General features: G+C 66.1%; 53 protein-coding genes (1 of these 53 running past the window's edge). 36 read left to right on the top strand and 17 right to left on the bottom strand.

The window, feature by feature from the left end; translation table 11 throughout:
• Together thrC and Y887_RS00700 are read left to right on the top strand one after the other, a co-directional pair.
• Positions 1-222, top strand: the final stretch of a protein-coding gene (gene thrC / locus Y887_RS00695; protein ID WP_046962518.1) for a threonine synthase. 1,083 nt of this gene lie to the left of the window's left edge; 222 of the gene's 1,305 nt are visible here — the last part of the coding sequence; the start codon falls outside the window, past its left edge; it ends in the stop codon at positions 220-222.
• 102 nt (positions 223-324) lie between these two features.
• Complete coding sequence (locus tag Y887_RS00700; protein ID WP_046962519.1) at positions 325-1,068, top strand: murein L,D-transpeptidase catalytic domain family protein; 744 nt, start codon at positions 325-327, stop codon at positions 1,066-1,068.
• A 212-nt stretch (positions 1,069-1,280) separates the two neighbouring features.
• On the opposite strand, the gene Y887_RS00705 is transcribed toward Y887_RS00700, so the two are convergent.
• Entirely contained in the window at positions 1,281-2,042 is a 762-nt protein-coding gene (locus tag Y887_RS00705) for a Crp/Fnr family transcriptional regulator (protein ID WP_104611301.1), read from the bottom strand.
• A 109-nt stretch (positions 2,043-2,151) separates the two neighbouring features.
• Between Y887_RS00705 and hisS the strand changes: the two genes are divergently transcribed.
• The 12 genes from hisS to Y887_RS00765 all read left to right on the top strand — a co-directional run bounded on the left by hisS (position 2,152) and on the right by Y887_RS00765 (position 13,446).
• On the top strand, positions 2,152-3,588 hold the full coding sequence (gene hisS / locus Y887_RS00710; RefSeq protein ID WP_046962520.1) for a histidine--tRNA ligase: 1,437 nt from the start codon (positions 2,152-2,154) through the stop codon (positions 3,586-3,588).
• Complete coding sequence (locus tag Y887_RS00715; RefSeq protein WP_052764917.1) at positions 3,588-3,884, top strand: hypothetical protein; 297 nt, start codon at positions 3,588-3,590, stop codon at positions 3,882-3,884. Before hisS ends, Y887_RS00715 begins: the two co-directional genes overlap by 1 nt.
• Before the next feature lie 216 nt (positions 3,885-4,100).
• Positions 4,101-4,427, top strand: coding sequence for a YerC/YecD family TrpR-related protein (locus tag Y887_RS00720; protein WP_046962521.1), 327 nt, complete (start codon positions 4,101-4,103; stop codon positions 4,425-4,427).
• Positions 4,428-4,436: 9 nt separating this feature from the next.
• Positions 4,437-5,351, top strand: a complete 915-nt coding sequence (gene hisG / locus Y887_RS00725; protein WP_046962522.1) for an ATP phosphoribosyltransferase — start codon at positions 4,437-4,439, stop codon at positions 5,349-5,351.
• The gene (gene hisD / locus Y887_RS00730) at positions 5,348-6,643 is read left to right on the top strand and encodes a histidinol dehydrogenase (protein WP_046962523.1); all 1,296 of its coding nucleotides are present in this window, start codon (positions 5,348-5,350) and stop codon (positions 6,641-6,643) included. The genes hisG and hisD overlap by 4 nt, the downstream gene beginning before the upstream one ends.
• Positions 6,640-7,728, top strand: a complete 1,089-nt coding sequence (gene hisC / locus Y887_RS00735) for a histidinol-phosphate transaminase (protein ID WP_046962524.1) — start codon at positions 6,640-6,642, stop codon at positions 7,726-7,728. The genes hisD and hisC overlap by 4 nt, the downstream gene beginning before the upstream one ends.
• Positions 7,725-8,852 carry a bifunctional histidinol-phosphatase/imidazoleglycerol-phosphate dehydratase HisB gene (hisB, locus tag Y887_RS00740; protein WP_046962525.1) on the top strand — a complete coding sequence of 376 codons (1,128 nt, stop codon included), beginning with the start codon at positions 7,725-7,727 and terminating at the stop codon, positions 8,850-8,852. The genes hisC and hisB overlap by 4 nt, the downstream gene beginning before the upstream one ends.
• Positions 8,849-9,451 carry an imidazole glycerol phosphate synthase subunit HisH gene (gene hisH, locus Y887_RS00745; protein WP_046962526.1) on the top strand — a complete coding sequence of 201 codons (603 nt, stop codon included), beginning with the start codon at positions 8,849-8,851 and terminating at the stop codon, positions 9,449-9,451. The genes hisB and hisH overlap by 4 nt, the downstream gene beginning before the upstream one ends.
• Positions 9,448-10,182, top strand: a complete 735-nt coding sequence (hisA, locus tag Y887_RS00750; protein ID WP_046962527.1) for a 1-(5-phosphoribosyl)-5-[(5-phosphoribosylamino)methylideneamino]imidazole-4-carboxamide isomerase — start codon at positions 9,448-9,450, stop codon at positions 10,180-10,182. Before hisH ends, hisA begins: the two co-directional genes overlap by 4 nt.
• Positions 10,176-10,952, top strand: coding sequence for an imidazole glycerol phosphate synthase subunit HisF (hisF, locus tag Y887_RS00755; RefSeq protein ID WP_046962528.1), 777 nt, complete (start codon positions 10,176-10,178; stop codon positions 10,950-10,952). Before hisA ends, hisF begins: the two co-directional genes overlap by 7 nt.
• Positions 10,942-11,562, top strand: coding sequence for a bifunctional phosphoribosyl-AMP cyclohydrolase/phosphoribosyl-ATP diphosphatase HisIE (hisIE, locus tag Y887_RS00760; RefSeq protein ID WP_046962529.1), 621 nt, complete (start codon positions 10,942-10,944; stop codon positions 11,560-11,562). Before hisF ends, hisIE begins: the two co-directional genes overlap by 11 nt.
• Before the next feature lie 297 nt (positions 11,563-11,859).
• On the top strand, positions 11,860-13,446 hold the full coding sequence (locus tag Y887_RS00765; protein ID WP_046962530.1) for a calcineurin-like phosphoesterase C-terminal domain-containing protein: 1,587 nt from the start codon (positions 11,860-11,862) through the stop codon (positions 13,444-13,446).
• 315 nt (positions 13,447-13,761) lie between these two features.
• Here the strand turns inward: Y887_RS00765 and Y887_RS00770 are convergent, their stop codons facing one another.
• The 6 genes from Y887_RS00770 to Y887_RS00795 all read right to left on the bottom strand — a co-directional run bounded on the left by Y887_RS00770 (position 13,762) and on the right by Y887_RS00795 (position 20,335).
• On the bottom strand, positions 13,762-14,796 hold the full coding sequence (locus Y887_RS00770; RefSeq protein ID WP_046962531.1) for a C13 family peptidase: 1,035 nt from the start codon (positions 14,794-14,796) through the stop codon (positions 13,762-13,764).
• Between the two features lie 513 nt (positions 14,797-15,309).
• A complete protein-coding gene (mtnC, locus tag Y887_RS00775; protein ID WP_046962532.1) occupies positions 15,310-16,008 on the bottom strand; it encodes an acireductone synthase in 699 nt (232 codons plus the stop codon).
• Positions 16,009-16,010: 2 nt separating this feature from the next.
• Positions 16,011-16,577 carry a 1,2-dihydroxy-3-keto-5-methylthiopentene dioxygenase gene (locus Y887_RS00780; protein WP_046962533.1) on the bottom strand — a complete coding sequence of 189 codons (567 nt, stop codon included), beginning with the start codon at positions 16,575-16,577 and terminating at the stop codon, positions 16,011-16,013.
• A gap of 35 nt (positions 16,578-16,612) precedes the next feature.
• Positions 16,613-17,266 carry a methylthioribulose 1-phosphate dehydratase gene (locus tag Y887_RS00785; RefSeq protein ID WP_046962534.1) on the bottom strand — a complete coding sequence of 218 codons (654 nt, stop codon included), beginning with the start codon at positions 17,264-17,266 and terminating at the stop codon, positions 16,613-16,615.
• Between the two features lie 89 nt (positions 17,267-17,355).
• Positions 17,356-18,786, bottom strand: coding sequence for an amino acid permease (locus Y887_RS00790; RefSeq protein ID WP_046962535.1), 1,431 nt, complete (start codon positions 18,784-18,786; stop codon positions 17,356-17,358).
• A gap of 76 nt (positions 18,787-18,862) precedes the next feature.
• Positions 18,863-20,335 carry an amino acid permease gene (locus Y887_RS00795; protein ID WP_046962536.1) on the bottom strand — a complete coding sequence of 491 codons (1,473 nt, stop codon included), beginning with the start codon at positions 20,333-20,335 and terminating at the stop codon, positions 18,863-18,865.
• 176 nt (positions 20,336-20,511) lie between these two features.
• Between Y887_RS00795 and Y887_RS00800 the strand changes: the two genes are divergently transcribed.
• Complete coding sequence (locus tag Y887_RS00800) at positions 20,512-21,060, top strand: NUDIX hydrolase (protein ID WP_046962537.1); 549 nt, start codon at positions 20,512-20,514, stop codon at positions 21,058-21,060.
• A 282-nt stretch (positions 21,061-21,342) separates the two neighbouring features.
• On the opposite strand, the gene serA is transcribed toward Y887_RS00800, so the two are convergent.
• Positions 21,343-22,584, bottom strand: coding sequence for a phosphoglycerate dehydrogenase (gene serA / locus Y887_RS00805; protein WP_046962538.1), 1,242 nt, complete (start codon positions 22,582-22,584; stop codon positions 21,343-21,345).
• 209 nt (positions 22,585-22,793) lie between these two features.
• Here serA and Y887_RS00810 point away from each other — a divergent pair, with 209 nt between their 5' ends.
• From Y887_RS00810 to Y887_RS00820, 3 genes are read left to right on the top strand one after another with little or no spacing between them, the layout of a single operon-like run.
• Positions 22,794-24,212: a D-2-hydroxyglutarate dehydrogenase gene (locus Y887_RS00810; protein WP_046962539.1), complete on the top strand. Its 1,419-nt coding sequence runs from the start codon at positions 22,794-22,796 to the stop codon at positions 24,210-24,212.
• A 33-nt stretch (positions 24,213-24,245) separates the two neighbouring features.
• Positions 24,246-24,539 (top strand): DUF2388 domain-containing protein, encoded by a 294-nt coding sequence (locus Y887_RS00815; RefSeq protein ID WP_046962540.1) that lies wholly within the window; start codon positions 24,246-24,248, stop codon positions 24,537-24,539.
• The gene (locus Y887_RS00820) at positions 24,536-26,413 is read left to right on the top strand and encodes a DUF7844 domain-containing protein (protein WP_046962541.1); all 1,878 of its coding nucleotides are present in this window, start codon (positions 24,536-24,538) and stop codon (positions 26,411-26,413) included. The genes Y887_RS00815 and Y887_RS00820 overlap by 4 nt, the downstream gene beginning before the upstream one ends.
• Before the next feature lie 351 nt (positions 26,414-26,764).
• On the opposite strand, the gene Y887_RS00825 is transcribed toward Y887_RS00820, so the two are convergent.
• The 7 genes from Y887_RS00825 to Y887_RS00855 form a co-directional block, all read right to left on the bottom strand.
• Entirely contained in the window at positions 26,765-27,145 is a 381-nt protein-coding gene (locus Y887_RS00825) for a hypothetical protein (protein ID WP_046962542.1), read from the bottom strand.
• The gene (gene yeiP, locus Y887_RS00830; protein ID WP_046962543.1) at positions 27,145-27,711 is read right to left on the bottom strand and encodes an elongation factor P-like protein YeiP; all 567 of its coding nucleotides are present in this window, start codon (positions 27,709-27,711) and stop codon (positions 27,145-27,147) included. Before yeiP ends, Y887_RS00825 begins: the two co-directional genes overlap by 1 nt.
• Positions 27,712-27,819: 108 nt before the next feature.
• On the bottom strand, positions 27,820-28,590 hold the full coding sequence (locus Y887_RS00835; protein ID WP_046962544.1) for an SDR family NAD(P)-dependent oxidoreductase: 771 nt from the start codon (positions 28,588-28,590) through the stop codon (positions 27,820-27,822).
• An 83-nt stretch (positions 28,591-28,673) separates the two neighbouring features.
• The gene (locus Y887_RS00840) at positions 28,674-29,240 is read right to left on the bottom strand and encodes a hypothetical protein (RefSeq protein WP_146093328.1); all 567 of its coding nucleotides are present in this window, start codon (positions 29,238-29,240) and stop codon (positions 28,674-28,676) included.
• The gene (locus Y887_RS00845; protein ID WP_146093327.1) at positions 29,237-29,824 is read right to left on the bottom strand and encodes a hypothetical protein; all 588 of its coding nucleotides are present in this window, start codon (positions 29,822-29,824) and stop codon (positions 29,237-29,239) included. Before Y887_RS00845 ends, Y887_RS00840 begins: the two co-directional genes overlap by 4 nt.
• Positions 29,825-29,952: 128 nt before the next feature.
• Positions 29,953-30,846: a hydroxymethylglutaryl-CoA lyase gene (locus tag Y887_RS00850; protein ID WP_046962547.1), complete on the bottom strand. Its 894-nt coding sequence runs from the start codon at positions 30,844-30,846 to the stop codon at positions 29,953-29,955.
• Between the two features lie 46 nt (positions 30,847-30,892).
• Positions 30,893-31,690: an enoyl-CoA hydratase-related protein gene (locus tag Y887_RS00855; protein WP_046962548.1), complete on the bottom strand. Its 798-nt coding sequence runs from the start codon at positions 31,688-31,690 to the stop codon at positions 30,893-30,895.
• Positions 31,691-31,806: 116 nt separating this feature from the next.
• Here Y887_RS00855 and Y887_RS00860 point away from each other — a divergent pair, with 116 nt between their 5' ends.
• The 13 genes from Y887_RS00860 (at position 31,807) to recJ (ending at position 46,096) form a co-directional block, all read left to right on the top strand.
• Complete coding sequence (locus Y887_RS00860) at positions 31,807-32,055, top strand: FeoA family protein (RefSeq protein ID WP_046962549.1); 249 nt, start codon at positions 31,807-31,809, stop codon at positions 32,053-32,055.
• On the top strand, positions 32,052-33,911 hold the full coding sequence (gene feoB / locus Y887_RS00865) for a ferrous iron transporter B (protein WP_046962550.1): 1,860 nt from the start codon (positions 32,052-32,054) through the stop codon (positions 33,909-33,911). The genes Y887_RS00860 and feoB overlap by 4 nt, the downstream gene beginning before the upstream one ends.
• A gap of 1 nt (position 33,912) precedes the next feature.
• Entirely contained in the window at positions 33,913-34,167 is a 255-nt protein-coding gene (locus Y887_RS00870; RefSeq protein ID WP_046962551.1) for a DUF6587 family protein, read from the top strand.
• A gap of 60 nt (positions 34,168-34,227) precedes the next feature.
• On the top strand, positions 34,228-34,728 hold the full coding sequence (locus Y887_RS00875) for a nuclear transport factor 2 family protein (protein WP_046962552.1): 501 nt from the start codon (positions 34,228-34,230) through the stop codon (positions 34,726-34,728).
• A 232-nt stretch (positions 34,729-34,960) separates the two neighbouring features.
• Positions 34,961-36,163 carry an aminotransferase-like domain-containing protein gene (locus Y887_RS00880; RefSeq protein WP_046962553.1) on the top strand — a complete coding sequence of 401 codons (1,203 nt, stop codon included), beginning with the start codon at positions 34,961-34,963 and terminating at the stop codon, positions 36,161-36,163.
• The gene (locus Y887_RS00885) at positions 36,160-36,879 is read left to right on the top strand and encodes an MOSC domain-containing protein (RefSeq protein ID WP_046962554.1); all 720 of its coding nucleotides are present in this window, start codon (positions 36,160-36,162) and stop codon (positions 36,877-36,879) included. The genes Y887_RS00880 and Y887_RS00885 overlap by 4 nt, the downstream gene beginning before the upstream one ends.
• Positions 36,880-37,176: 297 nt before the next feature.
• Positions 37,177-37,893 carry a 4-hydroxy-tetrahydrodipicolinate reductase gene (gene dapB / locus Y887_RS00890; protein ID WP_046962555.1) on the top strand — a complete coding sequence of 239 codons (717 nt, stop codon included), beginning with the start codon at positions 37,177-37,179 and terminating at the stop codon, positions 37,891-37,893.
• Positions 37,894-38,129: 236 nt separating this feature from the next.
• Positions 38,130-39,254: a glutamine-hydrolyzing carbamoyl-phosphate synthase small subunit gene (gene carA / locus Y887_RS00895; protein ID WP_046962556.1), complete on the top strand. Its 1,125-nt coding sequence runs from the start codon at positions 38,130-38,132 to the stop codon at positions 39,252-39,254.
• Positions 39,254-39,697 (top strand): DUF6973 domain-containing protein, encoded by a 444-nt coding sequence (locus tag Y887_RS00900; RefSeq protein WP_046962557.1) that lies wholly within the window; start codon positions 39,254-39,256, stop codon positions 39,695-39,697. The genes carA and Y887_RS00900 overlap by 1 nt, the downstream gene beginning before the upstream one ends.
• Positions 39,698-39,705: 8 nt before the next feature.
• Entirely contained in the window at positions 39,706-42,948 is a 3,243-nt protein-coding gene (gene carB / locus Y887_RS00905) for a carbamoyl-phosphate synthase large subunit (protein WP_046962558.1), read from the top strand.
• An 8-nt stretch (positions 42,949-42,956) separates the two neighbouring features.
• Positions 42,957-43,421, top strand: coding sequence for a transcription elongation factor GreA (gene greA, locus Y887_RS00910; protein ID WP_181112888.1), 465 nt, complete (start codon positions 42,957-42,959; stop codon positions 43,419-43,421).
• Between the two features lie 18 nt (positions 43,422-43,439).
• Positions 43,440-44,360, top strand: a complete 921-nt coding sequence (locus Y887_RS00915) for a phosphoglycerate mutase (protein ID WP_046962560.1) — start codon at positions 43,440-43,442, stop codon at positions 44,358-44,360.
• A complete protein-coding gene (gene recJ / locus Y887_RS00920; RefSeq protein ID WP_046962561.1) occupies positions 44,357-46,096 on the top strand; it encodes a single-stranded-DNA-specific exonuclease RecJ in 1,740 nt (579 codons plus the stop codon). The genes Y887_RS00915 and recJ overlap by 4 nt, the downstream gene beginning before the upstream one ends.
• Before the next feature lie 353 nt (positions 46,097-46,449).
• Here recJ and Y887_RS00925 read toward each other — a convergent pair whose 3' ends face one another.
• Both Y887_RS00925 and Y887_RS00930 read right to left on the bottom strand, forming a co-directional pair.
• The gene (locus Y887_RS00925) at positions 46,450-47,487 is read right to left on the bottom strand and encodes a DUF1176 domain-containing protein (protein WP_046962591.1); all 1,038 of its coding nucleotides are present in this window, start codon (positions 47,485-47,487) and stop codon (positions 46,450-46,452) included.
• A 244-nt stretch (positions 47,488-47,731) separates the two neighbouring features.
• Entirely contained in the window at positions 47,732-48,943 is a 1,212-nt protein-coding gene (locus tag Y887_RS00930; RefSeq protein ID WP_046962562.1) for an acyltransferase family protein, read from the bottom strand.
• A 158-nt stretch (positions 48,944-49,101) separates the two neighbouring features.
• On the opposite strand from Y887_RS00930, the gene Y887_RS00935 reads away from it, so the two are divergent.
• The 5 genes from Y887_RS00935 (at position 49,102) to Y887_RS00955 (ending at position 56,587) form a co-directional block, all read left to right on the top strand.
• Positions 49,102-50,052, top strand: coding sequence for a LytTR family DNA-binding domain-containing protein (locus Y887_RS00935; RefSeq protein WP_046962563.1), 951 nt, complete (start codon positions 49,102-49,104; stop codon positions 50,050-50,052).
• Positions 50,053-50,297: 245 nt separating this feature from the next.
• A protein-coding gene (prfB, locus tag Y887_RS00940) for a peptide chain release factor 2 (protein WP_104611297.1) occupies positions 50,298-51,423 on the top strand; the annotation gives its coding sequence in 2 pieces (ribosomal slippage) (positions 50,298-50,372 and positions 50,374-51,423; 1,125 coding nt in all).
• Positions 51,424-51,619: 196 nt separating this feature from the next.
• On the top strand, positions 51,620-53,137 hold the full coding sequence (gene lysS, locus Y887_RS00945; RefSeq protein ID WP_046962564.1) for a lysine--tRNA ligase: 1,518 nt from the start codon (positions 51,620-51,622) through the stop codon (positions 53,135-53,137).
• Positions 53,138-53,276: 139 nt separating this feature from the next.
• Entirely contained in the window at positions 53,277-54,413 is a 1,137-nt protein-coding gene (rpfG, locus tag Y887_RS00950; RefSeq protein WP_046962565.1) for a cyclic di-GMP phosphodiesterase response regulator RpfG, read from the top strand.
• Positions 54,414-54,415: 2 nt separating this feature from the next.
• A complete protein-coding gene (locus tag Y887_RS00955; protein WP_046962566.1) occupies positions 54,416-56,587 on the top strand; it encodes an ATP-binding protein in 2,172 nt (723 codons plus the stop codon).
• Positions 56,588-56,641: the final 54 nt, after the last annotated feature.

The raw sequence follows: 56,641 nt of genomic DNA on the forward strand, positions 1-56,641 counted from the left end.
GAGCAACTGCGCGCCGAAGGTGCCGAGGGCGTCACCGGCGACTGGGCCGTGGCTGCCACCGCGCACCCGGCCAAGTTCGAGGGCGTGGTGGAGCCGTTGATCGGCCGCGCGGTCGATGTGCCGCCGGCGCTGGCAGCGTTGTTGCAGCGTCCCGCGCACGCCGAAGCGCTGGCGCCGGACTACGCGGCATTCCGGCAGCGCCTGCTTGCGGATGCGGCCTGAGCCAAACGCGTTCAGCCAGCCGGGGTTGGAAAGTACCGCGCATGGGGCTATCTCTATCGGGGTGCGGCCCCGCGTGGCGCCGCGTTCGATGTGGGTTGCTGCATGTCTTATCGAGTGATGGCCGTTGCCGCCGCGTTATGCGGCTGGGCAGTGCCGGGTGCGGCCATGGCGGCCGATGCATGGTCTGTGTCGCCGGTGTCGCCCTTGGGCGCACCGCGTGCGGGGCTGATCGATGCCCTGGCGCGTCAGGCGCCGTCGCTGGATCGCCAGGTCCTGGCGCTGGCCACCGAAGCGTTGCAGTGCGCGCGCCAACGCCAGCAAGTGGGCGACGAACGTGTGCTCAGCGTCATCGATTACAGCCGGCCCTCGACCGAGCGCCGGCTATGGGTGTTCGATCTGGCCAAGCAGCGTTTGTTGTTTCAGGAATGGGTGGCGCACGGGCGTAACACGGGCGAGAACCTGGCGGCGAAGTTCTCCAACGCCGACGGCAGCTTCCAGTCCAGCCTGGGCGCGTTTACCGCGCAGGAGTCGTATACCGGCCACAACGGCTACTCGTTGCGGCTCAAGGGCCTGGAGCCGGGCTTCAACGATCACGCACGCGACCGCGCCATCGTCATCCACGGCGCGCCCTATGTCAGCGAGGCGATCATCCGTACTCAGGGCCGGCTCGGGCGCAGCCTGGGTTGCCCCGCAGTGCGGCCGGCAGTGGCCAGGCAGCTGATCGATACCTTGCGCGAAGGCGCGTTCGTCTTCGCCTATTACCCGGACCGCGCCTGGCTGCGGCAGTCTCACCTACTCAGTAGCGGCTGCGGTGCATCGGTGGCGAGTGCGGCCGGTGGCCGCTGACGCGCACTGCGCTGCGTCTTGATCCGGGAATGCAGTTGAAACCAGCGCTGGCGTGATTGGAGCGCCGCTGCGCGGCTGCCGCGTTGGGTGCCGCCACCAGGGCGGCGCATGGGTGTGTTCAACGCCACTGCTGGCAGTGCGGCGTTGCCAACGCGCGGTGGGGCGGTCATGCAATCCGGCCAGCCGTTCAACCGCCATCGGCCGGCCAGCGCTTAGACCGTATCGCCTGCCAGGCGGCGCAGGGCGGCGTAATCCAGGATCTGCACCCGCTGCAATTGCGGTAGCGCGATCAGCTGCTGCTGCCTGAGTTTGGTGAAGGTGCGGCTCACGGTTTCCATGGTCAGGCCGAGATGATCGGCGATGTCGCCGCGACTCATCGGCAATGCCACGGTGTCGCCGCTGGCGCCGGGCTCGGTGGAGCGGGCGGCCAGGCGCAACAGAAAGTGCGCCAGCCGTTCGCTGGGTTGCAGCCGCGCCAGCAGCAGGCCGGTGTCCTGCGCGGCGGCCAGTTCCATGCTGGCGCGTTGCAGCAGCTTGCGTTCCAGGTGCGGGGAGCGATCGCGCAACTGGCGCATCTGCGCCAGCGGCGTGCGACACACGCGGGTTTGCACGATGGCTTCGATATCGTGGCGGTGCTGCGCGGTTTCGGTCAGCCCTACATAGTCCCCTGGCAGCACGAAACCGGTGATCTGGCGGCGGCCGTCGGCCAGCGTGCGCACCATGCGCAAGGCGCCGGAGGTGACGGTGTAGACATGCTGGCGCGCATCGCCGGCACGCACCAGCGTACTGCCGGGGGCATGGCTGGACGCGGTGGTGGCCTGATCGAGCGCGTCCATTTCCTGTGGCGACAATGCCGCGCAGATCGCACGGCCGCGGACCGCGCATAGCGCGCAATCGGAGCTGTGCGCGGCGCTGCCGTGTGCCGCGCCGGGCGCCGGACAGGTCGTGCTGGGGTCTGGAAGCTGCCGATACATGGTCACGCACTGCCTGGGACGCAGATCAATGATACGCCATGCGGTCCGCACGCCCGCCCAGCCGGTAGAATTACCGGCTCGCCCCAGTCGTCCTGCAGGAGTTTCGCTCGTGATCAAGCCCCGTACGCCGCCCGGCATCATGGAATTGCTGCCGCGCGAGCAGATCGCGTTCCAGCGCATGCTGGACGTCATCCGCCGCAATTACGAGCGGTTCGGGTTCCTGCCGGTCGAGACCCCGGTGTTCGAGCTTTCCGACGTGCTGCTGACCAAGTCCGGCGGCGAAACCGAGCGCCAGGTGTACTTCGTGCAGTCCACCGGCGCGTTGGCCAATGCCGCTGCCGCAGCCGACGAGGGTGCCGAGAGCGGCGGCCTGCCGGAGCTGGCGCTGCGCTTCGACCTCACCGTGCCGCTGGCCCGCTACGTGGCCGAGCACGAGCACGATCTGAGCTTCCCGTTCCGTCGTTATCAGATGCAGCGCGTGTATCGCGGCGAGCGCGCGCAGCGCGGGCGTTTCCGCGAGTTCTACCAGTGCGATATCGATGTGATCGGCAAGGATGCGCTGAGCATCCGCTACGACGCCGAAGTGCTGGCGGTGATCCACGCGGTGTTTGCCGAGCTGGGCATCGGCGATTTCAAGGTGCAGTTGAACAACCGCAAACTGCTGCGCGGCTTTTTCGAAAGCCTGGGCGTGGCCGAGGGCGAGCTGCAGCTGGCGGTGCTGCGCGAGGTCGACAAGATCGACAAGCGCGGTGCCGATTACGTGCGCGACACGCTGGTGGGCGAGGGCTTCAACATTGCCGCCGAGCAGGTGGCCAAGATCCTGGACTTCGTGGCGGTGCGCTCCAGCGGGCATGCCGATGCGCTGGCGCAGCTGCAGGCGCTGGAAGCCTCGGTAGGCGCGAGCGCGACGCTGGGCGAGGGCATTGCAGAGCTGCGCGAGGTGCTGGAACTGGTCAGGGCCTTGGGCGTGCCGGAGACGGCGTACTGCCTGAACTTCTCGATCGCGCGCGGGCTGGATTACTACACCGGCACCGTCTACGAAACTACGCTGACCGATCACCCGCAGATCGGCTCGATCTGCTCGGGCGGCCGCTACGAGAGCCTGGCCAGCCACTACACCAAGTCCAAGCTGCCGGGCGTGGGCATCTCGATCGGCCTGACCCGCCTGTTCTGGCAACTGCGCGAGGCCGGCCTGATCCAGGGCATCGCCGAAAGCAGCGTGCAGGCCATGGTGGCGCTGATGGACGAGACCCGCCTGGACGACGCGCTGGATATCGCGCGCCGCCTGCGTATCGGCGGCATCAACACCGAAGTGCAGATGGAGCCGAAGAAGGTCGGCAAGCAGTTCCAGTACGCCGCCCGCGCGGGCATCCGCTTTGTGGTGCTGGCCGGCGACGACGAGCTGGCGCGCGGCGTGGTGGCGGTCAAGGATCTCGTGCGTGAGCAGCAGTTCGATGTGGCGCGCGAGGAGTTGGCGAGCACGCTGCAGGTGGAGCTGGAGCAGGCCAAGGCGATGCTGGTGCCGGGTGCTGTTCGGTCCGGCTGATGCGTGACTCGATCGAAATCGTGCTGGACGGGCCTGTGTTCTTCGCTCAGCAAGACGAGGAGCAATTTTTCAGTTGGCTTGCCGCCTTGCCCGCCTACGCCGGGGTCAAGGGCAGGGGCCGTCAGTTGCATCTGGAATTGACCGTGCCGGTAGATCCCGCGACGGTCGAATCCTTGTTGGTGATCTGTCACCGATGGGAGATCGACAAAGCGCCTCTGGCGCCTCTGAAGACTGAGGCAGTGTCATGGCACGTGTTGTGGGCTCCCACGGTACCGAAGGGGAATGGCGCCTTCTAGGGCAATGCCGCGGTTGTGATGCTCGTTGAGGCGTCCGGCCCGGTCACGTCATCGTTTGTGATCGTCACGCGGGCAGCTTCGATTTCGCCAGGACTGTCGGGGGCTGAATGATCGCCGTCATGCATCAGCCTTAACGTTCTCGATTCCCCAGACCCAGGCGGGGTGACAACGCTGCCTGCTTGCGTTAATGTACTAGCACGCTATTACATTAACGCAATGAAACAACGCCCTGCTCCCCGCGAAACCACCGACGTTGCCGCCTCCCTCAAGATGCTGGCCAATGCCCTGGCGTGCCTGAAAGACCCTGGCGCGGTTGAGGCCTTTCTGCGCGACCTGTGCACGCCTGCCGAGCTGGAGGCCATGTCCGATCGTTGGCGGGTGGTGCCGTTGCTGATCAAGGGCGTGCCTTACCGCGAAATCCATGAGCTGACCCAGGTCAGCGTCACCACCATCGGGCGCGTTGCGCGCACGCTGGAACACGGCGCCGGCGGCTATGCCGCGGCCCTGCGCGAGCAAGCCGCGCGCCCCGTCGATTCCCACTGAGAGAACAAGATGAGTGCTTCCACGGCAGCGCCGGCACGTGACCGGTTGCGTATTGCCATCCAGAAAAACGGCCGCCTGGCCGAGCCGGCGCGCAGCCTGCTGGCAGCCTGCGGGCTGAGCTGGCGGCAGAGCCGCGACAAACTGTTCTGCTATGGCGAATCGTTGCCGGTGGACCTGTTGCTGGTGCGCGACGACGACATCCCGGGCCTGATCGCCGATGGCGTCTGCGACCTGGGCATCGTGGGGCAGAACGAGCTGGACGAGCAGGCATCGGCGCGTCGCCGCGCGGGCTTGCCGGCCGCCTACCACGCGGTGCGCGGCGTCGGTTTCGGCCAATGCCGGCTGATGCTGGCGGTGCCGGAAGAATGGGACTGGCAGGGCGTGGCGCAACTGGCCGGCAAGCGCATCGCCACCAGCTACCCGGCGATCCTGGCCGACTGGCTGGAGCGGCAGGGCATCGACGCGACGGTGGTGGAGCTCTCCGGTTCGGTGGAAATCGCCCCGCGCCTGGGGACCGCCGATCTGATTTGCGACCTGGTGTCCAGTGGCGCCACGTTGGCAGCCAACCAGCTCAAGCCGGTCGAGCTGGTCATGGAAAGCGAGGCCGTGTTGGCCGGCGCGGTGCGCGAACCGGCCGATGCGCGTGCCGGCCTGCTGGCCATGTTGCTGCGACGGATGGACGGCGTATTGAAGCTGCGCGACAGCAAGCTGCTGATGTTCCGCGCCGAACACGGCAATGTGGATGCGCTGCGTCGCCTGCTGCCCGATGCCGACCCGCTGGTGCAACTGCCCGACGACGGCAACGGCGCGCTGCGGCTGCAGACCATGTGCCACGGCGCGGTGACCTGGCAGCGGTTGGAAGAACTCGAACGCGCAGGTGCGCAAGGTCTGATGGTGTTGACGGTGGAGCGCTCGCTGGCATGAACATTCTCGATTGGTCGCAACTGGATGCCGCTGCGCGCAGCCAGGCATTGACCCGCCCGGCACAGACCGTGGCAACGCAGACGCGCGAGGCGGTCGCCGCCTTGATTTCCGATGTGCGTACGCGTGGCGACAGTGCCTTGCGCGAGATCACAGCGCGTTTCGATGGCGTCTCATTGGACAGTTTCGCAGTGAGCGAGGCCGAATTCGCCGCCGCCGAGGCGGCCGTGGCACCGCAACTGCGTCAGGCCATGCAGGACGCGGTGGCGCGCATCGACACCTTCCACCGCGCCGGCATGAGCGATGGCTATGCCGTGGAAACTGCGCCCGGTGTGGTCTGCGAGAAAATCGTGCGGCCGATCGGCCGGGTGGGGCTGTACGTGCCGGCCGGCAGCGCGCCGTTGCCGTCGACCGCGTTGATGCTCGGTGTTCCCGCGCGCCTGGCCGGCTGCCGCGAGGTAGTGCTGTGCACGCCACCGCGCAAGGATGGCAGCGTGGATCCAGCGGTCCTGGTGGCTGCACAGCTGACCGGCGTGCGTCGGGTGTTCAAGCTCGGCGGCGCGCAGGCGATTGCGGCGATGGCCTATGGCACCGCATCTGTCCCGAGCTGCGACAAGTTGTTCGGCCCGGGCAATAGCTATGTCACCGAGGCCAAGCAGCAGGTAGCGCAGTCCGGTGCGGCAGCGATCGATATGCCGGCCGGTCCATCGGAAGTGTTGGTGATCGCAGATGCCGGCGCGCAGCCGGCCTTTGTGGCTGCCGATCTTTTATCGCAGGCAGAGCATGGACCGGATTCGCAGGTGCTGTTGGTGTCCGACAGTGATGCGTTGATCGCCGCCGTGCAAGTCGAACTGGATGCGCAACTGGCGCAGCTGTCGCGTGCCGACATCGCCCGCCAGGCGCTGGTGCAGTCGCGGCTGATCAAGGTGCAATCGCTGGACGACGCATTTGCGATCAGCAACCGCTATGCCCCCGAGCATCTGATTCTTGCGTTGCGCGAACCGCGCGCATGGTTGAACCAGGTGGAAGCGGCAGGGTCGGTGTTTCTCGGTGACTACACGCCCGAGGCGCTGGGCGATTACTGCAGCGGCACCAATCACGTGTTGCCGACCAGCGGCGCCGCGCGCGCGTATAGCGGTGTGAGCGTTGCCAGTTTCCAGAATATGGTGAGTGTGCAGGCCGCGAGCAAGGCCGGTATCGCCGGCATCGGCGAGTGCGCGCTGATTCTGGCGCGCGCCGAAGGCCTGGATGCGCACGCCAATGCAGTGGCATTGCGGATGGGAGTGGCAGCATGAGGACGTCATCGATTCTTGAACTGGTACGCGAGGACCTGCGTGCGTTTGCCGGCTATTCGTCGGCGCGCACCAGTGCGCTGCAGGGCGATGTCTGGCTCAACGCCAACGAATCGGCCTGGGGCAATCCGGCCGATCCCCATGGCAGCACGCGGCGCTACCCCGATCCGCAACCCAGGGGCCTGCGCGTGGCGCTGGCGCAGTTGTACGGTTGCGCGCCGGAGCAGCTGCTGATCGGCCGCGGCAGCGACGAGGCGATCGATCTGCTGGTGCGCGGCTTGTGCGTACCCGAGCGCGATGCGGTGCTGGTGACGCCGCCGGTGTTCGGCATGTACGCGGTGTGTGCGCGCCTGCAGAATGCCCCGCTGGTCGAGGTGCCGTTGGTCGATGGCAGCGATGGGTTCCGGGCAGACATCGGCGCCATCGTCGAGGCGGCACTGACCTCGAAGGCGAAGCTGGTGTTCCTGTGTTCGCCGTCCAACCCGGCGGGGTCGGCCATTTCGTTGCAGGACATCGAAATCGCATTGCAGGCGCTGCAGGGCAAGGCGCTGGTAATTGTCGATGAAGCCTACGGCGAATTTTCGGACGTGCCGTCTGCGGTTGCGCTGCTGGGCCGCTACGACAATCTTGCCGTACTGCGGACCTTGTCCAAGGCGCACGCGCTCGCTGCCGCACGCATCGGCAGCCTGATCGCCAATGCGGAGCTGATCGCGTTGTTGCGGCGCTGCCAGGCTCCGTATCCGGTGCCGACGCCGTGCGCGGCAATGGCCGAGCAGGCGTTGTCTGCACCGGCGCTGGAAGTCACGCGCCGGCGCATTGCCGAGGTACGCAGCGAGCGCGAGCGCATGCGCACTGCATTGATGCAGCTGCCCGGTATCCGTCAGGTCTACGCATCGCAAGGCAACTTCCTGCTGGTGCGTTTCGACGACGCCGAGGTGGCCTTCCAGGCGCTGCTGGAAGCCGGCGTGGTGGTGCGCGATCAACGCGCGGTGCCGCGCCTGTCCGATGCATTGCGCATCACGCTGGGGACGGTCGAACAGAACCAACGCGTGCTTGGCGCGCTGCAGCGCAAGCAGGAGGCGGCATGACCCCGATCCTTTTTGTCGACCGCGATGGCACGCTGATCGCAGAGCCGGCCGATTACCAGATCGACGCCTACGAGAAGCTGCGCTTTGTCGATAACGTGATCCCCGCGATGCTCAAGCTGCGCGATGCCGGCTATCAGTTCGTCATCGTCACCAATCAGGACGGGCTGGGGAGCGAGAGCTATCCGCGCGCCACGTTCGATGGCCCCAACAACCTGATGCTGCAGATTTTCGCCAGTCAGGGCATTGAGTTCCGCGAAGTGCTGATCGACTGCAGCTGGCCGGCCGACAATGCGCCTACGCGCAAGCCCGGCGTCGGCTTGATGGTGCCTTACCTGCAAGACCGCAACATCGACTGGGCACGCTCGGCGATGGTGGGCGACCGCGTGACCGACATCCAGTTTGCGCACAACCTCAACATCCGCGGCTTCCAGCTGCGTACCGACGAATTCGGCGGCGAATGGGACTGGCCGGGCATCGCCCACGCGCTGGCCGATGCGCCACGCTGTGCAACGGTCCAGCGCAATACCAAGGAAACCAGGATCCGCGTCGAGCTGGACCTGGATCGCGTGGCCGAGCCGCACACCGCCACCGGCCTGCCGTTCTTCGATCACATGCTGGAGCAAATCGGCAAGCACGGCGGTTTTGCGCTGGATATCCGCGCCGATGGCGACCTGCATATCGATGAGCACCACACCATCGAGGACACCGGCCTGGCGCTGGGCCAGGCACTGCGCGAAGCCCTGGGCAACAAGCGCGGGATTGGCCGTTACGGGTTCGATCCGCCCGAAAGCCCGTGGCTTGCGGCGGGCGAGGGCGCGCAACACGGGTTCACCTTGCCGATGGACGAGACCATCGCCAGCGCTGCGCTCGATTTCAGCGGGCGGCCGTACTTCGTGTTCGATGGCCAATTCAAGCGCGAACGCGTGGGCGATATGCCCACCGAGCTGGTGCCGCATTTCTTCCGTTCCATCTGCGATGCGTCGGGATTGAACCTGCACCTGAGCGTGCGTGGCGAGAACGATCACCACAAGGTCGAGGCGTGTTTCAAGGCGCTTGCACGCGCCCTGCGCCAGGCGATCCGTCGCGAAGGCACGGCGCTGCCGTCGACCAAGGGCGCGCTATGACCGATCTTGCGCTGATCGATGCTGGCGGAGCCAATCTGGGCTCGGTGCGCTATGCACTGGAGCGGCTCGGCGTGGAAGCACGGCTGGTGCGCGATGCGGCCGGTCTGCAGGGCGCCGATCGGGTGATCCTGCCCGGCGTCGGCGCTGCACCGGAAGCGATGAAACGGCTGCGTGCACAGGGATTGATCGAGCCGCTGCGCCACTTGCAGGTGCCGTTGATCGGCATCTGCCTGGGCATGCAGTTGCTGTTCGAGCGTTCCGAAGAAGGCGATGTGGAATGTCTGGGTGTGTTGCCGGGCGTGGTGCGCCACATGACGCCGGCGCTCGGCATCCGCGTGCCGCATATGGGTTGGAACCAATTGGTGCCGATGCGCGAATCGGCACTGCTGGCGGGCCTGCCAGAACGCGCCAGCGCCTATTTCGTGCATGGTTACGCCGCGCCGGTCACGCCGGACACCGTGGCCGCCTGCGACCACGGCGGCTTGTTCACTGCCGTGGTCCAGCAGGGCCTGCGCTGCGGCGCGCAGTTTCACCCGGAGCGCTCGGCCGACACCGGTGCCCGCATCCTGCGCAATTTTCTTGAGATGAGCTTCCCATGAGTTTTACCGTCTACCCGGCGCTGGATATCCGCAACGGGCGCGTGGTGCGCTTGTTGCAGGGCGATTACGCGCGCGAAACCCAGTATGGCGACGATGTCGTGCCGCGTGCGCAGGCGTTTGCCGATGCCGGCGCACAGTGGATGCATCTGGTGGATCTGGATGCGGCCAAGGCTGGCGGCTATACCTTGGCCGGCACGCTGGGCGAGATCGCGCGTGCCACCGGTGTGCAGGTGCAGACCGGTGGCGGCGTGCGTTCGCGCGACGACGTGGCGCGCATCCTCGACGCAGGCGCCGCGCGCGTGGTGATCGGCTCGCTGGCGGTGCGTGAGAGCGACACCGTCATTGCATGGCTGCAGGAATTTGGTGCGGACCGCCTGACCATTGCGCTGGACACGCGCCAGGATGCGGCGGGCGTGTGGCAGTTGCCGGTGCATGGCTGGACCGAAGCGGCCGAGGCCACCCTGGATCAGTTGGCGGTGCGCTATGCGCAGGCTGGCCTGCAGCACCTGCTGTGCACCGACATCGCACGCGATGGCATGTTGTCCGGGCCGAACATGGAGCTGTACGCGCATCTGCGTGCACTGACGCCGCAGCTGCAGGTGCAGGTCTCCGGCGGTGCGCGCAATCTGGCAGACGTCGCCGCGGCGAAGGCATCGGGCTGCGCCGGCATCGTGCTGGGCAAGGCCTTGCTCGAAGGTCACCTGAATCTCAAGGACGCACTGGCATGTTGAGCCGTCGCATCATTCCGTGCCTGGACGTGCGCGATGGGCGCGTGGTCAAGGGCGTCAAGTTCCGCGACCACATCGACATGGGCGACATCGTCGAACTCGCATTGCGTTACCGCGCGCAGGGCGCCGATGAGCTGGTGTTCTACGACATCGGCGCCAGCCCGGAAGGGCGCTCGGTCGATTACACCTGGGTCGAGCGCGTTGCGCGGCTGATCGATATCCCGTTCTGCGTTGCCGGCGGCATCGGCGATGTCGAGACGGCACGTGCGGTGCTGCATGCCGGCGCCGACAAGATTTCGATCAACTCGCCTGCACTGGGCCGCCCGCAGCTGATCTCCGAACTGGCCGATGCGTTCGGGGTGCAATGCGTGGTGGTCGGCATCGATTCCATTTGCGAACAAGACGGCCAATGGCGGGTGCGTCGCTATACCGGCGACCCGAGCAAGACCCAGGCCTTGCCGATGCGCACGCTGGATTGGGTGGCCGAAGCGCAGCGCCTGGGTGCCGGCGAGATCGTGCTCAACTGCATGGACAACGATGGGGTGCGGCGCGGCTACGACATCGCGCAACTGCGGCAAGTACGTGCGCTATGCAGCGTGCCGTTGATTGCCTCCGGCGGTGCGGGCGAAATGCAGCATTTTGCCGATGTGTTCGACCAGGCCGATGTGGATGGCGCCCTGGCCGCCAGCGTGTTCCATAGCGGCGCGATTCCGATCCCGGAACTCAAGCAATTCCTGCGTGCGCAACAGATCGAGGTACGTGATGGGCAGTGACACCGTGGCAACCGACGACGCGCTGCAGGCGCTGGACTGGAGCAAGGGCGACGGCTTGCTGCCGGTCATCGTGCAGGACGCCGACAACCTGCGCGTGCTGATGCTGGGCTACATGAACGCCGATGCCTTGGCAGCGACGCAGCAGCGCGGCGACGTCACCTTCTTCAGCCGCAGCAAGCAGCGCCTGTGGACCAAGGGCGAGAGCTCGGGCAACGTGCTGCGCGTGGTCTCCATCGAGGCCGACTGCGACGCCGATACGCTGCTGGTGTTGGCGCGTCCGCATGGGCCAACCTGCCATCTGGGCCGCACCAGTTGTTTTCCGAGTGCGCCTGGTCAGTTCCTCGGCAGCCTGGATGCACTGATCGCCACGCGCGAGCGCGAGCGCCCGCATGGCAGCTACACCACCAAGCTGTTCGAGCAAGGTATCCGCCGCATTGCGCAGAAGGTGGGCGAAGAGGGCGTGGAAACCGCGCTGGCCGGTGTGGTGCAGGGCGATGCGGAACTGCTCGGCGAATCGGCCGATCTGCTGTATCACCTGATCGTCCTGCTGCGCGCACGCGGCCTGGGCCTGACCGATGCGGTGGCCTTGCTGGAGTCGCGGCACAAGTAAACGGATCGGTAGAAGCGCATCTGGGCACGACGCGTTACCGATAAGGCCCCGTCGCGCCCGGGCGCGCTCCTACGGTGTGACGTGGTGTGCAGCACGCCCGCCCGCTTCGTTCGCGTGGCCATGGCAGATATAGGTTTCGCCGGCCTTTGCGTAGGAGCGCACCTGGGCGCGATGCGTTACCGATAAGGCCCCGTCGCGTCCGGGTGCGCTCCTACGGTGCGGTGCGGTTTGCACGCCTGCGCCGTCCAGGTTGCCCCGGCAGGTACAATTTCCGCTGGTCTTGGCGCGGGAACACGCATGCAGCTTCGCTTCGCTCTTCTAGCCCTGGTGGGATTCGCCGGCAGCGCGTGCGCGCGCGATGCGGTGGTCGATGGCATCGTGTACGAAGAGCGCGACGGGCGTGCCGGCCGCGGTGCCGATGAGCCTGGCCTTGCCGATGTGGCGGTGTCCAACGGCGAGCAGATCGTGCGTACCGATGCGCAGGGCCGCTACCGCTTGCCGGTGCGCGACGGGCAGACGGTGTTCGTGATCAAGCCGGGCGATCGCCGGTTCGTGCCAACCGCTGACGGATTGCCGGGGTTCTGGCGACACTACGCACCGCGCGGCTCTGCCAAGCACAACTACAGCGGCATCGCCGCCACCGGCCGCAAGACGCACGACTGGGATTTCGCGCTGACGCCGCGCGCGGAAGCGGCGGGCGCCGGGTTCGACATGCTGGTCTTTGCCGACAGCCAGACCGCCAGCCTGACCGATGTGGGCTACTACCAGCGCGATATCGTGGCGCCGCTGGTCGGCAAGACCGCCGCCCGGCTCGGCACCACGCTGGGCGACATCGTCAGCGACGATCTGAGCCTGTATCCGGCCTTGAACAAGGTCACCACGCAACTCGGCGTGCCGTGGTTCCATGTGCCCGGCAATCACGATCTCAATGTCGATGCCGGCGACGACCAGCAGTCGCTCGACAGCTGGCGTGCGGTGTACGGGCCGGACACCTATGCGGTGGAAGAGGCCAACGCCAGTTTCGTGTTTCTGGACGATGTGATCTACCTGCCAGGCGGCAAGCCGGCGTATGTGGGCGGTCTGCGCGAGGACCAGTTCGTGTTTCTGCAGAGCTATCTGGCGCAGCTGCCGCGCGAGCGCCTGCTGGTGCTGGGCATGCATATTCCGTTGTTCGATGCGGCCCCGGGGCAGGAGACCTTCCGGCATGCCGACCGCAGCCGATTGTTCGCGCTGCTGAAGGAGTTCCCGCATGTGCTGGTACTCAGCGCACACAGCCATACGCAGCGGCAGGTGGATCATGGCGCGGACGAAGGCTGGCAGGGCGCGCGCCCGCTGCACGAATACAACGTCGGCGCGGCCTGCGGTGCGTTCTGGTCCGGGGTCAAGGATGCCGACGGCATTCCCGATGCGACGATGAGCGACGGCACCCCCAACGGTTATGCGGTGCTGAAGGTTGCACCCAGCGGTGACTACACGCTGGCCTATCGCGTCGCACGCGCGACCGACGATGTGCAGTTGTCGCTGTCTGCGCCCAAGGTGCTGCGGCAGGGCGCGTATCCGGCCTGGGGGGTGTACGCAAACGTGTTCATGGGGCAGGACACCACCGTGGTGGAGTCGCGTATCGACGGTGGACCGTGGCAGGCGATGAAGCGCGTCGAGCGTGCGGACCCGGGCCTGCTTGCGGAGAACGCGCGCGACGATGCAGCGCCCGAACTGCGTGGTTACGATCGCTCGCCCGAGGCCACCGTGTCGACGCACTTATGGCGTAGCGCCTTGCCCACCACGCTCGACGTTGGCGAACATGCGATTGAGGTGCGCGCGACGTTGCCGACAGGGCAATACAGCGCACGCACGGTGTATCGCCTGCAGCGCGCCGATCCCTGAGCGGATGCAGGCGCGCAGGTCGGCGCAGCAGTGTCTTGCGGCAAGGCCCCTCGCGCACCAGTGTGCTCCGACGGAAAGGCGGTGCGGCAGTGCGTTGCGGTAAAGCCCGTCGTGCACCGGTGCGCTGCCAGGGAAAGTTGTCGAGATCCATAAACGCAAACGCCTCCACGAAGGAGGCGTCTTGAGATCCGGGCTGGCAGGCGAAGGCGCGCTGGCGAAGATCGGTGCTGGCTGGCGGAGTGCTGGCTGGCTGCGCGAGTGTAGCGGCGCAGCATTGTTGCTGACGAAATGAGAATTAGTCTCAGCGCATCGCCATCACCGCGATGCCGCAGAGGTCGGGTCGCGCGGCGCCTTGGGTCGGGACGCAGGCGATGCCGGCGTCGCCGGTCCGGCCGTGTCGGCCGCCGGTCCGGCGTCGGCTTCGCTGCGCGCATCGGTGTCCATCCCGGTGTCGGGTGCGTTCTCCAGCGGCGGGTATGGGTAGGCAACTGCCGGGCCGATGTGCAGCCCGGCGCGCCAGCGTGCCAGTACTGGCGCAATGCGCCGGCCCAGCGATTGTTGCGGCAATGACGGCAGCTCGCCGTCCTGTTTCTCGCGCGCGGTGATCGCGGTCTTGGCCATGTCGAAGGCGGTCAGCGGATCGTCGCTGCGGTTCATGGCGTCGATCAGCCAGGCCTGGCCGAAGTAGGTGGCATTGGACGTATTGCCGCAGCCGAACGATGGCCGATCCGCGCGTGCTGCGGTCAGGATCAGCGTGTCCGGCGAGCGCAGCGCCGGAATGAAGCCGCCCGAATAGCAGGCCGACAGCACGATGATGCGGTTGTCGATGCCGGCGTCGTCCAGCGCCTTGCGCAAGTCCTGCGGGCTGATGAAATCCTCTTCGTTCTGATCCACCTGGACGTAGAGCGTGTGGTCCTCGGTGCCGTGGGTGGTGACGAACAGCAGCAGCGCATCTTGCTTGCGATCCATGCGTTTGCCGATCGCAGCGAGCGTGTCGTAGAGGTTGTCGTAAGTCGCCAGCGGTGCGTACGGCTGCTCGCCCAGGTTGTCCGGGTTGTTGACCAGCGTGACCACGCGGCCGCGCGCATCGAAGCGTTGTTCGAACAATTGCTTGAGGTAGAGCGTTTCGTTGCGAAACACGTCGTCGCTGGCATCGCCGGCAAAGCCGACGACATACAGGTCGGTGACGCCGGGGCGTTGCGGTTGCAGCGCGACCAGCGCCTTCTTCAGCGCGGCCTGGTCGGCCGGGTCCACCTGCGCCGCGTCGTCCGCGGTCTGCGCCGGCAACGTCGCGCCCGCATCGGGATGGCAGCCGGCAACCAGCAAGACCACGGCCAGCAGCACCAGCATCCGGCGTATCAACGCGTGCGACGCCAAGGGTGATTGGAGCGATGGGGACAACGCCGATGCCTCGATGATGTTTGGAAGGAGGGTATGTGGAGCGATCGAACGAAGCGTGCCGTCAGGCACTGCGGTTGCCCGCAGGCAGATGCGGCGACTGCGCAAGCCGGATGGCGCGAGGCGCGGACCGGAAGGCAACATCACCTGCAACACGCTGCGTACTGTCTTCCAACCCGTTGGCGCATGCGTGAGCTTGCGAACGAGCAGCGCCACTGACTCATGCATGCGTTGGCAATCCGTGTACGCCAGGCGAGCTCGCTGCAGTGGCTTGGACGCCGCCTCGCTGCCTGCAGGCGATGTGCTCCTGCGACCGCGATCGGTGGTCGCAGACGAGCCCAACCACTCGTATCAGGCCTGGGGCGAAGGCCTGCTGCTGCCACGTCCGGCGCATGAGACGCATCGGTCCTGCAACCGCATCGGCTGCCGCACCGCGACAGCCGATGCCTCAGCGAACCTGCCGGCTCAAAACACCAGCTGCGAAAAACTTTCCACGCGCTGGTGGTTGCCCACGTCCTCGGCCGAGCGCGGCGTCGGATAATCCTCCCGGCGGTCCAGCAGCGCGGTACGCATGCCGGCGCGCCTGGCGGCGTCGAGTTCTTCGATCACGTCCGACAGAAACAGGATCTCCGCGCCCGGCACGCCGATGCGCTCGGCAATGCGGCGATAGCTGGCGCTCTCCCGCTTTGGGCCCACTTCGGTATCGAACCAGTCGGTGATCAGGCCACTCAGATCGCCCGCATCGCTATGCGCGAAGAACAGCTTCTGCGCCGGCACCGAGCCGGACGAGTACACGTACAGCGGGATGCCCTGCGCGTGCCAGGCCTGCAGCTGGATCGCCGCATCGGCATAGATGTGTGCGGTGAAGTCGGCGGTCTTGTAGCCGTCGCCCCAGATCAGCCCCTGCAAGGCCTTGAGCGCGGTGTGCTTGCGGTCCTCGTCGATCCAGGTCTGCAGCGTGGCGATCAACACCTCGTCCGGCACGTCTTCGCCAATCTCGTCGGCCACCTGGTTGAGCCAGTGACGCACCTGTGGGTGGTTGCCGTGCTCGCGCACGTAGGCGGGCATGGCACGGCGTGCATACGGGAACAGCACGTCCTTGACGAACGAGATGCTGCTGGTCGTACCTTCGATATCGGTGAGGATCGCTTGCGGTCGTGTCATCGTCAGCTGGCCTTGTGAGGTTTCTCGGGGGCGTAGCGGGGGAATTGTTTGGCGATTTCGGTGCCGGTGAAGTGGCCGACCCAACCGTCCGGCTCGGTGAAGAAGCGGATCGCCACGAAGTGCGGCTCCGGCCCCATGTCGAACCAGTGCAAGGTGCTGTCGGGCACCGCGATCAGGTCGTCCTTGACGCACTCGATCTCGTAGACCTTGGCATCCACGTGCAGCGTGAACAGGCCCGAGCCGGCGACGAAGAAGCGCACCTCGTCTTCCTTGTGGAAATGCTCGTCCAGGAACTTGGCGCGCATTTCTTCGCGCTTGGGGTTGTCCGGGGCGATGCTGACCACGTCCACGGTCCTGAAGCCGCGCTCGGCGCTGATGCGGTCGATGTCGGCGCGGTACGCAGCCATCACCTGCTCGGGCGTGGCGCCGGGTTCGACCGGCTGGCTGGCCTTCCAGCGCTCGAAGGTCACGCCGATCTTGACCAGCTCGGCGGCGATCGCCTCGCCGTCGCGGCTGTCGAATTCCGGGGTGGTCGGGTTGGTGTCGGCAAAGATACGCAGTCGGCTCATGGCGGTCTGGCTCACGAATGGGGGGCGGACGGTACTCAGCGCGGGCCGCGCAGTTTCAGCAGTTCGAGTTCGCAATGCAGCAGGAATTCGAACGCTTCCAGATGGCGGCGTGCCTCGGCCATGTTGCGGCCCCAGGCATACAGGCCGTGTCCTTCGATGAGATACCCCCACATGCTCTGTTTGTCCAGCAAGGCGTCGACCTGCACGGCCAGCACCTGCATGTCCTGGGTGTTGGCGAACACCGGCACGTCCACCGCGGTTTCGTGGGTGGTATTGCCTTCGAAAGCCTTGAGCAGTTCGTAGCCTTCCAGGCGGATCACGCCGCTGCCTGCATACAGGCGGGACGCGATCGTCTGCACCGGCGAATGCGTGTGCAGCACGCAGCCGATCTCCGGGAACCGGCGATACAGCTGGGTGTGCAGCAGGGTCTCGGCGGACGGGCGCAACGGGCGGCCAACGGCCTGGCCATCGAAGTCCACCACCATGATGTCTTCTTCGACCAGGCGGCCCTTGTCGCGGCCGGAGACGGTGATCGCGGCGTGCTGTTCGTCCAGGCGATGGGAGAAATTGCTGCTGGTGGCTGGCGTCCAGCCGGCCTGGGCCAGCTCGCGGATGTTGCCGATCAGCAACTGCGCCAGCTCATGCAGACGGGCGGCGCTATAGGGCAGGGGGGCAGTGGTCGCATTCATGCAGCTATTCTACTGCCCCACCGGATTACGGTCAGGTGCAGCGCAGCAGGGTCGGCCCTGCCACGCGCGAACGCGGGATCCGCGCCGGGTCAGCGGCTGTCGCGCAGACGGCTGTGGCGATAGCCGTAGCCGAAATAGACCACCAGCCCGACCAAGGTCCATATCCCCATCAGCATCCAGTTGTGCAGGGTCATGGCCGACAGCAGGGCCAGGCAGCTCAGCACACCGGCGCTGCAGATCAGCCAGGCCGCCGGCATGCGGAACGGACGCGGCAGTTCCGGATGCGTGCGGCGCAGGATCAGCACGCCGGCACACACGGCGGCGAAGGCGATCAGCGTGCCCATCGAAGTCAGCTCGCCCAGCACGTCCAGCGGGAACACCGCTGCCAGCAGGGCGATCCCCACACCGGTGATGACGGTATTGATGTGCGGGGTGCGGTACTTGGGATGGATGCGGGTAAAGATCGCCGGCAGCAGGCCGTCGCGCGCGATGATCATGAAGATGCGCGGCTGCCCGATGATCATCACCAGCACCACCGACGACAAGCCGATCAGCGCGCCGACTTCCACCACCACCCGCAACCAGGCCAGCTGCGGGTGCGCGGCCACCGCGGTCACCACCGGCTCGTCGGTGCCAAGCTGGGTGAACGGCACCAGGCCGGTCATCACCGCGGCCATGGCGATGTAGAGCAGGGTGCAGATCACCAGCGACAGCATCATGCCGATCGGCAGATCGCGTTGCGGCCGGTGCGATTCCTGCGCCGCCACCGATACCGCCTCGAAGCCGATGTAGGCGAAGAACACCATCGCCGCGCCGCGCAGCACGCCTTCCATGCCGTACTTGCCCGGTGCTTCGTTGGCGGGGATGAAGGGATGCCAGTTGGCCGGGTCCACGTACTTCCAGCCGGCCGCAATGACCAGGATGATCAGCCCGGTCTTGAGGATCACCATCGCCATGTTCATTGCCGACGACTTGCGGATGCCGACATAGCACAGCCAGGTCAGCAACAGCACGATGCCGGCGGCCGGCAGGTTGGCGATCGCGCCGGTGCGCTGCAGCTTGCCGTCCAGCGGTGCGCTGACCAGGGCGGCCGGCAAATGGATGCCGAAGTGCTCCAGCAGGCTGAGGAAATAGCCGGTCCAGCTGACCGCCACCGCAGAGGCGGAGACGCCGTATTCCAGTACCAGCATCCAACCGATGAACCAGGCCGCCAGTTCGCCGAAGGTGGCGTAGGTATAGGTGTAGGCGCTGCCGGACACCGGCACCATCGCGGCGAATTCGGCATAGGCCATGGCGCAGAACGCGCAGCAGATCGCCGCGAGCACGAACGACAGCACGATCGCCGGGCCGGCATGGTCGGCTGCGGCCTGGCCGGTAATCACGAAGATGCCGCCGCCGATCACCGCGCCGATGCCCAGGGCAGTCAGCCCCCAGGGGCCGAGCGCGCGTTGCAGGCCCAGCCCGTCGGCCGCCTCATGGCTGGCGTGCGGGTGTTTGGTGGCCCAAAGTTGTTTGAACATGGAGCGGTTCCGGCTTGGCGCTGCGCGCGATCGTTGAACGAGAAGACCGGCGCTGCGCGCCGGTCTTGAGAGAAAGTCAGGCCCGCTTGGCGAGGCGACTGTGGTGGATGCCGTAGCCGAAGTAGATAAACAGGCCAATCACGGTCCAGCCCACGAAGACCTTCCAGTGTTCCTGGAAGGCCTGGAAGAACAGGAACAGACAGGCCAACGCGCCCAGTGGGCAGATCACCATCGCCAGCGGCACCCGGAACGGGCGTGGCAGATCGGGCTTGGTGAAACGCAGCACCATCACCCCGGCGCAGACGGTGGCGAAGGCGAGCAGGGTGCCCATCGACACCAGTTCGCCCAGCACGTTCAGCGGAATCACCCCCGCCAACAGCGCCGCGACCACGCCGACGAAGAGGGTGCCGACATAGGGCGTGCGGAATTTCGGGTGCACCTTGCCGAACAGCTTGGGCATCAACCCATCCTTGGCCATGGTGTAGAAGATGCGCGGCTGCGCCATCAGCATCACCAGCACCACCGAGGACAGGCCGGCGATCGCGCCGATCTCCACTGCGGTCTTGAGCCAGCTCAACTGCGGGTGCGCTTCCAGCGCGGTGGCCACCGGCTTGGCGGTGCCGAGCTGGGTATACGGGAGCAATCCGGTCAACACCGCGCAGACGATGATGTAGATGACGGTACAGATCGCCAACGACACCAGGATGCCGATCGGCATGTTCTTCTGCGGGTCCTTGGTCTCGCCGGCGGAAGTGGAGACCGCGTCGAAACCGATATAGGAGAAAAACACGATGGAGGCCGCGCGGAACACCCCGTCCCAGCCGAACTGCCCCGGCCCGGTGTTCTCCGGGATGAAGGGGTGCCAGTTCGCCGGGTCGATGTAGGCGATGCCGAAGCCGACGAACAGGCAGATCACCACCACCTTGATCGCCACCACGATCGCGTTGGCGAATGCCGATTGGGTGACGCCCACGTAGCACAGCATGCTCACCGCGCCGACGATCAAGACGGCCGGCAGGTTGACGAGATTGCCGGAGCTGACAAAGCCGTGGCCGTCCCAGGCCAATGGCGCGCCCGCAAGTTCTGCCGGGAACGGCAATCCGAGCGTGCCGGTCAGGAAGCTGATGAGGTAGGCGGACCAACCGACCGCGACGCTGGCGCCGGCAAACAGGTACTCCAGCACCAGGCACCAGCCGATGAACCAGGCGATGCCTTCGCCGAGCGTGGCGTACGAGTAGGAGTAGGCGCTGCCGGAGACCGGCATCATCGCCGCGAACTCGGCGTAGCACAGGCCGGCGAAGGCGCAGGCGATGCCGGCGAAGACGAACGACAACATCACTGCCGGGCCGGCGTGATTGGCCGCGGCCTGGCCGGTCAGGACAAAGATGCCGGCGCCGATCACCGCGCCGATGCCGAGCATGATCAGGTGCTTGGCGGTAAGGGTCCGTTGCAGCGTCGCTTCGCCCTGCAGGCTGCCTTCGACCGGTTCGCCCGCATCCACATGTCCAGCGGGCTCGATCGGTTTGACCCTCAACAGAGACTTCAGCATTCGGTACATCCCTAAGTGGCAGAACGAAGGCGCGCGCGCCCGGGCAAAGGTGTGCGCCGCATCCCAATGGGACAGGCAAGCGGCCTACCTTGCCAAAGCTACACGCTCACGACAAGCGCGTACGCAGCATGAATGGCGATAATGGTCGCTGATACCTGCGCAACCGAGAACGACAGATGGTGGATGCAACCCTGCGGCAGCATCTGGCTGCCTACCGCGCCCGCTGGCCGGACGAGGCCGACGTGGCCGACCAGTTCGTGCAGCTGCTGGACGATGCCACCGATCCGTTCGTGCGCGAGCGTGTCGAAGGTCATTTCACCGGCTCGGCCTGGGTGGTCAGCGCCGACGGCAGCCGCACGCTGCTGACCCATCACCGCAAGTTGCAGCGCTGGTTGCAGCTGGGCGGACACGCCGACGGCGACCGCGATCTGGCGCAGGTGGCCTTGCGCGAAGCCGAAGAAGAGTCCGGTCTGGCCGGTTTGCGGTTGGCAGACGCCGCGCTGTTCGACCTGGACCGCCACTGGATCCCCGCGCGCGGCGAGGTGGCCGGGCACTGGCATTACGACGCGCGCTATGTGGTGGTCGCGGGTGCGGATGAGACCTTCAAGGTCAGCGAAGAGTCGCTCGCGTTGGCGTGGCGCCCGATCGCCGAGCTGCTGACCGAGCCGGAGCTGGATCCGTCGATGCAGCGCATGGCCGAGAAGTGGATGGCCCGAGGCGTGTGATGGGTGCCGAGGGCGCGCGCCCTCATCCGCCCTGCGGGCACCTTCTCCCGCAAGCTGGAGAAGGGGGCAAGCTGGAGAAGGGGGCAAGCTGGAGAAGGGGGGCAAGCGGGAGAAGGGAGCCGGAGAAGGGATCAAACCGGAGAAGGGATCAAACCGGAGAAGGGGGCAAGCGGCAGAGACATCACGGAGCAAGCGGCAGAAGGACGACTCGCACTGCCTTCTCCCGCGTGCGGGAGAAGGTGGCGCAAAGCGCCGGATGAGGGCCACTCGTGCACCAACGGATCAATACAAGATCCGCGTCCGCAAGGTCCCTTCGATCAAGGCCAGGCCTTCCTTCAGCGCGGTGGCCTGCGCTTCGCTGGCGCTGACGTCGATCACCACGTAGCCGACCTTGGCGTCGGTACGCAGGAACTGGCCGTCGATGTTGACGTTGTGGCGCGAGAACAGCTCGTTGATCTTGGACAGCACGCCCGGCACGTTGCGGTGGATGTGCAGTAGCCGCAGGCTGTCGGGGTGTTCGGGCAGGGTGACCTCGGGGAAATTCACCGCCGACAAGGTGCTGCCATTGTCGCTGTAGCGCACCAGCTTGGCGGCCACTTCGATGCCGATATTGTCCTGCGCTTCCAGCGTGCTGCCGCCCACGTGCGGGGTCAGGATCACGTTGTCGTGTGCGGTCAGCGGCGATTCGAAGACATCGCCATTGCCCTTGGGCTCGACCGGGAACACGTCCACCGCCGCACCGCCGATCTGGCCGGAGGTGAGCGCCGCATCCAGCGCGTCGATATCGATCACGGTGCCGCGCGAGGCGTTGATCAGATGCGCGCCGGGCTTCATGCGGGCGATTTCAGCCGCGCCGATCATGTCCTTGGTGGACGCAGTCTCCGGCACGTGCAGGGTCACCACGTCCGAGCGCGCCAGCAGGTCGTCCAGGTCGATCGCCGCGCGGGCGTTGCCCAGCGACAGCTTGGTTTCGATATCGTGGAAGATCACCTGCATCCCCAAGGATTCGGCCAGCACCCCGACCTGGGTGCCGATGTGCCCGTAGCCGACGATGCCCAACACCTTGCCGCGCGTTTCGTGGCTGCCGGTGGCCGACTTGGACCAGCCGCCGCGATGGCATTGCGCATTCTTCTGCGGGATGCCGCGCAACAGCAGGATCGCCTCGGCGATCACCAGCTCGGCCACGCTGCGGGTGTTGGAATAGGGTGCGTTGAACACCGGAATGCCGGCCAGCTCGGCCGCGTCCAGGTCGACCTGATTGGTGCCGATGCAGAAGCAGCCCACCGCGATCAGGCGCTTGGCGTGCGCCAGCACCTCGGCGCTCAACTGCGTGCGCGAGCGGATGCCCACGATATGCGCTTCGGCAATGCGCGCGACGAGTTCGTCTTCGGGCAACGACTTGGCGTGCAGTTCGATCTGCGAATAACCGGCGGCGCGGAACACATCCACGGCGGTCGGGCTGATGCCCTCCAGCAACAGGACGCGGATGTCCTGCTTGGGAAACGAGGTTTTCTTCGGCGACATGGGGGGAGCGCATTGCAGCAATCGGGTCGGCAACTATGCCAGATGGGGTGCCGGATGGGGTGCCCGTGATGCGGCGATTGCACGCGGCAATCCCTTGTGCTGCAACGGTTTCAGCTGAATCCAACCCCGCGGCGGCACCCTGCAGCGCAACTGGACGAGGCCGGCGCGCACTGGCACGCTGTGCGGTTCCTACTGCAGCGCCGTGTGCCATGACCGATCCCCGCATTCTTTCGTTGCAACAGGCCGTGCCGGCACTGCGTCTGAAAACCGAGCCGGCCGACCTGGAGCATTACGGCCGCGACTGGACCCGGCGCTGGACGCCGAACCCGCTCGCGATAGCCTTGCCCGGTTCGGTGGACGAAGTGCAGGCCGTGATGCGCTGGGCAAATACGCAAGGCGTGGCGGTGGTGCCATCGGGCGGGCGTACCGGTTTGTCCGGTGGCGCGGTCGCCGCCAACGGCGAGCTGGTGCTCAGCCTGGAGCGCCTGAACAAGCCGGTGGACTTCAACGCAGTCGATCGCACGCTCACCGTGCAGGCCGGCATGCCGCTGGAAGCGGTGCACAACGCCGCGCGCGACCATGGGCTGGTGTATCCGGTGGATTTCGCTGCACGCGGCTCCTGCTCGATCGGCGGCAACATCGCCACCAATGCCGGCGGCATTCGGGTGATCCGCTATGGCAACACCCGCGAATGGATTGCCGGGCTGAAAGTGGTCACCGGCGGTGGCGAGCTGCTCGAGCTCAACAATGCCTTGGTGAAAAATTCCAGCGGCTACGATTTCCGTCATCTGATGATCGGTTCCGAAGGCACGCTCGGTATCGTGGTCGAAGCGACGCTGCGGCTGACCGACCCGCCGCCGCCGAGCAATGTGATGCTGCTGGCGCTGCCCTCGTTCGAGGTGTTGATGCAGGTGTTTGCCGCATTCCGCGCGCAGCTGCGTCTGGAAGCGTTCGAGTTCTTCACCGACCGCGCGCTGGAGCACGTGCTTGCGCACGGCGCGCAGGCACCGTTTGCGCAGGTGCATCCGTACTACGTGGTCACCGAGTTTGCCGCCGGCGATGACGCACAGGAAGCCGCAGCGATGGCGGCCTTCGAAACCTGCATGGAGCAGGGCTGGGTCAGCGACGGGGTGATCAGCCAGAGCGATGCGCAGGCCGCGCAGCTGTGGCGGCTGCGCGAGGGCATCACTGAAGCGGTGGCGCGCTACACGCCGTACAAGAACGATGTATCGGTGCGCATCTCGGCAATGCCGGCGTTTCTGGCCGAAACCCAGGCACTGCTCGGCGAGGCGTATCCGCATTTCGATGTGGTGTGGTTCGGCCATATCGGCGACGGCAACCTGCATATCAATGTGCTCAAGCCTGACGACACCAGTCAGGCCGACTTCGTGACGGCCTGCGATCAGGTCACCAAGGTGCTGGCACATGCGCTGCAGCGCTTTGGCGGCAGCATTTCTGCCGAGCATGGGATCGGGCTGGTCAAGAAGCCCTATCTGTGGAGCACGCGCTCCGCGGCAGAAATCGCGGTGATGCGCGGCGTCAAACATGTGCTCGATCCTCATCTTTTGCTGAATCCCGGCAAGCTGTTCGACATGGACGAGGTGCCCGGCGCAGCGACTGCCGGGTAGTCTTTTCACCACCTCACATGGAATGACACGCCGATGATGCGCTCCCTGGTGTTTTGTGCTTTGACCCTGCTGCCGCTGGCCGCCGCCGCATCCAGTCTTGCGGGAACCTCGGCCGGCGCGTCGTCGGCCGGCTCGTCCAACAGCAGCAGTTCCGGCGACGACAAGGTGGTTGCCGACGCGCGCGAAGATGCAGCCGGCTTCGTGGCCAGCGACGGTGCCATCCGCGGCGCGCGTCTGGAAGCGGCATTGCTGCAATTGCGCAGTCGCAGCGATGCGGCGCGCGCTTCCAGCGACCTGGAACTGGCTCAGTCCATCCTGGCGCAGTGACTGGTCGTCGCCGGTGCGCGTGGCTGTGGCTGGCCGCAGCGATCGCACCGGCGGCGCACGCCCAATCGCAGCGTTCGCCCACGCTGCAGGTGTCGGTTGTTGCATCGGAGCTGACCCCGTCAGAACACGCAGCCAGCCTGGCGTTGGTGCAGCAGGTTCAACACCGGTTGCCGACAGGGTGGGGACAGCACGATGCCGCACCCATTCAATTGCAGTGGCGCCGCGACCTGCCGGCGCAGGTGCATGGCCGCGCGATCGGCCATCGCATCCTGCTCGATCATGCGCTGTTGCAGGCCTGGAGCATGCAGCCTGCCAGCGCACGCACGGACATCAACGCGCCGGCCACACGCGCGGCGATGGCGGCGTTGGTGCACGAATTGGCGCATGTGCGCGACCGTGGAGCGGGCAGCGCGTTGTCGCGCGACCCACGCCTGCGCGATCTTGCCGGCTGGCAGGTGCGTCCGTGGCGGGTCGGACGCGGCGCAAACCGCTTCAGCGACCGCAGTCCGGATGCGTACGAGCGGCATAGCCCGGCCGAATTCGTCGCGGTCAATCTTGAGCATTATGTGCTGGATGCGGACTATGCCTGCCGCCGTCCGGCGCTTGCGGCATGGTTTTCCGAGCGGCTAGGGCCGCCGCAAGCTGTCGCCGCGTGCGCGCCGACCTTGCCATATCTGCAGGCCGACAACGACGCCGGTGCGATGTCGTTGCTGGCGTTGGACCCGGCGCGGGTCTATGCGGTGGACTATCTGCTTGCCGAAGGCAACGAGCAGCCGATGAGTCGCTGGGGCCACAGCATGTTGCGCCTGGTGATCTGCGCGCCCGGTCGCGTCCCAGGGCCGGCGTGCCGGCTGGATCTGCAGTATCACCGCGTGCTGTCGTTTCGTGCATTCGTCGGCGATGTGCAGATTTCCAGCTGGCGCGGGCTGACCGGATCGTACCCGTCGCGCTTGTTCGTGCTGCCGCTGAACCAGGTCATCGACGAGTACACCAAGGTGGAGCTGCGTGCCCTGTCGTCGGTGCCGCTGGCGCTGAGCGCGGATGAGATCGCCGCGCTGCTGACGCGCGCCGCACAGGTGCACTGGAGCTACGACGGGCGCTATTACTTCATCAGCAACAACTGCGCGGTGGAAACCTACAAGTTGCTGCATGACGGCGTGCCGCGCCTGGCTGCAGCCGGCCTGTCATCGATCACCCCGCGCGGCGTACGTCAGCGCCTGCAGCGCGCCGGCCTTGCCGATCTGCACGTGCTGGACGACCGCGCGCAGGCGACACGTCAGGGCTATTACTTCGAATCGGCGGCGGCGCATTATCAGGCCATGTTCGACGTGCTTCGGCGCGGCATCCCGGTGCCGCAAGCGAGCGTGGAGCAATGGCTGGATGCGCGACCGGATGCACGCGCGCAATGGTTCGATCAAGGTGGTTTACGCGAGACGGCGGCAGCTTTGTTGCTGGAACAGGCCGCGTTGCGGCGTCAGGAGTTGTTGTCGCGCGATGCGCTCAAGCGCCTGCTGCAGCCTGGTACTGCCGGGCGTGATGCCGTGCAAGGGCAGCTGCAGGCGTTGTTCGCGCGGCAGGCGCAGCTCAGTCATCCGGCCACCTTGCTGGGCAACTCCGGTTACGGCTTGCCGCAGGCAGACGAGCAACGACGACTGACCGCACGTGTGGCGCAAGACAGTGGTGTGTTGATCGATGGTTGGAAACAACTGCAGGCGCTGGGTCGGCAGCAATTACCGGCCGACGTGCGCACTGCATTGGAGCAGGGCGAGGCAAGTGTGGAGCGCTTGCGCGCACGACTGCGTGTGCTCGCGCGCGGTGATGCGAGCGCTGACGAAGTGCGGCCGGATATCGGCGTACCTCTGCAGGCGCGATAGCGATCCTGACCACGCGGAGGGAGGAGCGCTACGAGGTGGATAACTTCGTAGTCGCTCCGGGAAGAGGGCTGCGCGCTCCGGGGAGTTGATCGCAGCGCTGCTGCGCTGGCAATGATGGAACACCATGGCCGGCTCACCTAGCCCCTCTCCCGCCGGGAGAGGGGGTGGGGTGAGGGTGCGGTTGGCCAGCATTCTCTACGTCGCCGCACCCTCATCCGGCGCTGCGCGCCACCTTCTCCCGATGGGAGAAGGGATGCGCTGTAGCCTGCAGCGGTAAGTCCCTATTCCCAGTGCCCCGGCCAGGGACGCCGCATTGCACCAGCTGGCACCTATCACACCAGCCAGCGCACCTCAGCCAGCTGGCTGCAGATCCGCTTGCGCCGAATACTGGCGCAACCACTCGCTGATGTGCGCGTCGTTGCGGTATTGCTGCATCAACTTGGCCAGGCGCGCCGGTGCGGGTGTGCAGAACTGCGCCACTGCCACCTCGATTTCGTGGCGGCGGTCGGCGTCGTAGGGTTCTTCGCCGGCGAAGTGTTCGCAGGTGTCGTAGTCCTCTACCAGCTTGCGCACATCCTCCGGCATGCCGCACAGGCCTGCCGGATGTTGCAGCCATTCGTCTTCCACCTTGGGGTCGGTGCAGGGGGCCGCAGCGGAGACCGGCGCAGGAGCCGGTTCCGCGGTGCAGGCAGCCAGCAACCCCAGGGTCAGGGCAACGGCCAGGCGACGCATCAGTCGGCGCGGCCGGCAAATTCGCCGGTGGTGGTGTTGACCAGCACGCGCTCACCGTTGGTGATGTACTCGGGCACCATGATTTCCATGCCGGTGTTGAGCTTGGCCGGTTTGGGGCGCTTGGTGGCGGTGCCGCCCTTGAGCTCCGGCGGCGTCTCGACCACTTCCAGGGTTACCGTCTGCGGCAGCTGTACCGCCACCGGCTGGTCGTCGATCACCTGCACATAGATGCCGGTCAGCCCATCGGTGATGTAGCCGGCATCGGTACCGATCACATCGGCGTCCAGGGTGTAAGGCGTGAAGTCTTCGTCGTCCATGAACACGAACGCCTCGCCGTCCTTGTACGAGAACGTGGACAGGCGACGCAGCAGTTCCACTTCCGGCAGATTGTCGTCGGCATCGAAGCTGGCATCGGTTTTCACCCCGCCCGGCACGCTGTACATGATGAAGCGGAAGCGCACGTTGCCACCACGTCCCTGCGGCGAGCTGCGCTCGATGTCACGGACCTGGTAGATGCCGCCGTTGTATTCGACGACGTTGCCTTTCTTGATGTCGTTAGCTTTCATGGATGTAAGTCGGAGATTGGGGATTGGGGATTTGGGATTGGCAAGTGCGGCTGGGTTGCAGGCGGCGGTTGCCGTTGCCAATCCCCAATCCCGACTCACCAATCCCGGCTACTTGGGTGCCAACCGCACGCCGCCGTCCAGGCGAATGGTTTCGCCGTTGAGGTAGCGGTTGCGCAGGATGAAGGCAACGGTGTCGGCGTATTCGTCGGGCTGGCCCAGGCGTGAGGGGAACGGAATCGCCGCGGACAGCGATTGCTGCACGGCCTCGGGCATGCCGTCCACCATCGGTGTCCAGAACACGCCGGGTGCGATCGTCATGACGCGGATACCAAAGCGCGCCAGCTCGCGCGCCATCGGCAGCGTCATGCCGACCACGCCGCCCTTGCTGGCGGCATAGGCCGCCTGGCCGATCTGGCCCTCGAAGGCGGCCACCGACGCGGTATTGATGATCACCCCGCGCTCGCTATCGTCGCCGGCGGGGTTGTGCTGCATCACATCGGCCGCGGCCTTGGCGACATTGAAGCTGCCGACCAGGTTGACCAGCACGGTGGTGCGGAAGGTCGCCAGCGGCATGGGCGCCTCCTTGCCGAGCACACGGCCGGCCCCCAGGATGCCGGCGCAGTTCACCACAAGATTCAGTCCGCCCAACGCCTGCGCGGCCTGCGCGACATTGGCGGCCACCTGTGCTTCGTCGGTGACATCGGTAGGCAGGTAGTGCGCATTGCCGGCACCCAGCAAGGCCAGCGCCGCATCGGCCTTGTCGGCATTGACGTCGAACAGCACGACCTTGCCGCCATCGGCCACGATGCGTTGTGCCACCGCCAGGCCCAGGCCGGACACGCCGCCGGTGATGACGGCGCAGGTTTCAGCTGGCTTCATAGCTATTGTCCCTCCCAGGAGAACGCGCATTCTAGCCGAGTGCGACGCGCTCTCGCTGAGCAGTGGCAGGAGGCGCGAGCGGGCTAGCTACCACGTGCGGCAGCGATGAACGCGGGGTCGCTGACGAGCGCTCCGATCAGCTTCTGCACCGTCGTGCCGTAGTTGTCGGCCGCTGCCGCGATTGCCACAGCGCCAATGAAGGAGGCTTCCCATTGATGTTCGACGGAGAGCTCCCGCTCGTAGACCACGATGCCACCACGCACGAGCACGAAGCGGGCGCCGATCTGGGCGCGCCCGATCCTGACGCCGGCCGCGTTGACGGTGTTCTTGGTCAGCGTCCCGCGCAGCTCCACGGCGCTGTTTGCCGATAGCGCCTGAGCTGTCTCCAATTCCTCGATCAATGCATCGCGCAGATAGCTCGCATAGGTGCCATCGCCGCCACTTCTGAGTGGATTGCCACGCAAGCTCAGGGAGTGGTTTTCCACGCCAGCGGCTGCGTCGAACTTGCCCACGCCGACGGAGATCGGTTGGCGAAGCAGCGCTGCGCTGTTGTCGATACCGGGCTGATATTTGGGGGCCTGCAGGGAGGCGCATGCCGGTAACAGCATGCACAGCACCGCCAGAAGGAGACATCGCGTGACACCGTTCAAGCGCCGGAATCCACGAAAGCGCCTTGCGCGGCAAGTTGCTTCAGCGCATTGAGCACGAGCTGATCGACCACCACATTCGCGGCCTCGGCAGGTGTCTTGGCGGGCAATCCGGCCGGGCCTGCCTTGTTGCCGACCGTGGTGTGGAGTGCGTGCTTCACAGTGGTCTGCGTGGTCTTGCCTGCGCGCGTGTAGACAGCGGTGCAGATGTAGCCATCGGTGACCAGACTGCCAGCCAGACCAAACGTTAGACCTGTGCCAAATCCTTTTGCCGCCGCGTTGTCGGTGAGCGGAACATTGTCGATCACCAGTCGCAATTGCCCGGCACCGGGTGCGTTGCCGCCGATCTGCCCAAACTGATGCGACTGCGCCACTGCGGCGATCACTCGGCTGCGCATTTCTTCGGTGGCACGCGCGTTAGCGTTGCCCTTGGTACGGAACTCGAACAGCACAAGGACCGGGTCCGGCGCACTGGGCGCCGTGAACTGACTTTGCGTGACAACCGGCAAGGCGGGGTCGACATACGACTTTACGGTGATGCATGCGCTCAAAGAGGCGCACAAGAGCAATGCCAGTGCCGCACGCAATGCGCGCAGTCCGGTGTTACGACACATATCGATGTCCCCCTGAAGAAGCGCACCCGGTCATTCGGGTGGCGCCGCTTTTATGCGACATCTATCACGAAAAGTAAAGATGATGTGACGAAATGTGCAGGCTACGCGGCTGCCAGCGCCTTGCCGACCTTGCTGCCGGTCTCGCGGCCCAGCAGGTGCGCCAGCCAGCGGCCGGTGTGGGCGAGGGCGGGCAGGTCGATCCCGCTCGGCATGCCCAAGCCGTGCAGCAGATACACCACGTCTTCGCTGGCGACATTGCCGCTGGCGCCCTTGGCGTACGGGCATCCACCGGCGCCGGACACCGCCGCATCGACCACGCGCACGCCCTGTTCCAGGCAGGCGGCGATATTGGCCAGCGCCTGCCCATAGGTGTCATGGAAGTGCACGGCCAGTGCGTGCATCGGCACCGCCTCTGCCACGGCGGCCAGCATCTGGCGCGCCTTGCGCGGGGTGCCGACGCCGATGGTGTCGCCCAGCGAAATTTCGTAGCAGCCCAGCGCATAGAGCCGCCGGGCGACATCCACCACGTCGGCCACTGGCACCTCGCCTTGATACGGGCAACCCAGCACCGTGGAGACGTAGCCGCGCACGCGCACGCCGTCGAGGGCGGCCTGCGCAAGGATCGGCCGGAACCGTTCGAGCGACTCGTCGATACCGGCATTGGTATTGGTGCGGTTGAAGGCCTCCGACGCCGCAGTGAAGACCGCCACTTCCTGCGCGCCCGCCGCCTGCGCGCGGGTGTAGCCCTGCAGGTTCGGCACCAGCACCGGATAGGCGATGCCAGGCGTCTGTGCGATGCCGGCAAAGACCTCGGCCGCGTCGGCCAGCTGCGGCACCCAGCGCGGGCTGACGAAACTGGTCGCCTCGATGGTGCGCAGGCCCGTGGCCGACAGCCGATCGATCAGCGCAATCTTGTCGGCGGTGGCGATCGGTTGCGCCTCGTTCTGCAGCCCGTCGCGCGGGCCCACCTCGACGATCCGCACGAAGTCGTTCATGCCCGCGCCCCGCTGCTTGCAGCGATGCGGACAACCACCAGGGGGCTCATGCCGCGTTCTCCGGCACCCAGGCCGGGGAGCGTTTGTCCAGGAATGCGCCCAGGCCCTCCTGGCCTTCGGGCGAGACGCGCAAGCGGGCGATCCATGCGGCGTTGGCGGCATCGATGGCATCGCGGTCGGCGGCCGGCAGCACCGAGCGGACCAACGACTTGGCGGTGCTGGCGGCCAGCGGCGCGGCGGCCAGCAACAGGCGCACCTGCCGCTCCACCGCGATATCCAGTTGATCGGCTGCCACCAGTTGATGCAGCAGCCCCAACAACTGCGCAGTACCGGCATCGAAGATCTCGCCGGTGGCGAACCAGCGGCGCGCCTGGCGTGCGCCGATGGCGGCGATGACATACGGCGAAATCACCGCGGGCAATAACCCGAGCTTGCTCTCGGTCAGCCCGAAGCGGGCCTCGGTGCAGCCGATGGCGATATCGCAGCACGCCACCAATCCCACGCCGCCACCGAAGGCGGCGCCGTTGACGCGTGCGATGGTGGGCTTGGGCAGTTCGTCGAGGGTGCGCATCAGGCGCGCCAGCGCCAGCGCATCGGCGGCGTTGTCGGCCTCGCTGGCCGCAACCATGCCGCGCATCCAGTGCAAGTCGGCGCCGGCAGAGAAGGCCGCGCCGGCACCGGTCAGGATCACCACGCGAACGTGCGCCGCCGTGCCGGCCCGCTGTAACGCGTCGGTCAAGGCGCAGATCAAAGTCGCATCGAAGGCGTTGTGCACGCTGGGGCGGTGCAGCCGCAGGGTGCGGACCGGTCCGTGGTCCTCAACGATCAAGCCGGTGTCCTGCATTGCGCATGCGTCCATGAATGGGATGCGAACCATGATAGCGGCACGGATCGCCGGAGCCATGACGCGGTGCGTCGATGCTAGAATTGAGAACCATTCCTAACAATCAGGCCGTCTTTGTGACGCTGTCCGACATGCCCTTGCACTGCGCCGCCATCGTGGACTCCGTGGAGGATCGTCTCCCCAACGACACGATCGCCCGGCGTCTGCGCGAGCTGGGGTTTGTCGCAGGCGAGGAGGTCACGGTGCTGGCCACCGGGCCGGTCGGCCGCGAACCGTTGCTGGTGCAGGTCGGCTACACCCGTTTTGCGTTGCGTCGTAGCGAGGCCGCGCGCGTGCAGGTACGGCAAGACGGAGCATCGGCATGACGGCGGCGGCCGTGCCGTTGCGTCTGGCGCTGGTGGGCAACCCCAACAGCGGCAAGACCGCGTTGTTCAACCAGCTGACCGGCAGCCGCCAGAAGGTGGCCAACTACACCGGCGTCACCGTCGAACGGAAGGAAGGGCATTTTCGTGCGCCGTCCGGCCGCGACTTTGCGGTGCTCGATCTCCCCGGCGCCTACAGCCTGCAGCCGGCCAGCCTGGACGAGGCGATCACCCGCGACCTGTGCCGCGGTTTCTATCCCGGCGAACCGGCCCCTGACGTACTGGTCTGCGTGATGGATGCCACCAACCTGCGCCTGCATCTGCGCTTTGCGCTGGAACTGCGCGAGTTGGGGCGGCCGATGATCGTGGCGCTGAACATGGTCGATGCGGCGCAGAGGCGTGGCATCGTCATCGACCTGCCGGCCCTGGAGCAGGCGCTCGGCGTGCCGGTGGTGGAGACGGTGGCGGTGCGGCGCGGCGGCGCCAAGGCGCTGGTCGAGCGCATCGACGCGCAGGCTGCGAGCCTGGCGGCACCGAGCGCCACGCCGCCTGCCGATGGCAACTACCATGCGCAGGTGCGGCAGATCCTGAGTGCGGCAGTGACCATGCCGACGCGCACCTCGCGCGTGGACGATGCGCTGGATCGCTGGCTGCTGCACCCGATCTGGGGCTTGGTGACGCTGGCGGTGGTGATGTTCCTGATCTTCCAGGCGGTGTACGCCTGGGCCACCCCGGTGATGGACCTGATCGATGCCGGCACCGCGATGCTGGGCGAGTGGGTGGGCACCACGCTGCCGGAGGGCCCGCTCAACAGCCTGCTCAAGGATGGCGTCATCGCCGGCCTGGGCGGGGTGATCGTCTTCCTGCCGCAGATCCTGATCCTGTTCGCCTTCATCCTGGCGCTGGAAGAATCCGGCTACCTGCCGCGCGCGGCGTTCCTGCTTGATCGCATGATGGCGGCGGCCGGCCTGTCCGGGCGCTCGTTCATTCCGTTGCTGTCGAGCTTTGCGTGCGCGGTGCCGGGCATCATGTCCACGCGCAGCATCCAGGACCCGCGCGACCGGCTCGCCACCATCATGGTGGCGCCACTGATGACGTGCTCGGCGCGGTTGCCGGTGTATGCGCTGCTGATCGGCGCCTTCATTCCGCAAAAAACCGTGTGGGGCATCTTCAATCAGCAGGGTCTGGTGCTGTTCGGGCTGTATGCCGCGGCCATCGTCAGCGCGTTGCTGGTGTCGTGGACCATGAAGAAGTGGCGTCGCGACAAGAGCGAACACCCCTTGATGCTGGAGCTGCCGTCCTACCGCGTGCCGCACCTGCGCGATCTGGCGCTGGGGTTGTGGGAACGCGCCTGGATCTTCCTCAAGCGTGTGGGCGGCATCATCCTGGCGTTGACCATTCTGCTGTGGTTCCTGTTGTCGTTCCCGGCCGCGCCGGCCGATGCGACCCTGCCGCCGATCGACTACAGCTTTGCAGGCCGCATCGGCCACGCGATGGCGGTGTTCTTCGCGCCGCTGGGCTTCAACTGGCAGATCTGCATCGCGCTGATTCCCGGCCTGGCCGCGCGCGAGGTGGCAGTGGCGTCGCTGGCGACCGTCTATGCGCTGTCGGCGGCCGATGACGATGCAGCGGCGCAGGCCTTGTCGCCGCTGATCAGCGATGGCTGGTCGCTGGCCACCGCGCTGTCGCTGCTGGTCTGGTACATCTACGCGCCGATGTGCATCTCCACCCTGGCCACGATCAAGCGCGAAACCAACTCCTGGAAGCAGATGACCATCAGTGCGGTCTATCTGTTTGCATTGGCCTACCTGGCCTCGCTGCTGACCTATCAGCTGGCCGTGTTGTTTGGCGCCGGCTGACATGGACCTTTCGCTCACCCTGCAATACGTGGTGATCGCCATCGCGGTGCTGGTCAGCCTGTGGGTGGTGATGCAGAAACAATTTCCGGGCGTCTTGCGACGGATGCGCGGCGCGCTTGCGCTCGCGTTGCTGCGCGATGGGCGGCCGGCCTGGATGCGTACGCTGGGCCGGCGCGTGGCGCCGCCGGCGGCGCAGGGCAGCGCGGCCTGCGGTGGGTGCGACAGTTGCGGCCCCGCGCCAACGCGCAAGCACTGAGACCTTTCGCCTCGGCTACACTTGCACGGCCGCAGGACGCGGCGTGACAGGGGGCTGTGCATGCGTTTGCTGGTGTTGTTGGCGGTCTTGGCCGCGGTTGCGGGTCTGTACAACTATGGCGGCAACTCGCTCGACGAGAAGCAGGTGCGCGATTTCTACGCCGCGCACGACAAGGCGATGGTCAGTCAGGATGGGGAGGCGCTATGCGCCTTGACCGCGCCGGACTTCGAAATGGTGGTGCTGTACCGCATGGATTCCCATCAGAAGCGCGAGACCACCGATCGCGCCAAGTACTGCAAGTCCAACGGCGAGTGGGCACAGGTGCTGCAGCAGATGCGCCATGTGGCCGAGCCGGAAGAATTGATCGACTACAAGCACTCGATTACCAAGATCGAGATCGCCCCCGATGAGCAATCGGCGATGGTCGAAACACGGGCCACGCTCGGCTTGCCGGGTTTGCGCATGACCTTCCGTTCGCGCGACAAGGTCGTGCGCAAGCGCTGGAAGACCTTGATCACGCGGAGCGAAGGCACTGCCTGGGTTGGTCCGGCATATCAATAGCCGGTGGCGGCGGCGCGTTCTACGCCGCCGCTGGCAGCGCTAAGCAACGCGACTGTGCGCGCCGCCGGGTGGGCGCGGCCGGGGCGCGGCATGGGCCACTTGCACGCTCCGGTTGTGAGCCGTCCGCATCTGCCTGACGACTGCCCGCCGGGTGTTGCTGGCTGCACTGCATCGACGCAGGCACGCTGCAGTGCACAGCGCCGGGGTCGCGGGCGTTGGGTATGCTTGCAGCATGACGACCTCCTTCCAGATCTCCCGACGTGCGCAGGCGCTGACCAGTTCGGCGATTCGCGAAATCCTCAAGGTGACCGAGCGGCCGGAGGTGATTTCCTTCGCTGGCGGCCTGCCATCGCCGGCGACCTTTCCGGTCGAGCGCATGCGCGCGGCCAGCGACCAGGTGTTGCGCGAGGCGCCGCAGGCTGCGTTGCAATACGGCCCGACCGAGGGCTATGCGCCGCTGCGCGAATGGGTGGCCGCGCGGCTGAGCCGTGACGGCGCCAGCATCCGGCCCAGCCAGGTGTTGATCACCACCGGCTCGCAGCAGGGTCTGGATCTGCTCGGCAAGGTGTTCATCGACGAAGGCAGCAAGGTGCTGGTGGAGACGCCGAGTTATCTGGGTGCGTTGCAGGCGTTCTCGCTGTTCCAGCCCGCGTTTGTCGGCATGCCGTCGGACCAGGATGGCGTGGTGGTGGATGCGCTGGATCCGGCGCTGCTGGCCGATGCGCGCTTTCTGTATTGCCTGCCCAATTTTCAGAATCCCACCGGGCGGCGTCTGCCATTGGCGCGACGTCAGGCGCTGGTCGCGCGCGCGGCCGAGGCCGGCGTGCCGATCGTCGAGGACGACCCGTACGGCGAGCTGTACTACAGCGGCGACCCCTTGCCGAGCCTGCTGTCGATGAACCCCGAAGGCGTCATCTACATGGGGTCGTTCTCCAAGGTGTTGGCGCCCGGGCTGCGGTTGGGCTACGTCGTTGCACCCGAGGCCGTGCTTGGCAAGTTGATCCAGGCCAAGCAGGCGGCCGACCTGCATACGCCGTCGTTTACCCAGCGCGTGGTGTATCAGACGCTGCAGGACGACTTTCTCGACACGCATATCCCGCAGATCCGTGCGTTGTACGCGCGGCAATGCAGCCTGATGCTGGAAGCGCTGGATCGGCACTTCCCGGCGCAGGTGCAATGGAATCGTCCCGAAGGCGGCATGTTCCTGTGGGTGAGCCTGCCGACTGGGCTGGATGGCACTGCATTGCTGGCGCGCGCGATCGCACGCAATGTCGCGTTCGTGCCGGGGGCGCCGTTCTTTGCGACCCTGCCGCAAGCCAATACGCTGCGGCTGTCGTTCGTCACCGTGCCGGGCGAGAAAATCGATGCCGGCATCCAGGTGCTTGGGGACGTGCTGCGCGAAGCGCTGGCCGAACTGCCAGGGCATGGCGCATGACATCGCCCGCCGTGGTGCGGCAGGCGCCGGTTGTCGCGCGCATCGATCATGTCGCCATCGGCGTCGCGCGCGACTTCACCCGTCCCGGTAGCCGCAGCGCGATCGACAAGCGTGCCGTCGATGGTTCGGTCGCTATCGGTGTCGAAGGGCTGGTGGGCGATGAGCAAGGCGACCGTCGCGTGCATGGCGGGCCGGACAAGGCGATCCATCACTATCCGCGCGACCACTACGCGGCCTGGCGCAACGAGATTGGTGCGCATGCGCTGCTGGAAGCGGCCGGCGCGTTCGGTGAGAACCTGAGCAGCATCGGCCTGACCGAGGCCACGGTCTGCCTTGGCGACCGCTTTACCCTGGGCACCGCCGTCGTGGAGGTCTCGCAGCTGCGCCAGCCGTGCTGGAAGTTGTCCGATCGCTTCGGTGTACGCGACATGGCGCGCCGCGTGCAGGAAACCGGCCGCACCGGGTGGTACTACCGCGTGCTGCAGCCCGGCGCGGTGGCGTGCGGCGACACGCTGGCATTGCAGGAGCGGCCGCATCCGCAGTGGAGCCTGTCGCGGCTGCAGCAGGTGCTGTATGCACGCGAAGTCGACGTCGCTGCCATCACCGCGGTGCTGCGTCTTCCGCTGGTGCCGTCGTGGCAGGCCCTGTTCGAACGCCGCCTGCAACGCAGCCAAGTGGAAAGCTGGAGCAGACGGCTGACCGGCGTCGACGACTGAGCAAGCGTCGCGCTCGCCGGTTGTCCATCACCTGGCGGTAGCCACCCGCGCAAAAACAACGTCGCGTGCTGCGGGCCCGGGCGCATCGCCGCACGCGCGTGATATCCAAGTGCGCTCTAGCAGCGCGCGGCTTAAGAAGCGCTGCAATCACCAGGCTGCAGCACACGCCACATCCACCAAACCACAACATCCCCAACAAGCGCTCAGACCTCGCACACCGCTCTGACGATTCCCCAATCCCGATTCCCGATTCCCCCGCACCTTGTGCAACCCCCGCCGCCTCGCTAGCCTGCGGATATGACAACGTCTCCCGTAAAAGTTCTGATCCACGGCGCCTCCGGGCGGATGGGCAAGGCATTGCTGCGCCTGGCGGCCGAAGACGACGCATTGCATGTCGTCGGCGCCGTGGTAGGGCGCTCGCCGTCGCAGCGGGTGGTGGACGGCGTGCCGTTCTTTGCCGCCAGCGAGCTGGGCGGTGCGCCTGCCTTCGATGTGGCGATCGACTTCAGCCTGCCGCAGGGTTTTGCACCGATCCTGGCGTTGTGCGCGCAACGCGGTAAGCCCTTGGTGTCCGGAACCACCGGGCTGGACGAGACGCAGCGCGCCGCGCTGCTCGAAGCCGCACGACAGATCCCGTTGGTGTGGGCCTCCAACTTCAGCCTGGGTGTGGCGGTGTTGACCGAACTGGTCGAGCGCGCTGCCGGCACCTTGCCTGGGTGGGATTGCGACATCATCGAGGCGCACCACGTGCACAAGCAGGACGCGCCATCCGGGACCGCACTGACGTTGGGCGAGGCGGCCACCGGCAGCGGTGCGCAGCCGCGCTTTGCCAGCCTGCGTGCCGGCGACATCGTCGGCGAGCACACGGTGCAGTTCACCGGGCTGGGCGAGCGGGTGGAGCTGGTGCACCGCGCCACCAACCGCGACATCTTCGCACGCGGTGCGCTGCACGCGGCCAAACGCCTGATCGGCCGGCCCGCCGGCAGCTACCGCGTGCGCGACCTGGTGTTGTAGCCCGCGCAACCGCGCATGAACAACTGCGCGGTCGCGTAGCCTATTCATGCCGCCGTTGCAGCGCTCATGCCGCAGGAGGTGCGTCGCAGGCTGGCATGCCGGGGCACTTGCCTTTACAATTCTCGCTTGCCCGAACCAGCGTCGGACCGGTCCTCAGCACCGCGTCCGCGCTTTGCTGCAACCGGAATTTGGCCGGAAGCGCATCGGAGTCCCAGGCAGCCAGAGCGAGACCCCACGTGACCCAACCCGCAATCCTTGTCCTCGAAGACGGCACCGTGTTCGAGGGCGAATCCGTAGGCGCCAACGGGCTTTCCGTCGGCGAAGTGGTGTTCAACACCGCCATGACCGGTTACCAGGAAGTCCTGACCGATCCCTCCTACGCCCGCCAGATGGTCACGCTGACCTATCCGCATATCGGCAATACCGGCTTTACCGACCAGGACGACGAGGCCCGCAAGATCTGGGCGGCCGGCCTGATCGTGCGCGACGTGCCGCGTCGCCCCAGCAGCTGGCGCAGCGAAGTCGCCCTGCCGGAATGGCTGCAGGCACGCGGCGTGGTGGCTATTTCCGGGATCGACACCCGCAAGCTGACCCGCCTGTTGCGCGAGAAGGGCGCCCAGAACGGCGCGCTGATGGCCGGCGAGATCGACGTGGAAAAGGCACTGGAAGCCGCGCGCAGCTTCCCCGGCCTGAAGGGCATGGACCTGGCCAAGGTGGTCTCCACCGAGACGCGTTACACCTGGCAGGAAGGCTCGCTGGATCTGAACTCGGACACGTTCGTGCGCGCCGAGTTGAAGCACAAAGTCGTGGCCTATGACTACGGCGTCAAGCTCAACATCCTGCGCATGCTGGCCGACCGTGGTTGCGACGTCACCGTGGTGCCGGCGCGCACGCCGGTGGCCGAGGTGCTGGCGATGCAGCCGGATGGCGTGTTCCTGTCCAACGGCCCGGGCGATCCGGAGCCTTGCGATTACGCGATCGCCGCGATCCAGGAATTGATCGCCAACAAGGTGCCCACCTTCGGCATCTGCCTGGGGCATCAATTGCTGGCGCTGGCCGCTGGCGCCAAGACGGTGAAGATGACCACCGGCCATCACGGCGCCAATCATCCGGTGCAGGATCTGGATGGCGGGCGGGTGATGATCACCTCGCAGAACCATGGTTTCGCAGTCGACGAAAGCACGCTGCCGGCCAATGTGCGGGTGACCCATCGTTCGCTGTTCGATGGCACCAACCAGGGCATCGCATTGACCGACGCACCGGCGTTCTCGTTCCAGGGCCACCCGGAAGCCTCGCCGGGCCCGCGCGATGTGGGGCCGTTGTTCGACCGGTTTACCGCGTTGATGGCGGCCAAGGCCTGATGATGGCCGCGCTGGCACTGCCGTCGCGACTGCGCCGCTGGCGTGTGTACGTGTTGGCGGCGCTGGTGTTGGCGGCCTATCCGGCGTTCGTGCTGATTGCGGTGTATTCGCAATGGCTCGGTGCCGGGCTGGAAGGTGGACGCAACGGCCCCGCCGATGCGTATCGGCACAGCCTTGCCAGCGCCATCGTCGCCTATACCTTGTCCCCGCGCTGCGTGGATCTGGTGACCGCGGTGATGGAGCGCGGCGGGCAGGGCAACGCCAGCCGGGCCATGGATGCCCACAACAACATGATCGGCGCGCGCATCGGCGCGGCCGCTCCGAGCTGGGCCGCGATGCAGCGAGAGGTTCGCGCCGCGGTCGACCATGGCGCGATCGATGCCCGATCGCCCGACCAAATTACCTGGCTCGCCCCTGCGGCGTGGCAGGACCGACTTTACTGAGGACCCCCATGCCCAAGCGCACCGACCTAAAAACCATCCTGATCATCGGCGCCGGCCCGATCGTCATCGGCCAGGCCTGCGAGTTCGATTACTCCGGCGCGCAGGCGTGCAAGGCGCTGCGCGACGAGGGCTATCGCGTGGTGCTGGTCAACAGCAATCCGGCCACGATCATGACCGACCCGGACATGGCCGATGCGGTGTATATCGAGCCGATCAACTGGCAGACGGTCGAAAAGATCATCGCCAAGGAAAAGCCCGACGCGCTGCTGCCGACCATGGGCGGGCAGACCGCGCTGAACTGCGCGCTGGACCTGGCCGACCATGGCGTGCTGGAGAAATACAACGTCGAGCTGATCGGCGCCAAGCGCGAAGCGATCCGCATGGCCGAAGACCGTGAGCTGTTCCGCGTGGCGATGGGCGAGATCGGCCTGGATTGTCCCAAGGCCGAAGTGGCGCACACGCTGGAAGAGGCGCTGGATATCCAGACCCGGGTCGGCTACCCGACCATCATCCGTCCCAGCTTCACCCTGGGCGGCAGCGGCGGCGGCATCGCCTACAACCGCGAAGAGCTGATCGAGATCGTTGGCCGTGGCCTGGAACTGTCGCCGACCACCGAAGTGCTGGTGGAAGAATCGGTGCTGGGCTGGAAGGAATTCGAGATGGAAGTGGTCCGCGACACCGCGGACAACTGCATCATCGTCTGCGCGATCGAAAACCTCGATCCGATGGGCGTGCATACCGGCGACTCGATCACCGTGGCGCCGGCGCAGACGCTGACCGACAAGGAATATCAGCGCCTGCGCGATGCCTCGATCGCGGTGCTGCGCAAGATCGGCGTGGATACCGGCGGCTCCAACGTGCAGTTCGGCATCAGCCCGACCACTGGCCGGGTGGTGGTGATCGAGATGAATCCGCGCGTGTCGCGTTCGTCGGCGCTGGCCTCCAAGGCCACCGGTTTCCCGATCGCCAAGGTCGCCGCCAAGCTGGCGGTGGGCTACACGCTGGACGAATTGCGCAACGAGATTACCGGTGGGCTGACCCCGGCCTCGTTCGAGCCGTCGATCGACTATGTGGTCACCAAGATCCCGCGTTTTGCATTCGAAAAATTCCCGCAGGCCGACGCCCGCCTGACCACCCAGATGAAGTCGGTGGGCGAGGTGATGGCGATGGGCCGCACCTTCCAGGAATCGCTGCAGAAGGCGTTGCGTGGGCTGGAAACCGGCAAGATCGGGCTGGACCCGACCGGCCTGGATCTGAGCAGCGAAGACGATATCGCCGCGCTCAAGCGCGAGCTCAAGGCACCGGGCCCGGAGCGGTTGTTCTATGTCGCCGACGCTTTCCGCGCCGGCATGAGCGTGGCCGATGTCTATGCGTTGTCGTTCATCGACCCATGGTTCCTGGATCAGATCGAAGAACTGATCAGCCACGAGCAGCAGCTGGCCGACGATGGCATGGCCGCACTGGACGCACCGCGTCTGCGCAAGCTCAAGCGCGCCGGTTTCTCCGACGCGCGCCTGGCCGAGCTGACCGGCAGCAACGAAGAGTCGGTGCGCACGCTGCGGCGCGCGCTGAAGGTGCGCCCGGTCTACAAGCGCGTGGATTCGTGCGCGGCCGAATTCGCGACCAGTACCGCCTACCTGTATTCGACCTACGAGGACGAATGCGAAGCGCTGCCGACCGATCGCGACAAGATCATGATCCTGGGCGGTGGCCCCAACCGCATCGGCCAGGGCATCGAGTTCGATTACTGCTGCGTGCATGCGGCGCTGGCGCTGCGCGATGACGGTTTCGAAACCATCATGGTCAACTGCAACCCGGAAACCGTCTCCACCGATTACGACACCTCCGACCGCCTGTACTTCGAGCCGCTGACGCTGGAAGACGTGCTGGAAATCGTCGAGCTGGAACAGCCCAAGGGCGTGATCGTGCAGTACGGCGGCCAGACCCCGCTGAAGCTGGCGCGCGCGCTGGAAGCCAATGGCGTGCCGGTGATCGGCACCTCGCCGGATTCGATCGATCTGGCCGAGGACCGCGAGCGCTTCCAGCAGCTGGTCGACAAGCTGGGCCTGAAGCAGCCGCCGAACCGCATCGCCCGCAATGCCGACGAGGCGCTGGTGCTGGCACGCGAGATCGGCTACCCGCTGGTGGTGCGCCCGAGCTACGTGCTCGGCGGTCGCGCGATGGAAATCGTGTACGGCGAATCCGACCTGGCGCGCTATGTGCGCGATGCGGTCAAGGTCTCCAACGATTCGCCGGTGCTGCTGGACCGCTTCCTCGACAACGCGGTGGAAGTGGACGTGGACATCATTGCCGACAAGGACGGCAACGTGCTGATCGGCGGGCTGATGGAGCACATCGAAGAAGCCGGCGTGCATTCGGGCGATTCGTCGTGCTCGCTGCCGCCGTATTCGCTCTCGCCCAAGACCCAGGCCGAGCTGCGTCGCCAGGTGGTGATGCTGGCCGAAGGCTTGAACGTGGTCGGCCTGATGAACACCCAGTTCGCAGTGCAGGTCAACGAGGCCGGCGACGATGTGGTGTTCTTGCTGGAAGTGAACCCGCGTGCCTCGCGTACCGTGCCGTTCGTGTCCAAGGCGATCGGCATCCCGCTGGCCAAGATCGCCGCGCGCTGCATGGCCGGCAAGACGCTGGCCGAGCAGGGCGCCACCAAGGAAATCGTGCCGGACTATTACTCGGTCAAGGAAGCGATCTTCCCGTTCGCCAAGTTCCAGGGCGTGGACCCGATCCTCGGGCCGGAGATGCGTTCCACCGGTGAGGTGATGGGCGTGGGCCGCAGCTTCAGCGCCGCCTTCGCGCGCGCGCAGGAAGCCGGCGGCATCAAGGCACCGCCGGTGGGCAAGGCCTTCGTGTCGGTGCGCGACCCGGACAAGCAGCGCGTGCTGCCGGTGGCGCAGGCGCTGGTGGAACGCGGCTTCACCCTGGTGGCCACGCGCGGTACCGGCGCCTGGCTGCAGCAGAACGGGCTGAGCTGCGAGATCGTCAACAAGGTGGCCGAGGGCCGCCCGCATATCGTCGATTCGATCAAGAACGGCGAGATCGTCTACATCGTCAACACCACTGAAGGTCGCGCCGCCATCTCGGACTCGTTCTCGATCCGGCGTGAAGCGCTGCAGCATCGCGTGACCTATTCGACCACTGTCGCTGGCGCCAAGGCGCTGGTGCATTCGCTGGAATTCCGCGGCACCGGCCCCGTCTGGTCGCTGCAGGAACTGCACAAGGAGCTTCAAGCATGAGAGCACCCATGACATCCAAGGGCGCGCAACGTCTGCGCGAGGAACTGGATCAACTGAAGTCGGTCAAGCGCCCGGCGGTGATCGCTGCGATCGCCGAAGCGCGTGCGCACGGCGATCTGAAAGAAAACGCCGAGTACCATGCTGCGCGCGAGCAGCAGAGCTTCATCGAAGGCCGCATCAAGCAGCTGGAAGGCGAGCTGTCGCATGCCGAGATCATCGACATCACCAAGTTGTCGGCCGGCAGCAAGATCGTGTTCGGCGCCACCGTGACCCTGGCCGATACCGAGACCGACGAAGAGAAGCGCTACCAGATCGTTGGCGATCTGGAAGCGGACATCAAGCTGGGCCTGATCGCGATTTCCTCGCCGCTGGCGCGCGCCCTGATCGGCAAGCTGGAAGGCGATTCGGTGACCATCGATGCGCCGGCCGGCCAGCGCGAGTACGAAGTGGTCAGCGTCGCGTACCTGGATTGACCCACTGACGCCTGAGCGATGACGACCGCAACGCTGCTGCTGCCCGAAAAACGCCGTCTGCCTGGAACGCTGGACAACGCGGCGGTGGCCAGCGCCCTGGCGCGTGCAGATCTGCACGCCGCCGATGCCGGCGAAGTGGCGCAGTTGCAGCGGCATTTCACGCTGACGCCGGCGCACTGGCCGGTGGCGGCATTGACCCGGCAACTGGATGCCGGCGATGCCGCGGGCGCGACCTGGGTGCGGGCCGACCCGGCCTATGTGGTGCCGGACATGCAGGGCGCGCGCTTGATGGGCTATGGCGAGGCGCTCGGCGCCACGGCCGAGGACCTGGCAGTGTTGCTGCCGATCCTCAAGCCGATGTTCGGCGATGCGGGCTTCTTGCTCGATGCACCGACGCCATCGCGTTGGTATCTGCGTCTGTCCCCGGATGCCAAGTTGCCGGAGTTCGCGCCGCCGGATGTGGCGATCGGCGACGATCTGTTCGACCATTTGCCGGCCGGCGATCCGGGCCGGCGCTGGCGTGCCTTGCTGACCGAAGCGCAGGTCGTGCTGCATCAACATCCCTGGAACGAGGGCCGCGTGGCCGCCGGCAAACCGGCGATCAATTCGCTGTGGTTCTGGGGCGGCGGCGTGCTGCCGCATGCAGTGACATCGCCGCATCGCCAGGTCCGCAGCCGCGAATCGCTGCTGCGTGCGCTGGCATTGGCGGCCGGTGCCGATGCGCAGGGCGAACAGCGCGTGGACGCGCTGGTGGACTTGCGTCATCTGCGTTCGCTGCAGCAGTTCGGCGACGACGCAGTGGCACCGCTGCTGGCGGCGATGGCACGTGGCGAGCTGGATCGGCTGGTGCTGGATTTCCAGGACGGCGAAACGCTGTCGCTGGCGCGCTCGCAACGCTGGCGGTTCTGGCGCAAGCCGCGGCAGCAACTGGCGCAATGACCTCCACTCCCCGGATCGTCCGGCGCCCACCAGGGCAGGCCGGAAGCTGGCCCGATGCCATGTTGCCGCTGCTGCGCCGCATCTACGCCGCGCGTGGTGTCGGCGATGCGCAGGGCGCGCAGCCGCGGCTGGGCCAGTTGCTCTCGCCGGAGCTGCTGCATAACAGCGACGTGGCCGCCAACCTGTTGGCCGATGCGATCGCCCGGCAACGGCGCATCCTGGTGGTGGGCGATTTCGACTGCGATGGCGCCACTGCCTGCGCGGTGGGCGTGCGCGGTTTGCGCATGCTCGGCGCGCTGGATGTGCACCACGCGGTGCCCAATCGCATGGTGCACGGCTATGGCCTGTCGCCCGCATTGGTGGACGAATTGGCCGTGCTGCAGCCGGATGTGCTGGTCACCGTCGACCACGGCATCGCCTGCCACGCCGGTGTGGCGGCGGCCAAGGCGCGGGGCTGGACGGTGCTGGTGACCGATCACCATTTGCCCGGTGAGGTGTTGCCGCCGGCCGATGCGATCGTCGACCCGAACCTGGCGGTCGACAGCTTCCCCAGCAAATCGCTGGCCGGCGTGGGCGTGATCTTTTACGTCTTGCTGGCGCTGCGCAGTGCCCTGCGCGCGCGTGGCGCCTTTGCCGGCCGCACCGAAGCGGATCTGTCGGTGTTGCTGGATCTGGTCGCCGTCGGTACGGTGGCCGATCTGGTGCCGCTGGACACCAACAACCGCGCGTTGGTGTCGGCAGGGTTGCGCCGCCTGCGCGAGGGCCGCGGCTGCATCGGCTTGCGCGCCTTGATCGATGCCAGCGGCCGCGATGTCGCGCGCTTGGGCGCCAGCGATATCGGGTTTGCGTTGGGTCCACGTCTCAACGCAGCCGGCCGGCTGGAAGACATGGCGCTTGGCATCGAGCTGCTGCTCAGCGAGGACTGGAACCGCGCACGCGAGATCGCCGCCACCCTGGAAGAGATCAACGCCGAGCGCCGCGCGGTGCAGCAGTTGATGACCGACGATGCCGAGCAGCTGGTGACCAAGGTGGTGCTGGACGCCGATGGCGCCTTGCCGATCGCCGCCTGCCTGTTCGATGCGCAATGGCACCCCGGCGTGATCGGCTTGGTCGCCTCCAAATTGAAGGATCGGTTGCATCGCCCGGTGATCGCGCTGGCGCCGGCCGAGCCGGGCAGCAGCCAGTTGCGCGGTTCGGCGCGGTCCATTCCCGGCCTGCATATCCGCGACGTGCTGGCGGCGGTGGATGCGCGTCATCCGGGCTTGATACAGAAGTTTGGCGGCCATGCGATGGCCGCGGGCTTGAGCATCGAGCACGCCGCGCTGGCGACTTTCGAGCAGGCCTTTCAGGCACAGGTTCACGCGATGGTGGATGCGTCGCTGCTGCATGCCGAGTTGCACAGCGATGGCGAACTCGCCGCGCACGAACTCGATCACGTGCACGCCGAAGCCTTGCGGGTGGCCGGTCCGTGGGGGCAGGGCTTTCCGGAGCCGCTGTTCGATGGTCAGTTCGAGGTGCTGCAGTACCGGGTGCTCAAGGAGCGCCACCTCAAGCTCACCCTGCGCTGCGCCGGCCGCGCCGAACCGCTCAATGCCATCCACTTCAACGGTTGGCGCGGCAGCGAGCCGCCACGCTTGGTGCGGCTGGCGTACCGCCTGGTCAGCGACGATTATCGCGGCGGCACCGCAGTGCAGTTGATCGTCGAGCATTGCGAGCCGGCAACCATCACGGCCTGATCTGCCGGCTTGGCGCGATGGTTCCGAGCCGCGTTGCTCGAGGGCGCGATGTCCTCACCGCTCGCAGGACACGCCGTGAATCCGTCCGTGGAGGGGTTGGGTGAGGGTACGGTGCTCCGGGTACAGCCAAGCGCGCGGCTGTCAGTCGCTGGCTTCGGTACGGCGACAGCGCGTCCGGGGTCGGCTCCTCGGCCCGGTCACACATCCTGTCTGACTCGCCGTCGCGGCACATCCCTGTGCCGCTCCCCGCCAATCCCCAGCCATGCTGCCGTCTCGGCTTGTCGTTTCCATGACCTGGTCAAGGCAAGCCGACAGGATAGTGCAAGCGCACACTCGCACTGTCCTCGCTTCGATCAAGGTGACTTCTTGACCTCGGTCACCAGCGTCGGCAATTCCCACGCGCCGCCCGCAGCCACCAGGCGGCACAGGCCGGACGTGGATTTGGAGGTCGGCACAAACCGGCGTCCGTCCCAGGTCCAGCTGGCCTCGCTGTAACAATCGCCCAGGCCGCGGCCCTTTTGCGACGACAACAGGGTGGAACCATCGATGTCGCTGGCCTGCGTGGTCACCAGCGTTGGCGCGAACGGTGCACGCGCATTGACGACCCAAAACCCGGTGCCGACGTTGTACGCGCCCATCCAGCAATCGGTTGAGACCAGCAGCTTGTCGTTGCTGAGCCGGGTGACGGTCAGTGGTTCGGTGGCATCGCTTGCGTCCAGGCCCTTGCATTCTTCATCGGTCGGAAGCGTGGCGCGCAGCGCCTGGTACAGCGCCGGCAATGTGCCAATGCGCGCGTCGCCGGCCTGCGCTGCTGCCAGCTTGGCTGCGCGGACCTGGGGTACCGGCAGCGCCGGCAGTACGCCGGTCTCGTCGCGATCGCCCTTGCGCACCAGTGCGCCGCGCGTGCCCAGCCGGCCCTGGAACTCGTCCATCTTCAGCAGCGTCGCCGCCGCGCCGCGATCGGACAGCTGCCAGCGGCGGCCATCGTTGCCGACCGCCACGATCTTGCTGTTGCGTGTCAGTGCCGCCAGCAGCGCGGCCACCTGCGTGCTGCTCAACGCTGCGGTGCCGCTCTTGCCATCCAGCGCCAGCTTGCCAAGATCGCGCTGATCGATCTGCAGGCTCAGCGACGCCGGTAGCTTGATCTCGTCGTACTGGCCCAGCATCAGCTCGGCCGTCACCGCCTGGCCGGCGCCGGCCTTGCGCGTCAGCAGCACCGAGACCGGCAGGTGATCGCCTTCGTCCGGCTGATAGCCGGCGGCGCGGCAGGTGCGGGTGTTGTCGCAGGCGATGGTCCAGTCGTCGTGACTGAAATCGACACCGGTCGCAGGCGCGGCAACTGCGATCGCGGGGCTACACAGCAAGATTGCGGCAAGCAGGTCGTAACGCATCGAAGTTTCTTCATCGCAAGTCGGGCCGGCATCTTGCGATGCGCACTGCAGGGCGTCCAGGCGATTGGTCGGCAGGCGCTGACTGCCATTCATGGTGTGCAGGTGCGTCCGGGCCCTGCGGTGCATCGGCAGCGCTGCCGTCAGTGGACAACGACGCGCGCTGCAGTGCCCGGGGACGCTCTGGCGACGATGCGCTTGCGGCATCGTCTGGCCGGTCTCGTCTGCCGCCTGTCGCCCTCAGCGATCACCCCTGCGTCGGCGTCGCCGCGGCGCGCGTCCTGATCGGCGATTCGCGCATCGGCATCCCGAACAGTGGGCGCAGCCAGCGCACGCGTCGGATCAGGTATTCGTGCAACAGTAGACAACCGGCGACCGTGGCGGCCAACACCAGCGCTGGTTCCAGCCACGGCCCCAGGTGCAACGGCGCCAACCAGTACAGCGCCACGATGATCAGGCTCTGATGCAGGATGTACCAGGGGAATACGGCCTGGGTGCAGTAGGGCAGCCACGCGAACGGGCGGTTCAAGCCATGCCTTGCCCAGCCAAACAGGGTCAGCAGCGCCAGCCAGGTATAGGCTGCGCGCGCCAGCCGCTCGACCACGTCCCAGCGAATGGCCGCCAGCATTTCGGACAACTGCGCAGGATCGAGCGATCGGCCCAACTGGCGGATGCTCAGCTCGGTGGCGATCGCCAGCAGCGCGGCGATCAGGGTTGGCCAACGCAGCTGCACGGCCCATGTCCAGAAGCGTGCGTTGTTGGCCAGCGCATACCCCAGCACGAATAACGGAAACGACTCGGCATGCACGAACCAGTCGCCGACCAGGGCGTGGGTCGGCGGGTGACGCGGCAGCACCCACAGCACGCAAACGGCCTCCCACAGAATGGGTGCCAGCAGCAGGGCCGGCAGCGCGATGGGCGCCGGCAACGCGGGCAGACTCGCCGGCAGCCTGCGGCCCAGCGCGACCATCGCCATCAGTAACCCGGTGTAGGGCAGCAGATAGGCCAGGTACCACAGATGGTTCCAGGTGATGCCGTGTTCCCAGCCATCGAAGCTGCCGGCCGGCCACGGCCGGACCTGCCAATAGCGCAGCAGGAAATTGCCGAAGCCGGGCTCGACCTTGCCATTGCTGACACCCTGGCAGTAGGCCTGCACCGCCACCACCACGAACATGCCGAACAGCAGCGGGGGCAATAACCGGCCACAACGCCGCCAGGCGAACCGCCACGGGGCACGTCCTGCACCTGCCAGGCCGATCGCGATGCCGGAGATCATGAACAGCAACGGCATCCGCCAGCGGTTGAGCGCAATCATCGGCGGCTGCAGCCACTGCGTGGTGTACGCACTCTTTAAATGAAAGTCCCAGTCGGTCACGTAGGCCATGCCCACGTGATAGAGGATCAGCAGGGCGAAGGCGAAGACGCGCAGGGCATCGATATCGTGGCGGCGTTCGGTCATGTGAGCGGTGGTCGAGGAAGTGCACCCATCCTGCTCGCTGACCCCGATGGAGAAAGGGGGCAGGGGTGGAGATGCCGCGGCGCGGTGACCAGTTGCATCCTCCCAGGGACGAACTGGGAGCGGCGGGATGACGTTGTCGCGCTGTTGCGCAGGACTCTATGATCGGCAGCTGCCAACTGCTGACGTCTGCAATGGAAACCATCGGGCCGCGCCCGCCGACACCTCAAGACGGTGCGCGTCACTTCGCCACGCGCTGGGCTGTGATGATCTGGTCGCTGGTGTTCTACCTGAGCGCATTGGGCAACACGCTGACCATTTGGTTGGCGGGGCGGCGCGATGGCGAGGCGATCGTGCTGTGGCAGTTGCTGAGCTGGGAGCTGAGCAGCGCCACGACGTCGCTGCTGTTGCTGCCGGCGATGTTCTGGCTCTGCGCACGCTGGCCGCTGCATGCCGATGTCTGGCGTCGACGTGTGCCGCTGTACCTGGCCGCTGCGCTGGGCTGGTGGCTGGCGCACGTCGCCGGCATGGTGCTGTTGCGCAAACTGGTCTACGCGCTGGCTGGCAGCCACTACGACTTCGGTGGTTGGCCGCTGCAGTGGTTCTACGAGTTGTCCAAGGATCTGCGCACCTTTGCGATGCTGGTGGCGTTGCAGCACACGCTGGCCTGGTACGCGCGGCGCCGCCAGGGCGAGGCGCATCTGCTTGCGGCGCCGGACGAAGGCCCGCCGCAGGAACCGTTGGACCGTCCGGAACGCTTTCTGGTGCGCAAGCTCGGCCGCGACTTTTTGGTCGCCACGGCCGATATCGAATGGATCCAGGCCTCCGGCAACTACGTCAACTTGCGCGTGCGCGGCCACGATTACCCGCTCCGCAGCACGATGGCGGCGATCGAAGCCAGGCTGGACCCGGCGGTGTTCGTGCGGATCCATCGTAGCTACCTGGTCAATTTGAGCCAGGTACAGGCGATAGAACCGGTCGATTCCGGCGATGCCCGCGTGCATCTGCGCGACGCCACCGTGCTGCCGTGCAGTCGCAGCCATCTGGCAGATCTGCGCGCGCGGGCAGGGCGAGGGACCGCTGCGCCGCGGGCAGATGCGTTGACGGCCTGAGGCCGTGACCCTGTTGGCGGGGGAACTGGCTCACGGCATTGCGTCCCTGCGTCCCCGCCATCGCACCGTTGGCACGGCTGCCGCGAGTCGTGCGCGATGTGCCCGGACCGGAGTCCTTGCGGTCGAGTGCGGCAGGGAAGCGGTCGTCTGGACAATCGGCATTCAACGCACAGTGCCGAGGCAGGCGCGTTCCGCCACCGTCGCCCGCTTGCTAAACTAGCCAGCTTGTTTGCCGGAAGTCCGTCATGATCGAAACCAATCCGATCCGCCAGCGCATCACCGATCTCAACGATCGCGTGCTCTCGCTCAGGGGGTATCTTTGACTACGACGCCAAGAAAGAGCGTCTAGAGGAAGTCAGCCGGGAGCTGGAAAGCCCGGACGTGTGGAACGACGCCGAGCGTGCCCAGGCCCTGGGTCGCGAGCGCTCCATGCTGGAAAAGACCGTCATCGGCATCGCCGATGTACTGGCCGGTCTCACCGATGCCGGCGATCTGCTGGAGCTGGCCGACAGCGAGCAGGACGAGGACACCGCCGTTGCGGTGATCGCCGATCTGGACAAGTACCAGACCCACGTCGAAAAGCTGGAATTCCAGCGCATGTTTTCCGGCCAGATGGACGGCGCCAACGCGTTCGTCGACATCCAGGCCGGTGCCGGCGGTACCGAGGCGCAGGACTGGGCCGAAATCCTGTTGCGCATGTATCTGCGCTGGGCCGAGTCGCGCGGTTGGAAGACCGAGCTGATGGAAGTGTCCGGCGGCGAAGTCGCTGGCATCAAGTCGGCCACCGTGCGCATCGAAGGCGAATACGCCTATGGCTGGTTGAAGACCGAGATCGGCGTGCACCGGCTGGTGCGCAAGTCGCCGTTCGATTCGGACAACCGCCGGCATACCAGCTTCACCTCGGTGTTCGTGTCGCCGGAAGTGGACGACAACATCGAGATCGACATCAACCCGGCCGATCTGCGTACCGACGTGTATCGCTCCTCCGGCGCCGGTGGTCAGCACGTCAACAAGACCGAATCGGCGGTGCGTATCACGCATATTCCGACCAATACCGTGGTCGCCTGCCAGACCGGCCGCAGCCAGCACCAGAACCGCGACAACGCGATGAAGATGCTGGCCGCCAAGCTGTACGAGCTGGAAGTGCAGAAGCGCAATGTCGAGCGCGACGCGCTGGAAGCCACCAAGTCCGACATCGGCTGGGGCAGCCAGATCCGCAACTACGTCCTGGACCAGAGCCGCATCAAGGATCTGCGTACCGGCATCGAACGCAGCGACACGCAGAAAGTGCTGGACGGCGACCTGGACGAATTCGTCGAGGCCAGCCTCAAGGCCGGTCTGGCGGCAGGCTCCAAACGCCTGGATGCCTGACCCCCGCGCGAGGTCGCAGCGGATGCGACGGCCTCGCACGATGCTAGGCAGGCACCGCAGCGCCAGCCTACGTTGCGGCAGCAAGACCAGCGCAGGCGACCTGCGTGCGGCACCGTCAATGTAAGAGAGCCCGGCGCTGCCGGTGTCTCACTCCCCACCGGGCACGCGCCCGACCTCTAGCAGACCGATTCCCGCCATGACCGAGCAGACCCCCGCGCCCCACCTTCCCGTCGACGAGAACAGCCTCATCGCCGAGCGTCGCGCGAAACTGGGCGCGTTGCGCGGCCAGGGCATCGCCTATCCCAACGATTTCGTGCGCGAGCAGTTCGCCGGCGACCTGCAGGCCGAGTTCGCCGATGCCGACACCTGGACCCCCGAGGCGCTGGAGGCCAGCGGACGCACCGTCAAGATGGCCGGCCGGTTGATGGCCAAGCGGGTGATGGGCAAGGCCAGCTTCGCGCAGATCCAGGACGAATCCGGGCGCGTGCAGCTGTTCCTGCAGGGCAACGTGCTCGGCGATGCCTATGCCGCGTTCAAGGGCTGGGACGTCGGCGACATCGTGGCGGTGGAGGGCGGGTTGACCCGTACCAAGACCGGCGAACTCTCGGTCAAGGCCAGCGCGCTGCGTCTGCTGACCAAGTCGCTGCGTCCGTTGCCGGACAAGTGGCATGGCCTGTCGGACGTGGAGCAGCGTTACCGGCAACGTTATGTCGACCTGATCGTTACTCCCGAAGCGCGCGAGGTCTTCATCAAGCGCTCCAAGATCATCCGCGCCATGCGCGCCTGGCTGGACGCGCGGCGTTTTCTCGAAGTGGAAACGCCGATGATGCATTACATCCCCGGTGGTGCCACTGCCAAGCCGTTCACCACCCATCACAATGCGCTGGACCTGGATCTGTACCTGCGCGTGGCCCCGGAGCTGTACCTCAAGCGGCTGGTGGTCGGTGGCCTGGAGCGGGTCTACGAGATCAACCGCAACTTCCGCAACGAGGGCGTGTCGACCCGGCACAACCCCGAATTCACCATGCTCGAGCTCTACGAGGCGTACGCCACGTACCACGAGATCATGGACCTGACCGAGCAGGTGATCCGCGACACCGCGCAGTCGGTGCTGGGCACCACCCAGGTGAGCTGGGATGGCGCCGACATCGATCTGGCGCCGGCTTTCCGGCGCTGGCGCATGGATGAGGCCGTTCGTCACCATAATCCGGAGATCAGCGCCGCCGATTGCACCGACCGCGAGGCGCTGCTGCGCCACTGCGAGCGGCTGAAGATCCGCACCAAGCCGTCCTATGGCTGGGGCAAGCTGCTGCTGGAAATCTTCGAGGCCACCGTGGAACACACCCTGGTGCAGCCGACCTTCATCACCGACCATCCGGTCGAGGTGTCGCCGCTGGCGCGTTCCAGCGACACCGAGCCGGGGTATACCGACCGCTTCGAGCTGTTCATCAACGGCAAGGAGCTGGCCAATGGCTTCTCCGAGCTCAACGACCCCGAAGACCAGGCTGCGCGCTTCCAGGCGCAGGTGCAGGCCAAGGACGGCGGCGACGACGAAGCGATGCACTACGACGCCGACTATATCCGTGCGTTGGAGTACGGAATGGCGCCGACCGGCGGCCTGGGCATCGGGATCGACCGTCTGGTGATGCTGTTGACCGGCAGCACGTCGATCCGTGATGTCCTGCTGTTTCCCTACATGCGCCCGGAAGCCTGACTTTTTTGTGCGAACCGCGTGCTCACGGCACGGATACTGCATATGCTAGGGCGGAGCCTCGGACAACGTCATGTCCGGGGAAGTCGACACAGTGGTCGACGTCACGCTTTTCCGTTCTCGGAATAGAGGAGCAACGGCTATGCAGGATGTTTTAGGGAGTCCGGACGGCATGGTGTCGGCGGATACATGGGGAAGCTGGGCGGAAAAGGCGGATCTGGGATTGAACATCGTCATTGTCGATGACCAGATGTCTGCGCGAACGATGCTGCGCCATGTCATCGAGGACATCGCGCCGGAGCTGAAGGTCTACGACTTCGGCGATCCGCTCGACGCGTTGGCATGGTGCGAAGCCGGGCGCGTGGATCTGTTGCTGCTCGACTACCGCATGCCCGGGATGGATGGCCTGGAGTTCGCGCGGCGCCTGCGCCGGCTGCCCAGCCATCGCGATATTCCGATCATCCTGATCACCATCGTCGGCGACGAGCCGATCCGCCAGGCGGCGCTGGAAGCCGGGGTGATCGACTTCCTGGTCAAGCCGATCCGCCCGCGCGAGTTGCGGGCGCGCTGCTCCAATCTGTTGCAGCTGCGTCAGCAGAGCGAGAGCGTCAAGCAACGTGCGCTGTCGCTGGAACAACGCCTGCTGGCCAGCATGAACGAGGTCGAAGAGCGCGAACGCGAGACGCTGTCGCGGCTGGCGCGTGCGATCGAATACCGCGATTCGGGCACCAGTGCGTTCCTGGAGCGCATGTCGCATGTGGCCGGCCTGATCGCCGAACAGCTGGGCCTGTCGGAAGAGGAAGTGCGCATCATCGAGATGGCCGCACCGCTGCACGACATGGGCAAGATCGCCATTCCCGATTCGGTGCTGCTCAAGCCGGGCAAGCTCACCGACGACGAGATGAGCGTGATGAAGCGTCACCCGCGGATCGGCTACGAGCTGCTCAGTGGCAGCCAGAACCGCTTCATCCAGGTCGGTGCCTTGATCGCGCTGCGTCACCATGAGCGCTACGACGGCACCGGGTATCCGGATGGCCTGGTCGGCGAGGCGATTCCGCTGGAAGCGCGCATCGTCGCAGTGGCCGATGTGTTCGACGCCCTGCTGTCGCCGCGTCCGTACAAGGAAGCGTGGACGATGGACGCCGCGCTGGCCTATCTCTACGCGCAACGCGGTCGCCTGTTCGACCCGCGCTGCGTGGATGCGCTGCTGCGCGGCCGTGCGCAGCTGGACCAGATCTGCGGCGAATTCTCCACCGCATCGGCGCGACCCGGGGTGTGAGCATGTCAGGCATGCTACGAGAAGTGCGCAACAGGCTCGCGCAGCGTCAAGACAGCGAGCATGGTCAGGCACTGATCCGCATTGCCATGGTGGCGTTGATCCTGGCTTATGAGGTGCTGTTCGCAAGCCGCTGGGCATTGCCGGCAACGCAGCTGGTTTATGTAGTCGGCCTGACGCTGCTCAGCCAGGCACTGGCGTTGGTGATCTTTACCTGGATTGTGCTCAGGCCCCAGCGCTCGCATCCGCGCCGGGTCCTCGGCATGCTGGCCGACTACGGCCTGATGTCGATGGCCATGAGTGCGATCGGCGAACCGATGGCCTGCATCTACGTCGTGGTGATGTGGGTGACCATCGGTAATGGTTTGCGCTTCGGTAACCGTTACCTCTATCTGGCCGTTGCCATGGCGATGGTCAGTTTTGGTGTCACGCTGTTGACCAACGACTATTGGGGACGCAATTTCGGTCTGGGAGTCGGGTTGTGGCTTGGCCTGGCGGCCATCCCGTTGTATCTGTCGGGCTTGCTCAACAAGCTGACCCGCGCAATGGCCGAAGCGCGGCGCGCCAGCGAAGCCAAGAGCCGCTTCCTGGCCAATATGAGCCATGAATTCCGCACTCCTCTCAATGGCCTTTCCGGGATGACCGAAGTCCTGGCAACGACACGCTTGGACGCCGAACAGCGCGAATGCGTCAGTACCATTCAGGCATCCGCTCGCAGCCTGCTTTCATTGGTCGAGGAAGTGCTCGATATCTCTGCCATCGAAGCCGGCAAGATTCGCGTCGAGCATCGCGACTTTTCACTCAGGGAGGTGGTCGCCAACATCGATCTGATCCTGCAGCCGCAAGCCAAGGCGAAGTCGCTTGTCTATGGTGTGGTGGTTGCACCGGACGTTCCCGATTTGCTGAAGGGCGATGCCGGGCACCTGCGACAGATCGTGCTGAATCTGGCCGGCAATGCGGTCAAGTTCACTGACCGGGGACACGTCGATGTCAACGTAGGAGCGGTCGGGCGTCCTGCCGAGGGTAAAGTGCGGCTGCGTTTCGACATCATCGATACCGGGATCGGTGTGCCGGTCGACATGCGGCCGCGCTTGTTCGAGGCATTCGAGCAGGCAGACAATGGGCTGGCGCGACGTTTCGAGGGCAGCGGCCTCGGAACCACGATCGCCAAAGGCCTGGTCGAATCGATGGGTGGTGAGATCGGTTTCGAAGAAAATCCCGGCGGCGGCAGCCATTTCTGGTTTGAATTGCCGTTCGACTATGCCGTCGAATCCAGTGCACCGGCGCTGCAGCCGATCGGCGGAGCGCGTGAGAGTGGAGAGGCCGGAAACGTCATCGCCTTCGCCGATCCGTTCCTGCGCCACCGAGCGCGCGTACGTACGCTGCAGATCCTGGTGGCGGATGATCACGCCGCCAACCGGATGGTTCTGCAACGGCTCCTGCAAAAGGCCGGGCACAAGGTGACCTGCGTCAACGGTGGGGAGCATGTACTGGATACGCTCGCCGAGACCGATTTCGATGTGGCCATCGTCGACTTGCACATGCCGGGTGTCAGTGGCCTGGACCTGCTGAAGCAGTTGCGGGTGATGCAGGCTGGAGCTCAGCCTAAAACGCCGGTCGTCGTATTGAGTGCGGATGTGACGCCGGAAGCGATTCGTAGCTGCGAGCAGGCCGGCGCCTACGCATTCCTTGCCAAGCCGGTTGTTGCGGTGCGGTTGTTGGATACGCTCGCCGAGATTGCAACGCAGAGCAAGCTTCCGCCGCTCGGCCTTTTGCCTGTACGAACCGGATCGGTACCGGATGGCGTCCTCGATGTCACCGTGCTCGACGAGCTGGCGTCTCTGGGCATGGGCAAGAACTTCGAGAAGGAGTTCATTCGTCAGTGCCTGAGTGATGCAGAAGCCTGCATCGCCGCAATGTCAGGTGATGCCCAGGCGTTGGAATGGGAGCGGCTGCGCGAGCATGCTCACGCAACGAAAGGTGTGGCGAGCAATCTCGGGTTGGTGGTGCTGGCAGAGCAGGGCGGGGAGCTGATGGGCATGTCCGATGCGCAGATCAAGTCCGAATGGCAGATGCGTGTGAATCAGCTTCAGCACAATTTGCAACTGGGTCGCGCCGCGCTGGAATCGCGCGCAAAAGCACGGTTCGAGAAAGGTTCGGGCGAAGACGCATCCTGAGCAGAAGCCCGGCAGTACGCCGGGCCTGATTCCCCTTACGGCATGCTGTCATGC

The sequence above is a fragment of the Xanthomonas pisi DSM 18956 genome, assembly GCF_001010415.1.
Classification (GTDB): Bacteria; Pseudomonadota; Gammaproteobacteria; order Xanthomonadales; family Xanthomonadaceae; genus Xanthomonas; species Xanthomonas pisi.

Coding starts and splice junctions, on each gene's coding strand:
- dapB (WP_046962555.1), top strand. CDS start 37,177: ATGACAACGTCTCCCGTAAAAGTTCTGATCCACGGCGCCTCCGGGCGG.
- Y887_RS00770 (WP_046962531.1), bottom strand. CDS start 14,796: ATGCTGGTGCTGCTGGCCGTGGTCTTGCTGGTTGCCGGCTGCCATCCC.
- Y887_RS00835 (WP_046962544.1), bottom strand. CDS start 28,590: ATGAAGCCAGCTGAAACCTGCGCCGTCATCACCGGCGGCGTGTCCGGC.
- Y887_RS00795 (WP_046962536.1), bottom strand. CDS start 20,335: ATGCTGAAGTCTCTGTTGAGGGTCAAACCGATCGAGCCCGCTGGACAT.
- Y887_RS00915 (WP_046962560.1), top strand. CDS start 43,440: ATGACGACCGCAACGCTGCTGCTGCCCGAAAAACGCCGTCTGCCTGGA.
- Y887_RS00785 (WP_046962534.1), bottom strand. CDS start 17,266: ATGAATGCGACCACTGCCCCCCTGCCCTATAGCGCCGCCCGTCTGCAT.
- Y887_RS00780 (WP_046962533.1), bottom strand. CDS start 16,577: ATGAGCCGACTGCGTATCTTTGCCGACACCAACCCGACCACCCCGGAA.
- feoB (WP_046962550.1), top strand. CDS start 32,052: ATGACGGCGGCGGCCGTGCCGTTGCGTCTGGCGCTGGTGGGCAACCCC.
- Y887_RS00955 (WP_046962566.1), top strand. CDS start 54,416: ATGTCAGGCATGCTACGAGAAGTGCGCAACAGGCTCGCGCAGCGTCAA.
- serA (WP_046962538.1), bottom strand. CDS start 22,584: ATGTCGCCGAAGAAAACCTCGTTTCCCAAGCAGGACATCCGCGTCCTG.
- Y887_RS00800 (WP_046962537.1), top strand. CDS start 20,512: ATGGTGGATGCAACCCTGCGGCAGCATCTGGCTGCCTACCGCGCCCGC.
- Y887_RS00765 (WP_046962530.1), top strand. CDS start 11,860: ATGCAGCTTCGCTTCGCTCTTCTAGCCCTGGTGGGATTCGCCGGCAGC.
- Y887_RS00810 (WP_046962539.1), top strand. CDS start 22,794: ATGACCGATCCCCGCATTCTTTCGTTGCAACAGGCCGTGCCGGCACTG.
- Y887_RS00720 (WP_046962521.1), top strand. CDS start 4,101: ATGAAACAACGCCCTGCTCCCCGCGAAACCACCGACGTTGCCGCCTCC.
- Y887_RS00875 (WP_046962552.1), top strand. CDS start 34,228: ATGCGTTTGCTGGTGTTGTTGGCGGTCTTGGCCGCGGTTGCGGGTCTG.
- Y887_RS00700 (WP_046962519.1), top strand. CDS start 325: ATGTCTTATCGAGTGATGGCCGTTGCCGCCGCGTTATGCGGCTGGGCA.
- mtnC (WP_046962532.1), bottom strand. CDS start 16,008: ATGACACGACCGCAAGCGATCCTCACCGATATCGAAGGTACGACCAGC.
- Y887_RS00925 (WP_046962591.1), bottom strand. CDS start 47,487: ATGCGTTACGACCTGCTTGCCGCAATCTTGCTGTGTAGCCCCGCGATC.
- Y887_RS00850 (WP_046962547.1), bottom strand. CDS start 30,846: ATGAACGACTTCGTGCGGATCGTCGAGGTGGGCCCGCGCGACGGGCTG.
- hisH (WP_046962526.1), top strand. CDS start 8,849: ATGACCGATCTTGCGCTGATCGATGCTGGCGGAGCCAATCTGGGCTCG.
- Y887_RS00790 (WP_046962535.1), bottom strand. CDS start 18,786: ATGTTCAAACAACTTTGGGCCACCAAACACCCGCACGCCAGCCATGAG.
- hisD (WP_046962523.1), top strand. CDS start 5,348: ATGAACATTCTCGATTGGTCGCAACTGGATGCCGCTGCGCGCAGCCAG.
- Y887_RS00935 (WP_046962563.1), top strand. CDS start 49,102: ATGATCGGCAGCTGCCAACTGCTGACGTCTGCAATGGAAACCATCGGG.
- hisB (WP_046962525.1), top strand. CDS start 7,725: ATGACCCCGATCCTTTTTGTCGACCGCGATGGCACGCTGATCGCAGAG.
- Y887_RS00825 (WP_046962542.1), bottom strand. CDS start 27,145: ATGCGTCGCCTGGCCGTTGCCCTGACCCTGGGGTTGCTGGCTGCCTGC.
- rpfG (WP_046962565.1), top strand. CDS start 53,277: ATGCAGGATGTTTTAGGGAGTCCGGACGGCATGGTGTCGGCGGATACA.
- hisC (WP_046962524.1), top strand. CDS start 6,640: ATGAGGACGTCATCGATTCTTGAACTGGTACGCGAGGACCTGCGTGCG.
- hisF (WP_046962528.1), top strand. CDS start 10,176: ATGTTGAGCCGTCGCATCATTCCGTGCCTGGACGTGCGCGATGGGCGC.
- Y887_RS00880 (WP_046962553.1), top strand. CDS start 34,961: ATGACGACCTCCTTCCAGATCTCCCGACGTGCGCAGGCGCTGACCAGT.
- Y887_RS00885 (WP_046962554.1), top strand. CDS start 36,160: ATGACATCGCCCGCCGTGGTGCGGCAGGCGCCGGTTGTCGCGCGCATC.
- hisA (WP_046962527.1), top strand. CDS start 9,448: ATGAGTTTTACCGTCTACCCGGCGCTGGATATCCGCAACGGGCGCGTG.
- Y887_RS00870 (WP_046962551.1), top strand. CDS start 33,913: ATGGACCTTTCGCTCACCCTGCAATACGTGGTGATCGCCATCGCGGTG.
- lysS (WP_046962564.1), top strand. CDS start 51,620: ATGACCGAGCAGACCCCCGCGCCCCACCTTCCCGTCGACGAGAACAGC.
- Y887_RS00715 (WP_052764917.1), top strand. CDS start 3,588: ATGCGTGACTCGATCGAAATCGTGCTGGACGGGCCTGTGTTCTTCGCT.
- Y887_RS00705 (WP_104611301.1), bottom strand. CDS start 2,042: ATGTATCGGCAGCTTCCAGACCCCAGCACGACCTGTCCGGCGCCCGGC.
- hisIE (WP_046962529.1), top strand. CDS start 10,942: ATGGGCAGTGACACCGTGGCAACCGACGACGCGCTGCAGGCGCTGGAC.
- recJ (WP_046962561.1), top strand. CDS start 44,357: ATGACCTCCACTCCCCGGATCGTCCGGCGCCCACCAGGGCAGGCCGGA.
- Y887_RS00930 (WP_046962562.1), bottom strand. CDS start 48,943: ATGACCGAACGCCGCCACGATATCGATGCCCTGCGCGTCTTCGCCTTC.
- Y887_RS00815 (WP_046962540.1), top strand. CDS start 24,246: ATGATGCGCTCCCTGGTGTTTTGTGCTTTGACCCTGCTGCCGCTGGCC.
- greA (WP_181112888.1), top strand. CDS start 42,957: ATGACATCCAAGGGCGCGCAACGTCTGCGCGAGGAACTGGATCAACTG.
- carB (WP_046962558.1), top strand. CDS start 39,706: ATGCCCAAGCGCACCGACCTAAAAACCATCCTGATCATCGGCGCCGGC.
- hisG (WP_046962522.1), top strand. CDS start 4,437: ATGAGTGCTTCCACGGCAGCGCCGGCACGTGACCGGTTGCGTATTGCC.
- Y887_RS00900 (WP_046962557.1), top strand. CDS start 39,254: ATGATGGCCGCGCTGGCACTGCCGTCGCGACTGCGCCGCTGGCGTGTG.
- yeiP (WP_046962543.1), bottom strand. CDS start 27,711: ATGAAAGCTAACGACATCAAGAAAGGCAACGTCGTCGAATACAACGGC.
- Y887_RS00855 (WP_046962548.1), bottom strand. CDS start 31,690: ATGCAGGACACCGGCTTGATCGTTGAGGACCACGGACCGGTCCGCACC.